Raw genomic sequence first — 55,383 nt, 5'->3', positions numbered from 1 at the left:
TAGTTTTCGAGATAATCGCGGATGGCGTAGTCGTTGCACACCGTGTAGCCCGCAACATAGTCCATCGCCTCGGCTTCGCTGACCTTACGCGCGGTTTTACCGATGACCACCACCAGCTCGGCTTCGTAATGCATGTATTCAATGTTGTTTGGGCGCACCGAGGTCTGGTTGTCGCCATTAAAGGTGTTCGGCGCTTTGATAAACACCAGCGGCTCGGTAGGCGGTTTGAAGTCCAGCTCGCTGGCGTGATCGGCGTAGTTCAGGCCGAGTGCGAACAGCGTGGCGTGCGGCGGCGTGCGCGAAGCAATGGTAACGTCGCGTTCCACTACCACCGGGTTTTCCAGCGGCGGAAATCCCTCTGCCAGAATGCGTACCCGATCGCCCGGGCGAATTTCGACACGGCTTTGTGGGGTACCGAGCAATATCGCATCGCCGGGGTTCAGGGTGGCAAATTCGCTCAGCGCGCTCAGCAGTTCGGCGGCGTTGCGGTGCAGATCGGCCGTGTTCCAGTGGTCCGCTTCGCGACCGTTGATCTCGGTGATGATGGTCAGGTTGTCCACGTTATCAACGGCGACAGGTTCGCCGAGCGGGCAAAATCCATCCCGACATTTGGCCTTGATCGCCGGACGGTAGAAGCTCTCTTCCGGCAGGCTGATTTCGTTGGCCAGCGCGTAGCCAGCGATGTACGCCGCCGCCTCTTCAACGCGGACTTTGCTGGCGGTTTTGCCCACCACCAGCGCCACCGTTGCGCCGCTTAACACGGTTTCTCCCTGTGGGAAGGGAATCGGCTCGCCTGCGCGAATAACGGTGTTATGTGGCTTGATAAACCACACCGCCGTTTTTGGCGGCGCGTTATAGGGGGCTTTTTCAAACGCCTCAGCCCAGGCTGCACGCTGGCTTTGGTGGTTTAGCGCTACGGCAAAAACAGTACCTTTCATTCCCATACTCCTCAAACCGGCTGTCCGGTTTTGATTTCATTAATATGTTAATGATCTGGTTTTATGCTTTTGCTGTTCGTTTCGCAATCAGAAGTGAATAATTTGTGATATGAATAACAATAAATTTACATAAATGAGTTAATTATCTTTTAATTCAATGGATTAAAAAAATTGCGTTGTTTCTGTTAGACTTTTTGGGTTACAACGTGTTGTCTATAAAAGCATCTATTTTAAATTGTTTACTTGTTAATGATGTAAGGGGAAGGTGATGCATGACTCATTAACCATCGCGCTGTTGCAGGCGCGTGAAGCGGCGATGGGCTACTTCCGCCCGATAGTGAAGCGGCATAATCTGACCGAGCAGCAGTGGCGTATCGTCCGCGTGCTGGCCGAGCATCCCTCCATGGATTTTCACGATCTGGCGTTCCGCACCTGCATTTTGCGCCCAAGCCTGACCGGCATTCTGACGCGGATGGAGCGCGACGGTCTGGTGCTGCGCTTAAAGCCGGTGAATGACCAGCGCAAGCTGTACGTATCGCTGACGAAAGAAGGCAACGCGCTGTACCAGCGTGCTCAGGCTCAGGTGGAAGAGGCGTACCAGCAGATTGAGGCGGAATATACCCCGGAGAAGATGACGCAGCTCACGGCGCTGCTGGAAGAATTTATTGAACTTGGAAACCGACATATTGCCGCGCGGGACGAAGAGTAAAAACCCTAAATTCCAGGATGATTTTCGTAAAGTTTTCCCTTTCCAGGCCGAAAATTCTGTATCTGTCTGAGGAAAGAGAAAACATGTTAAATCGTATCAAGATTGTCACCAGCTTACTGCTGGTTTTAGCGATATTTGGCCTTTTACAACTCACATCCGGTGGTCTTTTCTTCAATGCCCTGAAGCATGACAAAGAGAATTTCACCATCCTGCAAACCATTCGCCAGCAACAATCCACCCTGAACGGTAGCTGGGTGGCGCTGCTGCAAACCCGTAACACTCTGAACCGCGCGGGTATCCGCTATATGATGGATCAGAACAATATCGGCAGCGGCTCAACCGTCGCCGAGCTGATGCAGATTGCCTCTGCGTCTCTGAAACAGGCGGAAAAAAACTGGGCGGATTACGAAGCGCTGCCGCGCGACCCGCGTCAGAGCGACGCTGCGGCACTGGAAATCAAACGTAATTACGATATCTACCACGGCGCGCTGGCCGAGCTGATCCAGCTGCTGGGGGCGGGCAAGATCAATGAGTTCTTCGACCAGCCGACCCAGAGCTATCAGGATGGCTTTGAGAAGCAGTACGTCACCTACCTGCAACAGAACGACGCGCTGTATCAGACCGCGGTTGAAGACAGCAACAGTTCTTACCGCCAGGCTATCTGGGTGCTGATTAGCGTGCTGGCTGCGGTGCTGGTGGTGATTGTTGCCGTCTGGCTGGGTATTCGTCAGGCGCTGATTTCGCCGCTGAACCGTCTGATTGACAGCATTCGTCATATCGCCAGCGGCGACCTGGTGAAGCGCATCGACGTGGAAGGCTCCAACGAGATGGGGGAACTGGCTGACTCCCTGCGCCACATGCAGGGCGAGCTGGTGCGTACCGTGGGTGACGTGCGTAACGGCGCAAACGCCATTTACAGCGGTGCGAGCGAAATCTCGATGGGCAATAACGATCTCTCATCCCGTACCGAACAGCAGGCTGCCTCTCTGGAAGAGACGGCCGCCAGCATGGAACAGCTGACTGCCACCGTGAAGCAGAACGCCGAGAACGCCCGTCAGGCGAGCAACCTGGCCCTGAGCGCGTCTGAAACCGCGCAGAAAGGCGGCAAGGTGGTGGATAACGTGGTGCAGACCATGCGCGATATCGCCGGCAGTTCGCAGAAAATCGCCGATATCATCAGCGTGATCGACGGGATTGCCTTCCAGACCAATATTCTGGCGCTGAACGCGGCGGTAGAAGCGGCGCGTGCGGGCGAGCAGGGCCGCGGCTTTGCGGTGGTTGCAGGTGAAGTCCGAAACCTGGCGCAGCGCAGCGCCCAGGCGGCCCGTGAGATCAAGAGTCTGATTGAAGACTCCGTGGGGCGCGTGGAAATTGGTTCAACGCTGGTGGAAAGCGCGGGTGAAACCATGGGTGAGATCGTGAATGCGGTAACGCGCGTGACGGACATCATGGGCGAAATCGCGTCTGCGTCTGACGAGCAGAGCCGCGGTATCGACCAGGTTGGGCTGGCGGTGGCTGAGATGGATCGCGTGACCCAGCAGAACGCCTCGCTGGTGGAAGAGTCTGCGGCGGCGGCCGCGGCACTGGAAGAGCAGGCGAGCCGTCTGACGCAGGCTGTTGCGGTGTTCCGTATTCAGCAGGAACAGATGAAGGCGCGCGAGTTCGCCTCCGCGAAAAGCGTTGCCGCTCCGGTAGTGGCGCGTAAACCGGCGACCGCAGATGCGGGCGATAACTGGGAAACGTTCTGACGCTGTGCGTTTTGCCGGGTGGCGGCTGCGCCTTACCCGGCCTGCGGAAATGGGTTTTGTAGGCCCGGTAAGCGCAACGCCACCGGGCGATCTTACAGAGGCAGGCGCATGGCGCAGCGGGAACCATACGCTAAACCGTGCGCCGTCTCTTCCTCGCGTTTCTGGCGCAGTTCCGGCGTCAGCGTCGTCAGCATTTCAAACCCTAATCGCCTGTAGAAGGGCGCATTCCACGGGACATCACGAAACGTCGTTAACGTCAGCGAGTTCAGCCCCAGACTGCGGGCATGCGCGACGGCACGGGCGATTAACTGGCGTCCGAGACCTCGTCCCTGCCAGTCCAGGTGAACCGACAGTTCCACAATAAACAGCGACGATGGATGAGCTTCGGCGAGAATAAAGCCCACAGGCCTGTCGTCAGCCAGCGCCAGCCAGCTTAATCCGCGTCCGGCGTAACCGAGGTGATCTTCAACACAAATAACCTCATTGTCTGCCAGCCAGGCCAGCTCAGGAACGTCGCGAAACCGCTGCCCCGCCGCACGTTCGATGGCGGGCAGGGCAGCGACGTCGTCGATGCGCGTCGGGCGAAGGGTGAACGCCGTCATCAGCCAGCGCTGCTCACAATTTTAATCTCCACCATGCCGATCCCCAGCTTGCGCGGAGCGTGACCGAGAATATTCCCTTCGTTAGTGGACTGCGGATCGGGCGGCACAATGACCAGCGTATTGCTGCGCGTTGGGTTATCGAAGTGCAGCGTGCTGGTGGTGACATCATTGCTCAGCGTCAGCGTCTGTTCTTTATCGCCGACGCGCACCGGTATAGGACGGTTTGCGTTGGGACCAAATGCCCTGGCGGTGATCACCAGATCGAATTTCTCCGGCAGCGGATGGGTATATTCAATTTTCACCTCATCGCCTAACTGGGCGTTAGACCAGCGCCCCCATGATTCCGGCCGCGAAATACCGCTGAACTGCTTCACCTCTTCCGGCGCGCCGGCAACATTAAAGATGAAGCTGTCTGCTTTATAACGAATGTCGTTGTCGACGATTTTCAGCAGGTCTACGTTGCGCTGATAGCGTGCGGTATCAATAACCGTATCTTTAAACGCGGTTTTTCCCTGCCACTGCGGTTTGTCAACGTGTTGCACGGTCTGCTCGCCGCCGAGTTGCCCCTGAGAGACGCACCAGTCGGTGGACAGCGACAGCTGTTGCGACCAGAGCTGGCCCATTTTGTAGCATTTGTCGACCCAGACGAAATTATCGCGCGGGGCGAATTCCGCCAGCTGGAAGCGCAGTGGCGCGGAGTATTCGCTTTCCGGCAGCGGCTCGACGCGGTTATCCGACACGCGCAGCAGCAGTGGCAGGCGGAAATGGCTGCCGGAGAACGCGATCATTTTTTTATCTTGATCGATGGTGAAGTCTTTTATCTCTTTCGGGAAGTTCCACAGACGAATGATATCCGGCTTCCAGGCGAGGATTTTTTCCTTCATGTTGAGGAAGATTTCCGACAGGGACTGGCCCGACAGCGTACTGCGACCCAGTCCAATGAAGTTATCGCCACCCAGAATATCCAGCACGGTAGCGCCGTTATCCATCGAGTTACGTTTAGCGGCAATGATCTCCTGCTGCGGTTTATCGCCGCGCAGCACAAAGAACAGGTTGCTGCGATCCAGCTTATTCAGCTCATCCCAGGCGCTGTTTTTCATCGCCAGATGGTCAGATGAGACGACGATGACCGTATTTTTGAAATACGGCGACGCTTTGATTTTCTCGATTAACGCCGCGATATGCTCCTGGCTACAGGTCACGGCGCTGAACGACTTGTTGTTTTTACCGTCAATGTCGTAGCCCTGACGTTTACAGGTGCGTGAGACAAAACCATCCGGATGATGCGTGTCGACGGTCAACGCAAACAGCGAGAAGCGTTTACCGGCGCGGGAAAGCTCCTCGAATTTCTTCCAGGTTTCATCCAGAACGGTATCGTCGTAAAAGCCCCAGTCGTTGCGGTAGGCCGGATCGGCCACCGTGGTTTTCAGCTCTTCGGAACCATACAAGTGATCGAAACCGTGGGATTTCAGGAACACATCTTTCCCGGCAAAGCGCAGGTTAGCGCCCTGCATAAAGTAGTTTTCATAGCCCGAGTTTTTCAGGATATCGCCGAGGCAAATGTTCTGCGGGAAGAAGCTCGACATCGAGGCGGAGGCGTTGCCTTCAAACGGAGCGAACAGCGGAATGCCGCACTGGGAGGCCACCATCCCGGCGATGGTGTAATCCGTGCCAGGGAGCTGCATGGTGTGGCTGAAGTCGAGGCCCTGGTTTTTCAGCGCGCCAAGCTCTGGCGTCAGGTTCGGGAAAGCATCGTTATCAAAATAGGTGCGCTCCAGACTTTCGCCGTAGATATAGACCAGGTTGAGTCTTGGATTGTCGATCTTCTTCGAGGGTTCTTTGTAATAGGCCGCAAAGTCCGGGTCGCCATCGCGCGACTGGGATTTTACCAGCTCGGTAATTTGATGGAATGCGGGGCTGGCATCCACGGAGGCCAGCGCCAGGCACAGCGCCAGCAGGCTGTAGCCATGATGATGCGGACGGTGACGGCGACGGCGCAGAACCCAGGCCAGCGCGGCGAAGATGCCCACCAGGGCGACCACCAGCCCCAGACCCGGAAGGATATACTTACCTACACCAGCGCCGGTCAGGCTGTTGGTCAACGTGTAGAGCACCGCGTCGTTAATACCGTCGCCGGTAAAATAATCGCTGGCATATAACGTAATGTTTAAAACAATAAAAATGCCGAGCACCACCAGGGTGGCCACAAACCACCAGGTGTGACGACCAGCTTTCCAGGCATAAACGCCGATGGAAGCCAGGAAAAGGACAAGGGACATTAACTCTGACAACAGCAGATCCTCATCATGCCGGACGCTTAGCCGGCTAATTGCTTATTTTTTGGGTAATACAATGTAATTGCGATGTCGCTTAGCTGCAATTTTAGTGTCACGAAAGTGTGCTGTTGTTAGGATTTGGTTTATAAAATCGGATTTTTGAATACAGTCGCATCGTGGTATACGGAGGCTGAGGTGGTGGCAGGGGATAAAAAAACGCACTTCACGCCGCGGTGTAAGACTAACGTAATAAACCCGGCGTGTTGTGGCAGAAAATGGGAGACGATCAGGAGAGGAAATTAACGCCTTGTTTCAGCACCAGATCGCAGGCTTTCGTTTTCACCTGTTTCGCCAGAGATGAATTTCCAAGGGTGCTGAGGTTCAGCTGCTGGCCATTTTGCGCGTTCAGCAGGCCCTGAATACCGTCCATATAGTTGGTGTCCGCTTTCTGCTCCTGGGTGTCCAGACCCAGTTTACCCAGCACCTGGTTTTTGATGTTTTCGGTATCGGTGACGGAAGCCAGTTTCTGCTTCGCGCAGTATTCCAGAATGCCCGCCGCATTGTTCATCGTGCCGGCGCTCAGGCTTTGGGAGCTGTTACTCAGCAGGCCGGTGAGGGACGAGGCTGACAGCCCGCCCTGGGACGTGCCGCTCTCTTTGGTTAACTCACTTGCTGCGCTGGAGAGCGACTCCTGCCATGATGCGGCCTGCGCTGCGCCAGTCACCAGCAGGGCGCCAGTAAGGATGCTGATAAGAAACTGTTTTTTCATAATGATTTACTCAACAAGGTCCGTTTTGGGCCAGAAGTGGGTTCAGTATATACCTCTGCTCTTCCGGCGCTCCCTGGAAATATCTTAATACTCTTTGCCGGTGACGCGGCTGCGGTAGCTGTCCCAGTCGAAGATGACGTACAGGCTGTTACCCAGCTTCATGCGATCCATCACCCGCTCGCCAAGAAGTCGGGTCATCTCGTCGATATTGTGGTTCGTCAGCATACCGGTTGGGCGTTTTGACGACGAACGGCGATCGACAATCTGGTTGATGATCACTTTTTCGTAGCGGGACTCCGTCTGGACGCCGATCTCGTCGATGACCAGCAAATCCACGTTACTTAAATCATTCAGCAGCTGTTCTTCGCTGGTTTCGCGGTTGCTGAAGGTGTCCTTCATGGCGGACATAATATCGGCCACGGTGATAATCAGCACTGACTTCCCGCGCAGCAGCAGCTCGTTGCAGATAGCGGCCGCAAGGTGATTTTTCCCCGTGCCGGGTTTTCCGCTAAAGATGAAGCTGGCAATGTTGCCGTCAAATTCATCCACATACTGGCGCGCCTGGTTGAGGGCGTTCATCTGCCCCTGCGACTCGACCTTATAATTCTCGAAGGAGCAGTTCTGGTGCAGAGGGCGAATGCCAGAACGGTTAAAGGTGCGCTGCATTTTCATCGCGCGGTTTTCGCGGGCGAGGGCAGCCGCGCGAATTTTACCCTGCTCTTTTTGCCACGCCAGCAGCTCTTCACCGGTGGTGAAGGCGGGCTTCACGTTGGCGGGCATCATCTTCTGCAAACGTTTCATCAGGTCGCCGACGTTTTTCATTTCGCACCTCGGAATCCATCAGGGATTTTTTTGTCCGGTTCTGAAAAGGCATTGATATCACGTTTTGGCTGGCCATTGTTGCTGGCGCGGTTGATTTGCAGACTGCGCGCGAACTTTTGCTGCCACTGAACATGGTGGAAGACTTTTCCTTCAGCCTGCCAGTAAGCGGTAAAGGCCGCCAGCTCTTCTGGCGTCGCGGGCTGCGCGAGGGCTATTCCCCATAAGGCCGCCTGCCGCTGAAAATCGGCGTCCGGCTGCCAACCGGCGTACATGGGAAATTTCCCCATTGGAACGGCCACCGGAGCGCTGGCGGGTTCGTCAAAAAACTGATTATCCAGCATGACATCGCTCGCCGGGCGCGACAGCTTCGCTTCAATTTCCAGAAGCTGCGCCAGACGTTCCGGCGTGACCGCATAAAACGCCGGGGCGTTGTCGGCAAATACCGCGAGCGTGCCGCCTTCGGCGTGCGTCAACACACCGCGAGGATCGCGCATAAAGGCATCAATGCCAGCAATGCTGGTGGTCAGGATTCTGGAGGACATAACACTTTCTCAACTGATTACTACGGGCGTGATTGAGGGTTATGGTAGCACAGAGAGAGGAGAGGAAAGGAGAGGATTTCCCCGGCGGCGTTACGCTTACCGGGGCTAAAATCACAGGAGCTGATTACGCGATGATGTTCAGCGTCACGTCGATATTGCCGCGCGTCGCGTTAGAGTACGGACAGACGATATGCGCCGCATCCACCAGTTTTTTGGCTTCCGCTGCGTCCATCCCTTCAACGTGGATGTTCAGCTTCGCTTCGATACCAAAACCGGTTGGCAGCGGGCCAATCCCCACTTCGCCTTCAATAAAGGCATCTTTTGGCAGAGCGAATTTGTCGCGTGCCGCAACGAACTTCATTGCGCCCAGGAAGCAGGCGGAGTAGCCCGCAGCGAACAGCTGTTCAGGGTTGGTTACTTCACCCCCCATGCCACCCATCTCTTTGGGGACACCCAGTTTGACATCCAGAACGCCATCGGAAGACGTTGCGCGGCCATCACGGCCTCCGGTTGCTTTGGCTTTGGCAGTGTAAACAACTTTTTCTAAAGACATGGCAGGTTCCTCATCTTACGTTTATATGCACTATTAAATAGCGCGCGATGTATTAAGTTAAAATCAGGCGCGTAAAGTATAGCCTTACGCGCGATGAAGCTGTTGGCGCAAAAGTTCGAGCTGGTGCTTGAGCGCCAGCATGGTGTCGGTATCACACTGCGCTGCACAGCCCACGGCGTGGGGTATCGTCACGGCCTGCTGTTGCAGCGCCCGACCCGCGTCGCTCAGGGTGACGGCGACCTGACGCTCATCCTGACGGGAACGCTGGCGGAAGATTAATCCTGCACTTTCCAGGCGTTTCAGCAGGGGCGTCAGCGTGGCGGAATCCAGGAACAGCCGCTCGCCAATGTCTGATACCGTAATATCATCCTGCTCCCACAGCACCAGCATCACCAGGTATTGCGGGTAGGTCAGGTTAAGCGGCGCCAGCAGTTGCCGGTAGAGCTTGTTAAGCGCCAGATTTGCCGAATAGAGGGCAAAACAGAGCTGGTTATCCAGCAGAAGCGCGTTAGTGGTGTCGTTCATTTTTGCGTCCATGAAATGAATATAGATAGTGCACGATACAATTGCAAGCTATTTTATTATACGCGTGGACGTTTGCGGTAAAGCCATAAGCCGGGGATCGACAGGCCGATGGAGAGCGCGCCCACAATCGACGAGGCTTTAAGGAAGTTGCTCAGAAGCAGGATCATCTGCGGTTCGCTGTAGCCAAAGTGGCTGATTTTGACAGCGGAAATCATCGCCGTATAGGCTGAAATACCCGGGAACATAGGAATGACTGCCGCCACGGTGAACACCTTCGGATGCGCCAGATACCAGCGGGACCACTGAATACCGATGCTGCCGACCAGCATGGAGGCGATAAACGTCGACCATTCGATATTAAAGCCCGCGGTCATCATGATCATACGTGACCCGTGGCCAATGGCACCCAGCAGCGCACACCAGGGTAATGCACGTTGCGGGACGTTAAACACCATCGCAAAGCCAACGGCGGGAAGGGCTGCCAGGAGCATGTCCTGCGCCAGTGCGAGCAGAAAATCGATCACGCCCATCCGCGTAACCCCCAGAGTGTCATGGCCATTACCACCCCGATACAGGTCGCCAGCGTCAGCAGGCTGGCTATCGCCCAGCGCGCCAGACCGGTGTTGATGTGGCCTTTGAACATATCAGCGACGGCATTGATTAAGGGAAAACCCGGCACCAGCAGCAATACGCTGGCGGCCATCGCAACAGTAGGCGTGCTGGCGAAGTAAGGCTGGCGCAAAAGCAGGCCGGATACGGTTGTCGCCACAAATGCCGTGATGCAGAAGTTAATTTGCGGATGCAGTTGCCTGTGCGTCAACAACTGGCGGACATACATCGCGATGCTGCTGGCAAAGAAGGTCACGACAGCGCCGTCCCAGCCGCCCGCGTTGAGCTTGCAGAAGCAGGCGCAGGAGAGTCCCACCATCAGCACAACCAGCCAGCGTGGATACCGGAGAGGTTTGATCTGGTTGAAGCGTTTCTCTATTTCCCGCAGATCGAGCAGCCTGTGTTCAGCAAGGATCACAATGTGCTGCACTTCCGTCACGACGTGCATGTTAATGCCGCGGTCATGATTTTTACGAGTGGAGGTGAGGCACTGTCCGTCTTTAATGGTGGTCAGTACAATGGCATTTGACGAGATGGAGCTCTCAACGCTGTCCATCCCCAGCGCCAGACCAAGGCGTGTGGAAAGTTCTTCGACGAGGGCGCTTTCTGCCCCGTGTTGTAAAAGAAAAAGTCCGCACTGAATACATAGCCGCGTGGTAGCACGTTGCGTAGACCGATCTGCCTGCATGAAACGCCCTGAAGAGAAGAGAGATTGCTTACTTTTAACACAAAGGGCAGGGCCCTTTGCGCTGGGCCAGATCAACATTTGTGCGATCAGTTGCGTGTCCAGCATGGCGAAGAGGCCATATCTTTATTTATTTAATGAATATGTGACGAGAATTTATAAAAAAAATATATTAAGTATTTCTAATTTCATATTTTCGATCTTTTCACACAACCAGAATTAAATTCTTGTAGTCTTTATGCGATATTAAGACTGTATTGGGCGTTTCATAACCCATGTGACATTTCTTCTGGTTTACGAATATTAAGCCGTTTTGTACTAAGGAATACAAACGTGTTTAACCTCGTAGGGTTAGTTCGTTCTTAAATAATGAATTCATGACATGGAGGGTCTATGTTGCCATTGAATGGTAAACACGGAGTTGTGATTAGCAGAGTGCCGGTTATGCAAAATGGGTTAGGTGGCGTCATGTCGCGTCATTTTCCCGATTTTGAGATAACGTACTGCCGTTCGATGCAGGAGTTGACGCTACTTCAGTTGCGTCGCGCCGGGGTCGTTATTGCCGATATTTCGGGTGAGTATCGTAATCCTCGCGGCACGCTTGAGCAGTATTATGGATTAATGAATCAGTATCGGGATATTCACTGGATATTCCTTGTCTCGCGTCCTCTTTATCCGCTTGCAGTAGAGCTTCTTATGCGTCCGGAAAGCACGCTGCTTTCAGATATGGAGCCTATTGAAGGCGTCATTAACGCTATTCGCGCGGGCAGTGAACGTGCCGAGCGAATAAGCCAGACGTTATTAATACCGGAAACGCCCGATATTGAAGAGGAGAGTGAGCAAATGATTGCACTCACTCACTCTGAACGCAAGGTGTTGCGTTTACTCGGTAAAGGTTGGGGAATCAACCAAATTGCCACACTACTGAATAAAAGTAATAAAACGATCAGCGCACAGAAAAACAGTGCAATGCGTCGCTTATCACTTCGCAGTAATGCCGATATGTACGCGTGGATAAGCAGTACCCAGGGAATGCGAGAACTCAGTTTAATGTCGGCTTATGGAGAGTTTGAGGAATGGAAAAGACCACTGCAACAAGACATATCGCCGTCATCGAAAGCTGCTCAATGAGCGCTGTGGGGCTGAAGCATCTCTTTGCGATGCCCAGCCTGAGCCATTACCAGGTGCACCTGTTTAGCAGATTCGCCAGCTTTAAAGCGGCGCTCTCGGATATCTCATTCTATGCGGTTATCTATTCACTGTCTGATGAGCGTGAGGAGCGGAGAAACTGTCTTGCCTGTTTACGGGATCTCACCTTCACCCACAGCGACGTCCAGCGTATTGTGCTGGCCTCTGACGAAATGGAGGCGAGGCTGGTCAGCCATCTTTCGCCTTCTCGCTTGCATGGAATCATCAGTAAATCGGTTCCGCTAAAGCAGCTAATGGAGGGCCTGAAGACATTACTCAGCGAAACGCATCAGGTGAACGACAACATGTACAATCACTGGTGTGTTAGCAATCGTATGTTAAGCCCAACCGAGAGGGCGATTCTGCGTTATATGTCATCGGGTTTTTCGATCCCTGAAATTGCAGCACAGCTTGAACGCAATATTAAAACTATCCGGGCGCATAAGTTTAACGCCATGGTAAAGCTGGGCGTCAATTCTGACGTGGGATTACTGGATGCGGCGGATATCCTGGCGCATCTCCCTGCCCGGGAAGTTCGTCGTTCCGCTCTCACCGTTCCTTCATTCTCTTAGCGTTAAATGATGCGCCAGAGTGCTTCTGGCGCATCGTTCAAATGCACACATCCACCCATTTTGCTGCGGTCAGTTCCGCCATTCTGTCGGGCGATATACGCACCGCACTGTGGATGGCGCCCGCTGCGGGTAACACTTCCGCGTATTGTTTTAATGTGATGTCACAGTAAACAGAAAGCGGGTTTTCCAGTCCGAAAGGGCAGACGCCGCCAACAGGATGACCTGTCAGGGTGACTACCTCATCGCTGCTGAGCATGCGGGCTTTTGCGCCGAATGTCTCTTTAAGCTTTTTGTTATCCAGACGCGCATCGCCTTTTGCAACCACCAGAATCACGTCATTTTTAATTTTTAGTGACAGCGTTTTGGCAATTTGGCCGGGTTCAACGTTGTGCGCGGCAGCAGCAAGGGCAACAGTCGCTGTGCTTTGGTTAAGCTCAATGATCTCTATATCCGGAGCGTGTTCGGCAAAAAACTGTTGTACAGACTGCAAACTCATTGATTCCTCCTGACAAATATCCTGCGTAATCTGTCATAAGAATTTAGTCGCTGTAAATATCCCTTAAGTAACAAATATCCGTCAGGGGCGATTTCTGGATCGCCTTCACATTCACAGAAACCGGTTACAGTAACCGGTTGCAGAGCGTGATGCAGAGATTAATACTGAGTGTGTAACTTCCCCTGTATCTAATAATAAGAGCTAATTATGAAACCATTCCGTTTGAGCAGTACCGCAGGTACACGATCCGGCAAGGTTGTGACGCTGATGTATGGAACAACGTGTGACGTGAGAACGTCCGAAACGAACGTATGACAGGAGATCTGCTATGTCTGCCAACCATGCTGCATTTAATCTGATTTTCCGCTTCGTTGAAAATTATGTTAGCCCTATTGCCGGGCGCATCTCTTCCCAGCGTCACGTTATGGCTATTCGTGACGGGTTTATCTCAGCGATGCCGTTTATGATTGTGGGCTCGTTTCTGTTAGTGTTCGCTTACCCACCTTTTTCGCCTGATACCACCTGGGGTTTTGCTCGCGCCTGGCTGGATATGGCGAAGCAGTTTGAAGGCCAAATTCTGACGCCGTTTGATATGACAATGGGGGTGATGTCCCTTTATATCTGTGCGGCTATTGCCTACAACCTGGGCAAACATTACGTTAAAACCCATCAGCTGGATCCGTTCATGTGCGCGATGCTGTCGCTGATGGCGTTCCTGCTGGTCGCCGCCCCTAAAACCAAAGGCGCTTTGCCGGTCGATAGCCTGGGAGGGACCGGTATTTTCACCGCGATTCTGGTGGCGATCTATTGCGTTGAGATGATGCGTTTCCTGAAAGCACACAATATCGGGATCCGCCTGCCAGACCAGGTTCCGCCGATGATCAAAAACTCGTTTGATCTGCTGATCCCGGTGCTGGTGGTGGTGCTGACGCTCTATCCGCTGAGTCTGCTGATCCAGTCGCAGTTCGGTATGCTGATCCCACAGGCCATCATGTCGATATTCAAACCGCTGGTCTCTGCGGCTGACTCGCTGCCTGCGATCCTGCTGGCGGTGCTGATTGGCCACCTGCTGTGGTTTGCCGGGATCCACGGCGCGGCGATTGTCTCCGGGATGCTGCAAATGTTCTGGCTGACGAACCTGGGGGCGAACCAGACCGCGCTGGCGGCAAGCCAGCCTTTGCCACACATCTTTATGGAAGCCTTCTGGACGTTCTTTATCGTTATCGGCGGATCGGGGGCGACGATGGGTCTGGTGTTCTGCTATCTGCGTAGCCGCTCCGCGCACCTGCGCTCTATTGGACGTCTGAGCGTGGTGCCAAGCATTTTCAATATCAATGAGCCGGTGATTTTCGGTACGCCGATTGTGATGAACCCGGTGTTCTTTATTCCTTTCCTGCTGGCGCCGATGGTTAATGCCGTGCTGGCATGGGCAGCGATGAAGTTTGATCTGATTGGCCGCGTGATTTCCGTCGTGCCGTGGACGGCACCGGCTCCGGTTGGTGCCGCCTGGGCGCTGGGCTGGGATTTCCGTGCAGCCATTCTGGTGCTGGTTTTGGCCTGCGTTTCCGCGATTATCTATTTCCCGTTCTTCAAGGTGTACGAGAAACAGTTGCTTCAGCAGGAAGCGGAAGAAGCACAGCGTAATGGAGAAGAGGAAAATCAGCAGGTCGCTTAGGTAAAAGCAAAACGGCAACGTAGGTTGCCGTTTTTAGTGTTTGTTCTCTCTCACTGCGGGTATCAGGCCGGGCCAGACTACTTAAGCGTGCAATCGCCGCACTGCTGGACGTCCGGCAGACGGTAGCGCTGACAGCAGGTACGACGTACCAGAAGTCCCTCACGCGGAACCACGGTGCGGTAAAGAGGGTTATCCCGTCCATCCGATAGCTGTCTGGCAAAGAAACAGCTCTGACGCAGTGCATCCACTTTCTCGTCGCCGAGCAGCGGCTTCATTTCCGTTAAATACCAGTGGATAAGATACCCGGTATTACTCCAGATCAGTTTGCCGTTAATCTCTCCCGTCGCTTCCAGCGCATCAATGACCGGAACCAGCGCTCTTGTAATCAGCCGTTCCATACGCGCCTGCGCTGACAGGTGTCTCGCGCTCGGATCTTCATGTACATCAATCCAGAAACAGGCAGCGCGCCCGGTTTCATGAAATTCAACATGGAAATGTTCCGACGAGAGATCGAGCATCGTTTCCTGGGTCAGCAGGGCTAGCATGACAGGCGGCACCATCAGCCCGATATACCACTGTGCCCAGAGGGATAACAGCGGTTTATTTTCCCGCGTCAGGGTAGGTTGGTTACGATAAATATGGTCGGAATAGGTTGCCAGCAGCGACCGCAGCTCGGCAGGACGTTGCCACTCAGTCAGCGTCAGCGCATGATGCGGCGGTGCTTCATCCAGTTTGATGAAATCCAGCAGATGGGCGCGCGTTACGGCAATTTTTTCCCGAATGGCATCCGCAAGCGTCGTTTCCCCGGCGGAGAGTGGAGCTCGCCAGAGCAGGGGCTCAACGATGTGTGCGGTACGAGTCGCCATAGTGTGGATTACAAATCTAAATGATAATGATTGCCAATCCTAACTATAGATAAAACCAAGCGCAAGCGTTTTATCCTGGCGCTGTGAAGGCGGTTTCAGGCAGTATGAAGCTCTTCGCTCAGCAGAATGCTGTTACGTCCCATATGCTTGGCTTCATAGAGGGCTTTATCCGCTTTCGCCAGCGCGCCCTCAACGTCTTCACCTTCGAACATGGCGATGCCGATGCTGATGGTCACGTTAGTGGCGACGCTTTCGTTAAACATATGGGGGATTTTAAGATCGTAAACCTTCTGACGTATGCGTTCAGCCGTCTGGCGCGCTTGCTCCAGCGGGATGTTACTCAACAGCACCATAAATTCTTCCCCGCCAAACCGGGCGACAACATCGCGTGAGCGCACGGCGTCGCGTATCGCAGCCGAGACCCTGATCAAGGCCTGATCGCCCATCATATGGCCGTAATGGTCGTTGTAGGCTTTGAAGTGGTCGATATCCATCAGCAGCACGAAGTGCTCGCCAGCGTCAGGCCTGGGAAGGTTCTCCAGCCGGCTTTGCAGCCCGCGACGGTTATACAGGCCGGTGAGCGGGTCCATCATGCTAAGATCGGTCAGGGTTTCGCGCTCCTCCAGCAGTTCGGAAAGCAGCTCCTGGGCGAAACGGTCATTGCGCCGCTGAAGAACATGGTGGATACCAATGGCGACCACCGGCAGCGCGAAAAAATAGGCCATTCTCAGCCAGTTTTCGGACGGGCTAAGCCACAGGCAGGATATAAAGGCGGGAAATGAATGTAACGTAAAGGCTTTAATATTACTCGCGAACGCCAGAGACCCTATAAAAAGCACTGTTAATAGCGCCATCATTAAATAGGTCGCGTGATCGTGCGTGATTAACAGAAATTTAGAGACGATCTGCCAGGCCCATAAAAGACCAAAAATAGCTGAAACAACAGGGATATTTATTTTTCGCGTGCTGTTTTTCCAGTGCCAGATAAGTAAGCCTGTGCTGATAGTCAGTACGGCAAAGAGCGGGACTGATAACACACGCACGGAATAGAGAGGATTTGTTACCGAGAACAATGCTGATGCGGCGTTCAGAAATAAAAACAAACGTAAAGATAGCTGATATTTCTTGTTGACTAAAGACAGCCAGGATTGTGATGTCATATGCGTGCGTTTTTATTAAAACTCAATTAAAACAATGAGCAAGGTGTCGTCGTGTAATATTGGTCGCTACAAAATTGAATTTTTATTATCAGAAAAACTTTATCGGAAGTTAACAGGTGGGCAATTTATCACCTTACACATTCTCTGTCATTATGGGAAAGCAATTGCTGGCGCAATTTCTTACGTCGCCTGCTGACAAGTGATAATTACTATCATATGATACTGGTTATCATTATCAGTGCGAGAGGTGAAACCATGTTGAGCAAAGCGCTGGGAAGTGGGTGGGGAATATTACTGCCTGGTTCCATTATCGGTGGGCTGATGTTTGCCGATCTCCCCATTAATGTCTGGAAAGCAATGATTGTTTCAGGCTTGCTGGTGACATCCGCGATGATCTGGCACAAACAGTTACGGCATTATGTCCTGCTGCCTTCATGCGTGGCGCTAATCAGTGGACTGCTGGTGATTCTGATGAGTTTGAAATAAAAGAGAAAAATAAGAGGGACTGCTGAGAGGATGTAAGATAATTGGTGCGAGGGGGGGGACTTGAACCCCCACGTCCGTAAGGACACTAACACCTGAAGCTAGCGCGTCTACCAATTCCGCCACCTTCGCACAGTCATCTTACTGGTTTGATATCGCCTCGTTGGTGCGAGGGGGGGGACTCGAACCCCCACATCCTAAGGACACTAACACCTGAAGCTAGCGCGTCTACCAATTCCGCCACCTTCGCCCAGTGCGAGCAATATCAACGTGATTTATGGTGCGAGGGGGGGGACTTGAACCCCCACGTCCGTAAGGACACTAACACCTGAAGCTAGCGCGTCTACCAATTCCGCCACCTTCGCATACCATCGACACTGTAAAAGTATCGTAACCACGGAGGCGCATTCTAGATGTTTTCAGCTTTACGTCAACAGAAAATTGCGCACGTTGTTTTGATTGCTGCAAAATTGGGCGATGGCAGCGTCAGCCATCGCCGGACCGGGGGGGTTACTTTTTCGCCTGGCGCGTCATCACGGTGCGATAGACCTTAAAGCGACCCGTCTGGGCGATCACTTCGTGGAAGCCAAAGGTTTCATCCAGTACTTTCGGGTATGCGAGGAAGGCGTTCGCCACAATACGCAGCTCACCGCCGCTGTTGAGGTGACGGGTTGCGCCACGGATCAGCGTTTGCGCCGCTTCAAGGCTGGTCTCCATTCCGTCGTGGAACGGCGGGTTAGAGATGATCATGTCAAAGCGACCGGTCACATCGGAGAAGACGTTGCTGGCAATCACGTCACCTTCAATGCCATTCGCAGCAAGCGTGGCGCGGCTGGCTTCTACCGCCGGAGCGCTCACGTCACACAGGGTTAAACGCACTTTTGGTGAGTGACTGGCGAGAACCGATGACAGCACGCCCGCGCCACAGCCGACGTCCAGCACTTTGCCCTTGGTATGAGGCGTCAGGGTGGACAGCAGCAGCTTACTGCCCGTATCGAGCGCATCACGGCTGAACACGCCCGGCAGGGTTTTAATGGTCAGGCCTTCAAGCTGGTACTCGTCCCAGAAGGCGTCGGCATCGAAGGTGGTCTGTTTTTCCAGACGACCATGGTACAGGCCGCAGCGACGGGCGCTGTCGATTTTCGTCAGCGGCGCCCAGGCTTCGAGCATCTGTTCTGCGCTACGCACCCCGCTGCGGTTTTCACCGACAACAAAAATATCGCAGCCGACCGGTAGCAGAGAAAGCAGGTTCATCAGCTGGAACTGGGCTTCCGGCTTGTTTTTTGGCCAGTAGTAAATGAGCGTATCGCAGTCAGCAATATCGCTCTGCTCCGCCGCCAGGCTAAAGCGCGCGCGCTCGCCCATCTGACGGCTCAGCACCTGCCAGTGGTGATAGTACTGGGTGTGGGCACGGCTTTCAGCACAGTCGAAACGTGCGGGCAGGTCATCCTGCATATCTCCGGCAAACAGAATACGGCTCTCTTCGAAATCATCACTGTGACGCAGCAAGACTTCACTTGCCGGGGTAAATGCAGACATGAATTGTTCCTCAATAAACTCAGGCGGGGATTATAGTAGGTAGATGGCGCAGTTTCGACACATTTGCTATATTTGCGCGCCTGAGAGACAGGAGTTTTCGCTATGACATCCCGACGAGACTGGCAGTTGCAGCAACTGGGCATCACCCAGTGGGCTTTGCGTCGCCCGACGGCGTTGCGGGGCGAAATAGCCATCTCCATCCCTGCGCATGTCCGCCTGGTGATGGTGGCAGAAGCGCCGCCTGCCCTGAACGAGCCCCTGATTGAGGATGTCCTTCGCAGCCTGAAGGTGACCCACGATCAGGTATTACAGCTGGCGCCCGAAAGCGTCGCGATGCTTCCCTCTGACAGCCGCTGTAACAGCTGGCGAATCGGGGCGGTGGATGAGCTACCCCTTGAAGGAAGCCAGATCAGCTCGCCAGCGCTGGACGAACTGAAAGCCAACCCAAAAGCGCGTAGCGCGCTATGGCAACAAATTTGCGAATATGAACACGATTTCTTCCCTCACGACGGCTGACCTGACCACCGCGTTCGCGATTGAAACCCGCGCCCATGCCTTTCCGTGGAGCGAAAAGACGTTTGCCAGCAATCAGGGCGAACGCTATTTAAATCTCCGCCTGGACGTTGACGGTGCGATGGCTGCGTTCGCCATCACGCAGGTCGTTCTGGACGAGGCGACGCTGTTTAATATCGCGGTCGATCCCGCATACCAGCGCCGCGGGCTGGGCAGGGAACTGCTTGAGCACCTCATTCGTGAGCTGGAAACCCGTGACGTTTTCACCCTGTGGCTGGAGGTGCGCGCGTCCAATGTCGCCGCCATCGCGCTCTATGAAAGCTTAGGCTTCAACGAGGCGACTATCCGCCGTAACTACTACCCCACCGCAGAGGGACGTGAAGACGCCATTATCATGGCTCTGCCGATTGGATAACGAAAATAAGGTTGTAACGATGAAATGGGACTGGATTTTCTTTGATGCCGACGAAACGCTGTTTACGTTTGACTCGTTCGGCGGCCTACAGCGGATGTTTCTCGACTATAGCGTGACGTTCACCGCGGAAGATTTTCAGGACTATCAGGCGGTGAACAAACCGCTGTGGGTGGATTACCAGAACGGAGCCATCACCGCGTTACAGCTTCAGCATCAGCGTTTTGACGTGTGGGCTGAACGGTTAAACGTGAGTCCTGGGGTGCTGAACGAGGCCTTCCTGAATGCGATGGCGGATATCTGCGCGCCGCTGCCCGGCGCCGTTTCTTTGCTGGATTCGCTGAAAGGGAAGGTGAAGCTTGGGATCATTACCAACGGCTTTACCGCGCTTCAGCAGATTCGCCTTGAACGCACCGGCCTGCGCGATCATTTCGACGCGCTGGTGATCTCCGAAGAGGTGGGCGTACCGAAGCCGGATCCGCGTATTTTCGATTATGCGTTGGCGCAAGCGGGCAATCCTGACCGCGATCGCGTGCTGATGGTGGGGGATACGGCAGAATCTGATATTCTGGGAGGTATGAGATCGGGCCTGTCGACCGTCTGGCTGAATGCGCATGGCCGCATGCTGCCGGAAGGCATCGAGCCGACCTGGACCGTTACGTCATTGAACGAACTGGAGCAGCTCCTGTGTAAACAATGATTGCCTGCCCCCTGTTGATGGGTAAAATAGCCGCATTTTTCGTATTCCATGATGCGCGGCCTGCTGCCGCGCTTACCTAAGAAGAATTGATTATGACGTTGTCTCCTTATCTGCAAGAGGTGGCCAAACGCCGCACTTTTGCCATTATCTCGCACCCGGATGCCGGTAAAACGACCATCACCGAGAAGGTGTTGCTGTTCGGACAGGCGATCCAGACCGCGGGTACCGTTAAAGGCCGTGGCTCCAGCCAGCATGCTAAATCCGACTGGATGGAGATGGAAAAGCAGCGTGGTATTTCGATTACCACCTCCGTGATGCAGTTCCCGTATCACGACTGTCTGGTGAACCTGCTGGACACCCCGGGGCACGAAGACTTCTCCGAAGATACCTACCGTACCCTGACGGCGGTGGACTGCTGCCTGATGGTGATCGACGCCGCGAAAGGTGTTGAAGATCGTACCCGCAAGCTGATGGAAGTCACCCGTCTGCGCGATACGCCGATCCTCACCTTTATGAACAAACTCGACCGTGACATCCGTGATCCGATGGAGCTGATGGATGAAGTGGAAAACGAGCTGAAGATTGCCTGCGCGCCAATCACCTGGCCGATTGGCTGCGGCAAGCTGTTCAAAGGGGTTTACCACCTCTATAAAGACGAAACCTACCTGTACCAGACCGGTAAGGGTCACACCATTCAGGAAGTGCGCATCGTGAAAGGTCTGGACAACCCGGATCTGGACGCAGCGGTCGGTGAAGAGCTGGCCGCGCAGCTGCGCGATGAGCTGGAGCTGGTTAAAGGCGCGTCGCACGAGTTCGACCGAGAGCTGTTCCTGAGCGGTGAAATTACCCCGGTCTTCTTCGGTACCGCCCTCGGCAACTTCGGCGTTGACCATATGCTCGACGGTCTGGTGGAGTGGGCCCCGCAGCCAATGCCGCGTAAAACCGACACCCGCGAAGTAGAAGCAAAGGAAGAGAAGTTCTCCGGCTTCGTCTTTAAAATTCAGGCCAACATGGACCCGAAACACCGCGACCGCGTTGCCTTTATGCGCGTGGTCTCCGGTAAGTACGAGAAGGGCATGAAGCTGCGTCAGGTCCGTATCGGTAAAGACGTGGTGATCTCCGACGCGCTGACCTTCATGGCGGGCGACCGTTCGCATGTAGAAGAAGCCTATCCGGGTGACATCATTGGTTTACACAACCACGGTACCATTCAGATTGGCGATACCTTCACGCAGGGCGAGATGATGAAGTTCACCGGTATCCCGAACTTCGCGCCGGAACTGTTCCGCCGCATTCGCCTGCGCGATCCGCTGAAGCAGAAGCAACTGCTGAAAGGCCTGGTCCAGCTTTCCGAAGAGGGGGCTGTACAGGTGTTCCGCCCTATTGCTAACAACGATCTGATCGTGGGCGCGGTGGGTGTGCTCCAGTTTGACGTGGTGGTTGCCCGTCTTAAGAGCGAGTACAACGTGGAAGCGATTTACGAATCGGTGAACGTGGCGACCGCCCGCTGGGTTGAATGTTCAGACGTGAAGAAATTCGAAGAATTTAAACGTAAGAACGAAGTTCAGCTGGCGCTGGACGGTGGCGATAACCTGACCTATATCGCCCCGACCATGGTTAACCTGAACCTGACGCAGGAACGTTATCCTGATGTTCAGTTCCGCAAAACGCGCGAGCATTAATTCCCTCTCAGAGCACGGCAGCCGCCGTGCTCTTCTTTAATTCCTGTGTTATTAAACCCTTGCGGAATGTTCTTAATTCACCGCAATTTTTCGCTATTCGTTCGTTTTTTCCCCAATTCTGAATGCACCCCTCTGATTGTGATCTATATTTAACTCAGTGTTTAGCACCGGGCGTGGATGAATTAACTGTTCAATGCATGTCCATTGGTTCTCCATTTTGCCCCGGTGTTAATTCGCAATATATAAAACCAAGATTTAGGGAAGTATGTCGCCCAAATAACGGGCAAAACACAGGAATAAATCGATGAATATGACAAGACTGAAGATTTCTAAAACTCTGCTGGCTGTAACGTTGGGTAGTGTCCTGGTAAGCGGTTCTGCTCTGGCGGAATCCAGCACCATGGATAAAGCGCAAAGTTCCGCCAATACCGCAGGGGAAAAAATCGATAGCTCTATGAATAAAGTCGGTAATTTCATGGATGACAGCTCAATCACAGCAAAAGTGAAAGCCGCACTGGTGGATCACGACTCCATTAAGAGCACCGATATTTCTGTTAAAACCGACAACAAGGTTGTCACCCTGAGCGGTTTCGTTGAAAGCCAGACCCAGGCTGAAGCAGCCGTTAAAGTGGCGAAAGGCGTTGAGGGCGTAAGCTCCGTCAGCGACAAACTGCACGTACGTGACAGCAAAGAATCGTCCGTGAAGGGCTATGCCGGAGATGCAGCAACTACCAGCGAAATCAAAGCTAAACTGTTAGCTGACGACATCGTGCCATCCCGTATGGTGAAAGTTGAAACCACCGATGGTGTGGTCCAGCTGTCCGGTACGGTTGAGAATCAGGCACAAAGCGATCGTGCCGAGTCAATTGCGAAAGCTATTGATGGTGTGAAAAGCGTCAAAAACGATCTGAAAACGAAGTAAAGCAGTACCATTCGCCCGTAAGGCTTAAAACCGCGGGCGAAATAAAAACGATTCTGGAAAAGCCGGTGAGTGACCTGAGCGCTCACGTTTAGCGGCCGACATTAACTATGGTAAAGGAGAGGCTTATGTTTCGTTGGGGCATTATATTTCTGGTTATCGCGTTAATTGCCGCCGCATTGGGCTTTGGTGGACTGGCGGGTACCGCGGCATGGGCAGCGAAAATTGTCTTCGTCGTCGGTATTATTCTGTTCCTGGTCAGCCTGTTTACGGGTCGACGTCGCCCGTAGCAAACGCAATATTTACTAAACAAACTCAAGCCAGTCCTCGTGACTGGCTTTTTCTCGTTTGAGAACCACCGGGGAAGTGCGTTACTGTGTCTCATCACAATAATGAAAACAGGAAGGCAGAGGTGGGGCAACGAATTCCCGTTACGCTCGGCAATATTGCGCCGCTGACGTTAAAACCGTTTCATGCAGGCCAGCTTGCGCTGGTCTGTGAAGGGGGCGGGCAGCGCGGTATTTTTACCGCCGGCGTGCTCGACGAATTTATGCGCGCGCAATTCAACCCGTTCGATCTCTATTTCGGTACCTCTGCCGGGGCGCAGAACCTCTCCGCCTATGTCTGCAACCAGCCCGGCTATGCGCGCAAAGTGATTATGCGCTATACCACCTCGAAAGAATTCTTCAATCCGGTACGCTTCGTGCGCGGCGGGAACCTGATCGATCTCGACTGGTTACTGGATGCCACCTCCAGCCAGATGCCGCTGGCCATGGATACCGCGTCACGACTGTTCGATACCGGCAAAGAGTTCTGGATGTGCGCCAGCCGTGGCGATGACTATTCGCCGGGTTACTTTTCGCCGCAGAAAGAGAACTGGCTGGATATCATCCGCGCGTCCAGCGCGATCCCGGGATTCTACCGCACCGGCGCGTTGCTGGAGGGGATAAGCTATCTTGACGGTGGTATCAGCGACGCGGTGCCGGTACAGGAGGCGGCGCGGCGCGGGGCAAAAACCATTGTGGTGATCCGTACGGTGCCTTCGCAGATGTATTACACCCCACAGTGGTTTAAGCGGATGGAACGCTGGCTGGGCGACAGCAGCCTGCAACCGCTGGTGAATATTGCGAAGCAGCATGAAACCACCTACGGCGCGATGCAGCGTTTTATTGAAAAACCACCGGGCAAGCTGCGCATCTTTGAAATTTATCCGCCGAAGCCGCTGTTGAGCATGGCGCTGGGCAGTCGGTTGCCTGCGTTGCGTATGGATTACAAAACGGGGCGGCTGTGCGGGCGTTACTTCCTGGCGACCGTCGGGAAAATGCTGGCCGAGCAACCGCCTCTTCATCGGCATAAAAGCATCATTTTGCCGCCTGCCGTTGTGGCCAATGACGCGGTGGCGATGCCGCTGGTGGACGCGCCGCAGGCCAACGATGGCTTACTCGATAACGAGGATCTGGCGTGACGCACTGCTTTATCGATACCCATTGCCACTTTGATTTCCCGCCGTTTAGCGGGGAGGAAACATCCAGTCTTGCGCGTGCGGCTGAGGCCGGTGTGAGAGCCATTATTGTGCCCGCTATTGAAGCGGCGAGATTCGAGAAAGTTCTGGCGCTTGCCCGGGGGCACGATGCGCTGTATGCCGCGTTGGGTCTGCATCCGATCGTTATTGAGCACCATCTTGATGACCATCTCGACAGGCTGGATGCCACGCTGCAAAACGCGGATACGAAGCTGGTTGCCATCGGTGAGATCGGCCTCGATCTCTATCGTGAAGATCCGCAGTTTGAACGCCAGCAGACGATTCTGGACGCGCAGCTCCGGTTGGCAAAGCGCCACGATCTGCCGGTGATCCTCCACTCCAGACGTACCCATGACAAACTGGCGATGCACCTGAAGCGCATCGACGTGCCGCGCAGGGGCGTGGTCCATGGTTTCGCTGGAAGCCTTCAGCAGGCGCAGCGTTTTATCGAGCTGGGCTATAAAATTGGCGTCGGTGGCACCATTACCTATCCGCGTGCCAGCAAAACCCGTGATGTGATGGCACAGCTCCCGCTGACCTCGCTCCTGCTGGAAACGGATGCGCCTGACATGCCGCTGAATGGTTTTCAGGGCCAGCCTAACCGCCCGGAGCAGGCGGCGCGCGTTTTTGATGTGCTGTGTGAGTTGCGTCAGGAGCCTGAAGATGTGATTGCCAGCGCGCTGCTGGAAAATACCCGAGCGGTCTTCGGCATCACGCTATAGATAAAGGGCCGGGCGGATCACCGTGATCTGCTGCCGTTCCAGGGCCTGCGCCAGCGGCTCGATGTCCTCCGGCGTGGCGCTCCGCCATCTCGCCGCCTCCCCGTAAACCCCATGGGCATGAAACGCGTTGATCCGCACCGGAACGTTCCCCAACGTGTGGATAAAAGCGGTCAGCGATGGCAGATGTTGCAGATAATCACACCGATCGGGGATCACCAGCAGGCGCAGCTCCGTCAGGCGATGACGATCGGCCAGCCAGCGGATGCTCTGCTTGATCAGCGTGTTTTCGCGCCCGGTCAGAAAACGGTGATGTTCATTGCCCCAGGCTTTCAGATCCACCATCGCGCCGTCAAACACCGGAAACAGCTTTTGCCAGCCGGTTTCGCTTAACAGGCCGTTGCTGTCCACCAGGCACGTCAGATGGCGCAGGGACGGATCGGCTTTGATTGCGGTGAAAAGCGCAACCAAAAACGGCAGCTGCGTGGTGGCCTCACCCCCGCTGACGGTCACGCCCTCAATAAACGGCGCGCACGTGAGCACCCGGGAGAGGATCTCCTCGACGCTATAGCGCTGCGCCATCGGCGTCGCCTGCTTCTGACACAGGTGCAGGCAGGTGTCGCACTGCTGACAGTGACTCTCCTGCCACCAGATGCGCCCGGCCTGAATCGTCAGCGCATCATGCGGACAGTGGGGTACACAGTCGCCGCAGTCGTTGCAGCGCCCTATCGTCCACGGGTTGTGGCAGGTTTTGCAGCGCAGGTTACAGCCCTGGAGGAACAACGCCAGGCGGCTGCCCGGCCCGTCCACGCAGGAGAAGGGTATGACCTGACTAACTAAAGCGCATCTGCTGTTCATGACTTATCACGCGCGGCTGACGTTCCAGAATACGGGTATTGCGCGCGGCCTCCTCGCCGAGCCAGGTGGTGTTGGTGCGCGAGCCGGCCTCCCGGTATTTCTCCAGATCGGAGAGCCGCACCATATAGCCGGTAACGCGCACGAGATCGTTACCCGCAACGTTGGCGGTAAACTCGCGCATACCGGCGTTGAACGCCCCCAGGCACAGCTGCACCACAGCCTGAGGATTGCGTTTAACCGTTTGCTCCAGGGTGAGAATGTCGCTGATCCCGGAAGCGTAGTGCTTGTGGTGCGGCGCAACGGCCAGCAGGTGGCTGATGGGATCCGGCTCGTCGCCGTAGGGCAGGCGTGCGCCCGGCGTGGTGCCCGAGTCAGAGCTGATCCCCGACTGCGCATGTAGCATCGCGCGGTGCTGCCAGCCGTGTTTCACCGGCGTGTTTTCAACAAACGCCGCAAGCTGTTCACTGATGCGGTAGCCCAGCGCATTGGCCTGTTCGTTCTTACCGTAACGTCCCGTAATGCCTGCTTTCTCGCACAGCACGTTCACCGCTTCGGCCAGACCGTACATGCCAAACATCGGCACAAAACGATCGGCATCAATCAGCCCCTCTTTCACCAGGAAGCTATTCTCAAAGAAGCCGGATTGTTCATATAAAAAATCGCAGCGCGCATTAATGATCGCGATTTGTTGCTGGCAGTAGTGAGGAAGGGTACGGGTGAAAAAGTCTTCCGGTGAGCGGCTGTGTTCCGCAATCGCTTTCAGGTTTAGGCGCACCAGCGTGCTGCCGCCGCCCGCCAGCGGCAGGGAGTTGTAACAGCTCACCACGCCATAGCGACCTTTTGTGAAAATTTTATCATTCACCGGGCCATTAGAAATATGCGGCTTACTACATTCACAAATGTTTTTCGCCACGCTCAGCAGCAGATCGCTGGGGGTTACATCCGGGTCGTAGATAAAGGTCAGGTTCGGCGCAACCTGCTTTAGTTCTGCATCCGCGCGAAGGATGGCTCGGGTGACAGGCGTATCCGCCGGGCCGATATTGGCATGCATAAACGCATCGGGCAGGGTTCTGTCCAGGTAACGCCAGAAACGTTTTATTCGGCTATCGATTTCATCCTGTGTTAGAATTTTAACATAGGGGCTGAGTATTTCATCGAGCTGGCCCAGATAGACCGGCATCGATGTGACGGACGGAACATGGTGATAAAGGATAGTGAGCAGCGAGAGGGCATCATCCAGATCTTTCGCCCCTTCCAGCTCCAGCCATTCTGAGCCGTTAGCCAGAAATTTAGCGTAGTCCGGCAGCACGTAGCGCGGTTTGTAAGGCGCATGGCCTTCGAACATGTCGCAGATGAATCCCTCGTCCAGCGCGGCGCGGGCCGCCTCTGGCAGAGCGGGATAGGGCAGATTGTTCTCCGCTTCCAGCGCCAGAAAATGACGTTTTTGTTCCGGGGTTAACACCGGGCTGGTCACAATGTGCTGGCAACGTTGTTGCAGGGCGTCGGGCATGTTCACTTCCTTGGTTGTTCTGCGGATAGTGAACGAATTGTAGGAAGCCAGCCTGGTGGCGCTTTGATCAGAAAGGGGATATCGCCGATTTAGTCAGCAATTAACGCACTAAAATTTGAAGAAGATCTCATTACAGTAATGCAAATTTGCACACAGTTTTCATTAACTGTGATGAATGTCGAAGTGTGGATGCGGGTGAATGTTAGAATACTCACAGACCCGCAAGGTAAAATTTATACGGCACTGCCGTTGGAGAATGTTATGACCGATTTAACTGCAAGCAGCCTGCGCGCGTTGAAACTGATGGACCTGACCACCCTGAACGATGACGACACCAATGAAAAAGTCATCGCCCTGTGCCATCAGGCGAAAACGCCAGTGGGTAACACCGCCGCCGTCTGTATCTATCCGCGCTTCATCCCGATTGCCCGCAAAACGCTGAAAGAGCAGGGCACGCCGGATGTGCGCATTGCCACCGTAACTAACTTCCCGCACGGCAATGACGATATCGAGATCGCGCTGGCAGAAACCCGCGCAGCGATTGCGTACGGCGCAGACGAAGTTGACGTGGTATTCCCGTACCGCGCGCTGATCGCCGGCAACGAGCAGGTCGGTTTTGACCTGGTGAAAGCCTGTAAAGACGCATGTGCGGCAGCAAACGTGCTGCTTAAAGTGATCATTGAAACCGGCGAGCTGAAAGAAGAGGCGCTGATTCGTAAGGCGTCTGAAATCTCCATCAAAGCGGGCGCGGATTTCATTAAAACCTCTACCGGTAAAGTGCCGGTCAACGCTACCCCGGAAAGCGCACGCATCATGATGGAAGTCATCCGTGATATGGGCGTGTCCAAAACCGTTGGCTTCAAACCGGCAGGCGGCGTGCGTACCGCAGAAGACGCTCAGCAGTTCCTGGCGATTGCCGACGAGCTGTTCGGCGCCGACTGGGCGGACTCCCGCCACTACCGCTTCGGCGCGTCCAGCCTGCTGGCCAGCCTGCTGAAAGCGCTGGGTCACGGCGACGGTAAGAGCGCAAGCAGCTACTAAGTTGAATTGCCGGGTGGCGCTACGCTAACCCGGCCTACAGGATCGTGGGGCGGGTCAACATACCCGCCGCCATTCACCCGATTCCGCATGGAGGTTACCGTGTTTCTCGCACAAGAAATTATTCGTAAAAAACGTGATGGTCATGCATTAAGCGACGAAGAAATCCGCTTTTTTATCAACGGCATTCGTGATAATACCATCTCTGAAGGGCAGATTGCGGCTCTGGCGATGACCATTTTCTTCCACGATATGTCGATGCCTGAGCGCGTGTCGCTGACCATGGCGATGCGAGATTCAGGAACCGTTCTGGACTGGAAAAGCCTCAACCTCAACGGCCCGATTGTGGACAAACACTCCACCGGCGGCGTGGGCGACGTGACCTCCCTGATGCTTGGCCCGATGGTGGCAGCCTGCGGGGGTTACATCCCGATGATTTCCGGGCGCGGCCTGGGCCACACCGGCGGTACGCTCGACAAACTGGAAGCCATTCCGGGCTTCGATATCTTCCCGGATGACAACCGCTTCCGCGACATTATTAAAGACGTTGGCGTGGCGATTATCGGCCAGACCAGCTCTCTTGCTCCGGCTGACAAGCGTTTCTACGCGACGCGTGACATTACCGCGACTGTAGACTCCATCCCGCTGATCACCGCCTCTATCCTTGCCAAAAAACTGGCGGAAGGTCTGGATGCGCTGGTGATGGATGTGAAAGTGGGCAGCGGCGCGTTTATGCCAACCTATGAACTCTCTGAGGCGCTGGCCGAAGCGATCGTTGGCGTTTCCAACGGCGCGGGCGTGCGCACCACCGCACTGCTGACGGACATGAACCAGGTGCTGGCCTCCAGCGCCGGGAACGCGGTTGAAGTCCGCGAGGCTGTGCAGTTCCTCACAGGCGAATACCGTAACCCGCGCCTGTTCGATGTCACCATGGCGCTGTGCGTTGAGATGTTAATCTCCGGCAAGCTGGCCAAAGACGACGCTGACGCGCGCGCGAAGCTTCAGGCGGTGCTGGACAACGGCAAAGCGGCGGAGATCTTTGGTCGGATGGTGGCGGCGCAGAAAGGCCCGACCGACTTCGTGGAAAACTACGCGAAATACCTGCCCACCGCGATGCTCAGCAAAGCGGTCTATGCGGATAGCGAAGGCTTTGTCTCGGCTATGGATACCCGCGCGCTCGGCATGGCTGTCGTGTCTATGGGCGGCGGTCGTCGTCAGGCATCGGACACCATTGATTACAGCGTCGGCTTTACCGATATGGCCCGTCTGGGTGACTGCGTTGACGGCCAACGTCCGCTGGCGGTGATCCACGCGAAAGATGAAGCCAGCTGGCAGGACGCGGCGAAAGCGGTGAAGGCGGCAATATCTCTTGACGATAAAGCACCGGAAACCACACCGACGGTCTATCGTCGTATCACTGAATAGCGGTATACTGATCTGATCGCATTTTTATGAAGCACTAAGTACGGAGAACAATTATGAAACGTGCATTTATTATGGTGCTGGACTCATTCGGCATCGGCGCAACCGAAGATGCAGAACGATTTGGTGACGTGGGTTCCGATACCCTGGGTCACATCGCGGAAGCCTGTGCAAAAGGCGAAGCGGACAACGGTCGTAAAGGCCCTCTGAACCTGCCAAACCTGACCCGTCTGGGGCTGGTAAAAGCGCATGAAGGCTCTACCGGTAAGATCGCAGCCGGTATGGACGGTAACGCGGAAGTGGTGGGCGCCTACGCGTGGGCGCACGAGCTCTCTTCCGGTAAAGATACTCCGTCCGGCCACTGGGAAATCGCCGGCGTGCCGGTGCTGTTCGACTGGGGGTACTTCTCCGATCACGAGAACAGCTTCCCGCAAGAGCTGCTTGATAAGCTGGTGAAGCGCGCCAACCTGCCGGGCTACCTCGGTAACTGCCACTCTTCCGGTACCGTGATTCTGGACCAGCTCGGCGAAGAGCACATGAAAACCGGCAAGCCAATTTTCTATACCTCTGCTGACTCCGTGTTCCAGATCGCCTGCCATGAAGAGACGTTTGGCCTGGATAAACTGTACGAGTTGTGCGAAATCGCCCGTGAAGAGCTGACCGAAGGCGGCTACAACATTGGCCGCGTTATCGCGCGTCCGTTTATCGGCGACAAAGCGGGTAACTTCCAGCGTACCGGCAACCGTCACGATCTGGCCGTGGAGCCACCGGCGCCGACCGTGCTGCAAAAACTCGTCGACGAGAAAGACGGTCACGTGGTTTCCGTGGGTAAAATCGCGGACATTTACGCCAACTGCGGCATTACCAAAAAGGTCAAAGCGACCGGTCTGGATGCGCTGTTCGACGCCACCATCAAAGAGATGAAAGAAGCGGGCGATAAGACCATTGTCTTCACCAACTTCGTGGACTTCGACTCCTCCTGGGGCCACCGTCGCGACGTCGCCGGTTATGCTGCGGGTCTGGAGCTGTTTGACCGCCGTCTGCCAGAGCTGATGGAGCTGGTGGGAGAAGATGACATTCTGATCCTGACCGCTGACCATGGCTGTGACCCGACCTGGACCGGTACCGACCACACCCGTGAGCACATTCCGGTGCTGGTGTACGGCCCGAAAGTCAAACCGGGCTCGCTGGGTCACCGTGAAACCTTCGCGGACATCGGCCAGACGATTGCGAAATACTTTGGTACGTCTGACATGGAATATGGCAAGGCTATGTTCTAAACGGATTGGGTGAGGCCTGATGCCCTCACCCCGACCCTCTCCCTGTGGGAGAGGGAAAACAGAATGTAGGCCGGGTAAGGCGCCGCCACCACCCGGCAAAAACAACAATGTAAAAGGAACTGAAGATGGCAACTCCTCACATTAATGCAGAAATGGGTGATTTCGCTGACGTCGTATTGATGCCGGGCGACCCGCTGCGCGCGAAGCACATTGCAGAAACCTTCCTCGAAGACGTGCGTGAAGTGAACAACGTGCGCGGCATGCTGGGCTTCACCGGTACCTATAAAGGCCGCAAAATCTCCGTGATGGGTCACGGCATGGGTATCCCATCCTGCTCCATCTACACCAAAGAGCTGATCACCGATTTCGGCGTGAAGAAAATCATCCGTGTCGGCTCCTGCGGCGCGGTTCGCATGGACGTTAAGCTGCGTGACGTGGTGATCGGCATGGGCGCGTGCACCGACTCTAAAGTCAACCGCATTCGCTTTAAAGATCATGACTTTGCGGCCATTGCTGACTTTGACATGGTGCGTAACGCGGTTGACGCGGCAAAAGCGCTGGGCGTAGACGCGCGCGTGGGCAACCTGTTCTCTGCCGATCTGTTCTACTCGCCAGAAGGCGACATGTTCGACGTGATGGAAAAATACGGCATTCTGGGTGTGGAAATGGAAGCGGCCGGTATCTACGGCGTGGCGGCTGAATTCGGTGCGAAAGCGCTGACTATTTGCACCGTGTCAGACCATATCCGTACTCACGAGCAGACTACCGCTGCCGAGCGTCAGACCACCTTCAACGACATGATCAAAATCGCGCTGGAATCCGTTCTGCTGGGCGATAAAGAGTAATTTCGTTTTCTTCAGGGGGCAGGTTTGCCCCCTATGGTGCTTACTTCGTCAACACTTCCCACATCAAATTGCTTTCCAGCGTCACCGTATCACCTATGTGATTAAACTGGCGGTCATTCAGCACCGGGGTGAGGGTGAGCTGGCACTCATCGGCGGACCACGAGGCAGGCGTAAAAAGCGTAGCCATTAGCGAAAAAGTCATCAGTAAATGTTTACCCAGGTGTTTCATTTACAGACTCCTTTAGCAGTTTCATAAAACGATTCTTTGTCCTGAGTCTCACTCAGGGATTAATCGATGCGGCAGATGCGCTGCATATTATCGTCAACGGCATAAAGTGCCGGGCTATTGGACATATCAGTGACAAAAACACGCCCGCTGTCCACCGCGCTGACCAGGTAGTTGTTTTTCTCATCCACGATACTGGTCCCTTTTGACAGTCACGAGCCGTCTGCACGTTTCACTTCGAGCATTACGCGACGGGTATTCAGTACTTTGAAATCCAGCTCCCTGAAGGCTGTATGGGCGACAGAAATGTTCTTGATGCCGTTGGGCAGATCCTGACTCAGGTTAAAGCCGATCCACATATGTTTATCGGTGTTTTTCGGCGGGATAGCCTCAAGGGTCACGCGTTTAACGTCACGCCTGTATCGTCAGGAAGATCGACAATGATGGTATAGATCAGGGCCGGGAAGGTGCCGGTATTTTTTACGTTCATGGTGCCGCTGTGAGTCGACTCTTCAATAACCAGCAGCGTGGTTTCTGGCACCATTCCGGCGGCATACGCCTGAGCAAAGAGAGCAGAGAATAATAACGGTGCGGCAATGGCGCACTGAGCGATCGTGGATTCAACTGACATCAAGATTAATCCTTTAACCTGACAAAATACCTCCTCTGTTAAGAGGAGGCATAGTTCACACTTTATCGGGTTGATAATCAGAGATATTTAACGGTAATCGTGGCCTGACCATCCAGGTTGGTATCATCGGTAATCGCGAGGGCCGCGGTATTCTGAATCGCCAGGGAGGTTTTCAGCGGAAATACTGCGGTCGTGAAAGGCAGCGGCGCAGTGGTGCCGGAAGCGGCCACGGTCATCATTTCCATGTTGGCGTTTTTGATGATACCGGTAGCGGTTTTCTGCCAGGACGGGCTGTCCACGGTACCGGAGATAACGTCTGATTTCACGCCGTCGGCGGTGACGTTCGCCACATCAGCAAAGATGGAGTAAGCGCCAATTTTCACGCCGCCCGCGGTTTTGCCCACGCCGTAGGACTGGGTGGTGTCGGAAACGTTGCCGCCCGCCGCGTCTGCGGTGTTAATGGTGATCACAGAAGCACCCGGATGGGTGTCTGCGCGGTCATCGCTGATGGTCCAGCCAGCTTTAGTGGCTACCGGGCAGGTGATGGTCAGGGAGATATCTTTCTGACCCAACTGGTTAACGCTGGTCGCGGAGAGATCCGCCAGGTGGATAAGACCATAATCCACCTCGCCGCCGCCGCTTAACTGCGGGGTGCAGGCGGCAACGGAGAGTAAACCGGTCACTTTCAGTACGGCGGTAGAGGCGGCGTTAGCGGCAGTCGCGGAGAGGGCCAGCGCAACGGCAGTGGCAACTAAAATCTTTTTCATTGTTGTTCCTTAACAAATGCAGGCCATCACGCTCAGTTCACAAGCGAAATGAGCCAGTTACAGATAATGCAAAGTGATGGTGGCCTGGCCGTCGATCGGGGTATCGTCGGTAATTGCCAGGGTGTCAGTTTTCTGCACCGCCAGCGCAACGCGCAGCGGGAATACGGCATTCATAAAGGGAACCAACGTCCGATCACTGCTATTTATTGCGCTATACTGGATAGAACCGTCACTATGAGTGACGAGCTGCGAACCCGTATTCGCAAGTAACCACATTGGATCATCTGCTATCGCAGAATAACCTAATGCTTTGACGTTTCCATCTACGGTTACATTCGAATTCATACCCACGGAGTAAGCGCCGATATTGACGCCGCCAGCCGTTTTACCTACGCCGTACTGGTTAGTTGAACTCCATGCCTGATCGCCCGCGAAAGTGGCGTTATCGATGGTCATTTTCTTCATTGAATCTGCGTGATCATCGGTAATGGACCACGCTACTTTCGTTGCGGCAGAGCAGTTGATAGTCAGAGAAATATCTTTATAACCCAGCTGGTTATCTGCCGTTGCGGAGAGCGAGCTGATATATTTAGTGCCGAAATCAACGACAGCGCCATCGCTCAGCGTTGGGGTACAGGCGTTGTTGGTTAATACGCCTTTTAATTTTAATACCGCAGTAGAGTCGGCATGTGCAGTCGCAGAGAGGGTCATTGCAACAGCGGTTGCAATAATGATTTTTTTCATCGTTAATCCTTAACGTTCGAAACAGACGTGTGGAGAAGAAATAGAAAAACTATTTCTTGCTGTCTATTATTCTAGAGGAAAAGTTAACTTTACATTAAGGAGTGTTAATTTTTGAATGTAATTCCCCTTAATATATAAGCTATAAATATATATTTTGTGTATGTTCCCTGTTTATTTATATACGTGTGTTAATTTTCAGGAATAAGGGAAGCGTATTCACTTCCCTTATGTGTTTTTATTAACGCACCGCGCCAGCGATCCATTGGGAGAGATCCCGTAGCTCCCGCTCGTGGTCCGGGAAATCCACCCACAGCGCTTCGCACGCCTGTTGCAGACTGTCTGCATGGTACAGACAGCCCTGTAAACGTGCGGCCAGCGCCTCCAGCGGTGCAGGATTGAGACTATCCGTAAAGACCTGCGTGCGGGTAATATGGCCCTTCTCCACGTCAAAGTGCAGCTCCACTCCGCCCCAGGTAAACCGTTCGTCCAGCAGGTGTGAAAAGGCCGGTGCCTGGCCGAAGTTCCACTCCCAGCTGCTCTGGCGCGCAAAGGTTTCCGCGAAGTTGGGCAGGTCCGGTGTTTTGTCAGGGGAGATCACTTCAGCTTCTACCCGCTCACCGTAATGTTCGAAGAAGGCTTCACGGATCGCATCGCAAATCTGCTCATGAGTAATCCCGGGCAGCAGTTCCACCAGATTCGCCACGCGCCCGCGCACGGAGGTAATACCCTTAGCCTGGAGCTTTTTCTTATCTGGATTAAGGTAGTTAGCCAGACGGCTCAGATCGGCATTCAGCAATAATGTGCCGTGGTGGAATCCCCGATCCATCGTTTCGCGATAGGCAGAGCCGGATACCTTGCGGTCGCCATCGGGCGTTTTGACCACCAGATCGTTACGTCCCGAGGCTTCAGCCGTCACGCCGAGCGAATTGAGCGCATTAAGCACAATGGAGGTCGAGATGGTTTTGTCGTATTCCGGCTTGCCCGCCATAAAGGTAAAGCAGGTATTGCCCAGATCGTGGAATACCGCACCGCCGCCGCTGCTGCGGCGCGCCAGGCGGACGTTGTCCTCTTCCATACGGCGGGTGTTACACTCTTTCCACGGATTTTGCGCGCGGCCAATAACGACCGTATCAGCGTTGCGCCAGAGAAACAGGACGCGCTGGGTGGCAGGCATCTGGCGGAAGATGCACTCTTCTACCGCCAGGTTAAACCAGGGATCGTAAGAGTCAGAGATTAGCAGGCGTAACGTCGACATGGCAGAGTTCCTTTTCCGAATCATCCGCCTACTTTATCACTATTCTTTCTTCTCGCTCTCTTCCTCTTCGGGAACCGACTTGCTGGCGGTTAACAGGAACGGTGACTGCTGCCAGCGGGTGCGCTTGCCCTGGAGCAACGTACGTGCCAGTACCACGCCAATCGCCAGCGAGAGCAGCAGCATCAGGCGCAAAATATTGGTGGTGTTATCTACCTGTTTGGCTTCGGTTGGCAGGGTGTGGGTGTCGAGTGTCAGACGTAAATAGCCGAGCGGACCATTTTTGCCCTGAATGGGTTCGACGATTTGTTGGTTGAAATAACCACCGGCTTTTTTGCCGTCCAGCGCCAGCCTGTCGCGCACGTCGACATGCTCACCCGCGCGGGCAATCAGGTCGCCCTGTTCATCGTACACGCCCGCATCCAGAATGCGGCTGTTTTCCGTAAGCTGGCGCAATACCTGGGCTATTCGCTTATCATCCGGCGTTTCGGTGCGCATAGACGGCGCAACGTTGAGCGTCACCTGGCGCGCCAGCGTCCGGGCCAGCTCCTCAAACTGCGGGTTACGCTGTCGTTGGTGATTCTGGCTAAACCAGGATGCCCCCTGCATCAGCGCCACTAATAGTGCGAGACAGATCAGGACAATCACGGCGCGATGAAGCCGGAATTTCAGTTTTGCGCGAGCCATATTCCACCTGCTTAAAATTTACGGCTTAATGTTGCCAGAAGTGATGGTTACAGGGTAGCCTCATGCGTTATTTTCCCTCTGGAACCTTCCGGCGCGAACGAAATTACAGGAGCTTCAATGCCGAACATTACCTGGTGCGACCTGCCAACGGATGTCTCTTTATGGCCAGGATTGCCGCTCTCTTTAAGTGGCGATGAGGTGATGCCTCTCGATTACCACGCTGGCCGTAGCGGCTGGCTGCTGTACGGACGCGGCCTGGATAAGCAACGCCTCACCCAGTATCAAACCAAACTGGGCGCAGCGATGGTCATCGTTGCGGCCTGGTGTGTGGAAGATTATCAGGTCATTCGCCTGGCGGGGTCCCTGACGCAGCGCGCCACGCGTCTGGCGCACGACGCCGGGCTGGACGTTGCTCCCCTCGGCAAAATTCCGCACCTGAAAACGCCCGGCCTGCTGGTAATGGACATGGACTCCACCGCCATTCAGATCGAGTGTATTGACGAGATTGCTAAACTGGCGGGCAGCGGAGAGCTGGTGGCGGAAGTCACCGAGCGCGCGATGCGCGGCGAGCTGGATTTCACCGCCAGCCTGAGACAGCGCGTGGCGACCCTGAAGGGGGCCGATGCTAACATTTTGCGTCAGGTGCGCGATGAACTGCCCCTGATGCCTGGGCTTACGCAGCTGGTACTCAAGCTGGAGACGCTCGGCTGGAAAGTGGCGATTGCCTCCGGCGGGTTCACCTTCTTTGCCGACTACCTGCGTGACAAGCTGCGTCTGACCACCGTGGTGGCAAACGAGCTGGAGATCATGGACGGCAAACTCACCGGACAGGTCATCGGCGACATCGTGGATGCGCAGTACAAAGCCAATACGCTGACGCGTCTGGCAGAGAAATATGCCATCCCGGTCGAGCAGACCGTCGCCATCGGCGATGGCGCGAACGATCTGCCGATGATCAAAGTTGCCGGGCTGGGTATTGCCTACCATGCCAAACCGAAAGTGAATGAAAAGACGGAAGTCACTATCCGTCATGCTGATCTGATGGGGGTGTTCTGTATTCTCTCCGGCAGCATTAATCAAAAATAACGAGGTAAACCGTGGCGAAAGCTCCAAAACGCGCATTTGTCTGTAATGAATGTGGTGCGGATTATCCGCGCTGGCAGGGGCAATGCAGCGCCTGTCATGCCTGGAACACCATCACCGAAGTGCGTGGTGTGGCGGCTTCGCCGAGCGTGGCCCGCAATGAACGGCTGAGCGGCTATGCGGGCAATGCAGGCGTGTCGAAGGTACAAAAACTTTCGGATATCAGCCTTGAGGCGCTGCCGCGCTTCTCAACCGGATTCAAAGAATTTGACCGCGTGCTCGGCGGTGGCGTAGTGCCGGGCAGCGCCATTCTGATCGGCGGTAACCCGGGCGCGGGTAAATCGACCCTGCTGCTGCAAACGCTCTGCAAGCTCGCCGAACAGATGAAAACCCTGTACGTCACGGGGGAAGAATCACTCCAGCAGGTGGCGATGCGCGCGCACCGCCTCGGCCTGCCGACCGGCAATCTGAATATGCTGTCGGAAACCAGCATCGAGCAGATCTGCATGATCGCCGAAGAAGAGCAGCCGAAGCTGATGGTGATCGACTCCATTCAGGTGATGCATATGGCTGACATTCAGTCGTCACCGGGAAGCGTGGCGCAGGTGCGTGAAACCGCGGCCTACCTGACGCGCTTTGCCAAAACGCGCGGCGTGGCGATTGTGATGGTTGGTCATGTGACCAAAGACGGCTCGCTGGCGGGACCGAAAGTGCTTGAACACTGTATCGACTGCTCGGTGATGCTCGATGGCGATGCGGATTCCCGTTTTCGTACCCTGCGCAGCCATAAAAACCGCTTTGGCGCGGTGAATGAGCTGGGCGTGTTTGCCATGACCGAGCAGGGGCTTCGCGAAGTCAGCAACCCGTCGGCCATCTTCCTGAGCCGTGGCGACGAGATCACGTCCGGGAGTTCGGTGATGGTGCTGTGGGAAGGAACGCGTCCGCTGCTGGTTGAAATTCAGGCGCTGGTGGATCACTCGATGATGGGCAACCCGCGGCGCGTGGCGGTCGGTCTGGAACAGAACCGCCTGGCGATCCTGCTGGCGGTGCTGCACCGTCACGGCGGTCTGCAAATGGCGGATCAGGATGTGTTCGTCAACGTGGTTGGTGGGGTGAAGGTTACGGAAACCAGCGCGGACCTGGCGCTGCTGCTGGCAATGGTCTCCAGCCTGCGCGACAGACCGTTGCCGCAGGATCTGGTGGTATTTGGTGAGGTAGGGCTGGCCGGCGAGATCCGTCCGGTGCCGAGCGGTCAGGAGCGTATCTCCGAAGCGGCAAAACATGGCTTCCGCCGCGCGATTGTTCCGGCCGCCAACGTGCCGAAAAAAATTCCGGAAGGGATGCAGGTTTTTGGCGTTAAAAAACTCGCAGATGCGTTAAATGTCTTTGACGACTTATAATTACGTATTCGATTTTGCAGGAGGCACCGTAATTTATGTCATCATTTGACTACATCAAGACCGCTATCCGCCAGAAGGGCTGCACGTTGCAGCAGGTGGCGGACGCCAGCGGCATGACCAAGGGCTACCTGAGCCAACTGCTGAACGCCAAAATCAAAAGCCCCAGCGCGCAGAAGCTGGAAGCGCTGCACCGTTTTCTGGGGCTTGAATTTCCGCGGATGCAAAAGAACATTGGCGTGGTGTTCGGTAAGTTCTACCCGCTGCATACCGGGCATATCTATCTGATCCAGCGCGCCTGTAGCCAGGTCGACGAGCTGCATATCATCATGGGTTATGATGAAACCCGCGATCGCCAGCTGTTTGAAGACAGCGCCATGTCGCAGCAGCCCACCGTGCCGGACCGCCTGCGCTGGCTGCTTCAGACCTTTAAATATCAGAAAAATATTCGTATTCATGCCTTTAACGAAGAGGGCATGGAGCCGTATCCGCACGGCTGGGACGTGTGGAGCAACGGCATCAAAGCGTTTATGGAAGAGAAGGGCATTGCGCCTAACTGGATCTACACCTCTGAAGAGTCCGACGCGCCGCAGTTCCGCGAGCATCTGGGTATCGAGACGGTGCTGATCGATCCTAAACGCACCTTCATGAACATCAGCGGGGCGCAGATTCGCGAGAACCCGTTCCGTTACTGGGACTACATCCCGACCGAGGTGAAGCCGTTCTTCGTGCGTACGGTGGCGATCCTCGGCGGCGAGTCGAGCGGGAAATCGACGCTGGTCAATAAGCTGGCGAACATCTTCAACACCACCAGCGCGTGGGAGTATGGCCGCGATTATGTCTTTTCACACCTTGGCGGCGACGAGATGGCGTTGCAGTATTCCGACTACGATAAAATCGCGCTCGGTCATGCCCAGTACATTGATTTCGCGGTGAAATACGCCAATAAAGTCGCCTTTATTGATACCGATTTCGTCACCACGCAGGCGTTCTGCAAAAAGTACGAGGGGCGCGAGCACCCGTTTGTGCAGGCGCTGATTGACGAATACCGCTTTGACCTGGTGATCCTGCTGGAAAACAACACCCCATGGGTGGCCGACGGCATGCGCAGCCTGGGCAGCTCCGTGGACAGGCGTGAGTTCCAGACCATGCTGGTAGAGATGCTTAACGAGAACAACGTTGAGTTTGTCCATGTGGAAGAGTCGGACTACGACACCCGTTTCCTGCGCTGCGTCGAGCTGGTGAAGGAGATGATGGGGGAGCAGGGGTAAAAGATTTACCCCTCACCCTAACCCTCTCCCAAAGGGAGAGGGGACTTTAATCACCCTCTCCCTTTAGGAGAGGGCCAGGGTAAGGGAATCAGTCCAATCAATACTCAACCACCACCTTCCCACGCATATGCCCCTCCAGCACCTTGCGGTGCGCTTCGGTAATGCTTTCCACGCTTAGCCCGTGCAGCGTTTCGCTGAGCGAACTTTCCACTACGCCGTTATCCACCAGCTTCGCGACTTCGTCCAGGATCTCTCCCTGACGCGCCATATCCGCCGTCTGATACATGCTGCGGGTGTACATAAATTCCCAGTGCAGCGCGGCGGATTTGGACTTCAGCTTGTCCTGGTTCAGCGGATGTTCATTCTCAACGATGGAACAGATATGCCCCTGCGGTGCAATCAGGTCGCTGACCGCATCCCAGTGCCCGTCGGTGTCGTTGAGGATGAAAATGTAATCCACAAAGGTCAGCCCGTGCTTCGCCAGTTCGCCTTTCAGATCGCGGTAGTTCACCACCACATCTGCACCGCGATCGCGGCACCACCGGGCGGAATCTTCACGGGACGCCGTTGCGATCACCTTTACCTTGCTGTTGTGCTTCGCAAACGGGATCGCCAGCGATCCCACCCCGCCCGCGCCGCCAATAATCAGCAGCGTTTTATCTGCGTCGGCATCCTGAATCTTCAGCCGTTCAAACAGGCCTTCCCACGCGGTGAGCGCCGTCAGCGGCAGTGCAGCCGCGGCGGCCCAGTCAAGGCTTGCAGGCTTGTGCCCGACAATGCGCGCATCGATCAGCTGATGTGTGGTATTGCTGCCCGGTCGGGTGATATCCCCCGCGTACCACACTTCGTCACCCGGTTTGAATCCGGTGACGCCAGCCCCAACGGCTTTTACGATCCCGCTGGCATCCCACCCGAGAATGCGCGGCTCCTTCAGCCCGCTTTTAGCAATGCCTGCATGTACCTTGGTGTCCACCGGGTTTACGGAGACGGCTTTCACCTCCACCAGCAGATCGTGTTCGCCGGGCTGCGGCATCGGCGGGGTGATTTCAACGAAGGTGGAGGGATTTTCTGGGTTAACGGCAATGGCTTTCACTGACATGGTGTGCTCCTCAATGGCATTCGTTTTGTTGAGGCTAGTCTATTAAGTGGTCAGCCGCATGATAAGATGGACAATCCAGAACTCAGCGTTCGTACAGAGTGAACAATCATGTTTAAACAGCTTCAGGATATGGCACTGTTTGCGCTGGTGGCCGAGATGGGCAGCTTTACCGCGGCGGCGCAGAAGGCGGAACTGCCAAAATCCAGCGTCAGCCAGCGCATTAGCCAGCTGGAGCAGCTGGTGGGGATCCGTCTGTTGAATCGCACGACGCGCAGAATAAGCCTGACGTTTGCGGGCGAGCACTATCTGGTGCACTGTCGCGAGATGCTGGCGGCCAGCGAGCGCGCGGAGTATGCCATTCAGCGGCTGCGAGAAAACCCCAGCGGGCGGCTGCGGATCACCTGTCCGGCAGGAATTGGCGCGACGCTGCTGGCGCATATGAATGCCGAGTTCCAGCTTCGCTATCCGGACGTGTCACTGGATGTGTCGATCTCAGACGACGTGGTGGATCTGGTCGAGTCTGGCTTTGACGTGGCGCTGCGCACCGGCAAACCGCAGGATTCTTCCCTGATTGGCCGCATGATTGGGCACTGTCCGCGCTACATGCTGGCCTCGCCCGACTACCTGGCACGCCGGGAGCCGTTAATTCATCCCCGACAGCTGGTGGAGCATCGCTGCATTACGCACCGGGCATGGTCGGAGTGGCTTCTGCGAAGCGAGAATGAGGATTACCGCTACCTGCCGGATAACGCTCATATGACGGATAATCTGGTGTACGCCAGGGAATGCGCCATTGCCGGGGCGGGGATCACGCTGTTACCCGCATTCCTGCTGGAAGATAAGATCGAAAAGGGCGCGCTGGTGAAGGTGTTGTCGGCGTGGAGCGTTGAGGGAAACGATCTCTGGCTGGCCTACCCGAGTCGTAAGCTCAATTCGCCTGCGCTGATGAGCTATATCGACTTTGCGATGCAGTTTGATGAGGTGAAGCGGTATTACGTGGGCGGGTGATTTTGTGCGGCCTGATGCCCTCACCCTGGCCCTCTCCCACGGGGAGAGGGAACAAACATAAAAAACGGCAACCGAAGTTGCCGTTTTGCTTTTATTTCGCAATACGCTTGTACTTAATACGCTTCGGCTCAAGCGCGTCTGCGCCCAGCGTGCGTTTCTTGTACTCTTCGTATTCGGTGAAGTTACCTTCGAAGAACTCCACCTTACCTTCGTCCTGGTAGTCCAGGATGTGGGTCGCGATACGGTCCAGGAACCAGCGGTCGTGCGAGATAACCATCGCGCAGCCCGGGAACTCCAGCAGGGCGTTTTCCAGCGCGCGCAGGGTTTCGATGTCCAGGTCGTTGGTGGGTTCATCGAGCAGCAGAACGTTGCCGCCAACCTGGAGCAGTTTTGCCAGGTGCAGACGACCGCGCTCACCGCCGGACAGCTCGCCTACGCGTTTGCCCTGGTCGGTGCCCTTGAAGTTAAAGCGGCCAACATAGGCGCGGCTTGGCATCTCGGTGTTGCCGATACGCATGATATCCAGACCGCCGGAGACTTCTTCCCACACGGTTTTGCTGTTGTCCATCGCGTCGCGGAACTGGTCAACGGAGGCCAGCTTCACGGTCTCACCCAGGGTGATAGAGCCGCTGTCAGGCTGTTCCTGACCAGACATCATGCGGAACAGGGTGGATTTACCCGCGCCGTTCGGACCGATGATGCCGACGATAGCGCCTTTCGGAACGGAGAAGGTCAGATCGTCGATCAGCACGCGGTCGCCGTAGGACTTACGCAGGTTAGTCACTTCAACCACTTTATCCCCCAGACGAGCTCCAGGTGGAATAAACAGTTCGTTGGTTTCGTTACGTTTCTGGTATTCGGTGTTGTTCAGCTCTTCGAAGCGTGCCAGACGGGCTTTGCCCTTAGACTGACGGCCTTTCGCGCCCTGACGCACCCACTCCAGCTCTTTCTCAATAGACTTACGGCGGGCGGCTTCCTGAGACGCTTCCTGCGCCAGACGCTGGTCTTTCTGCTCCAGCCAGGAGGAGTAGTTGCCTTCCCACGGAATACCTTCGCCGCGGTCCAGCTCCAGGATCCAGCCCGCAACGTTGTCGAGGAAGTAACGGTCGTGGGTAATCGCTACCACGGTGCCTTCGAAGTCATGCAGGAAGCGCTCCAGCCACGCCACGGATTCGGCATCCAGGTGGTTGGTCGGTTCGTCGAGCAGCAGCATGTCTGGTTTTTCCAGCAGCAGGCGGCACAGCGCCACGCGGCGGCGTTCACCACCGGACAGGTTTGCGATTTTCGCATCCCAGTCTGGCAGACGCAGGGCATCAGCCGCGCGCTCCAGCTGCACGTTCAGGTTGTGACCATCGTGCGCCTGGATAATTTCCTCATATTTGCCCTGCTGAGCGGCCAGTTTGTCGAAGTCCGCATCCGGCTCGGCGTATTTGGCATACACTTCATCCAGACCTTTCAGGGCGTTAACCACCTCGGATACCGCTTCTTCAACGGATTCACGCACGGTGTGCTCCGGGTTCAGCTGAGGTTCCTGCGGCAGGTAGCCGATCTTAATGCCAGGCTGCGGACGGGCTTCACCTTCGATGTCTGTATCGATGCCGGCCATGATGCGCAGCAGGGTGGACTTACCGGCACCGTTGAGACCCAGAACACCGATTTTTGCGCCCGGGAAGAAGCTCAGCGAGATATTTTTAAGAATATGACGTTTCGGCGGGACAACTTTGCCGACACGATGCATGGTATAAACGAATTGAGCCACGTTGGACTTCGCCTCTTTTATCGTGATGAGAATGAATTTCAGCCTCGAAGTGTAGCCTTTTTCACGCCCTAATCCCAGCCAGGAACGTCGGGAGTGTTAAAACGCGCAAGAAAGGTAAAAAAGTGTCCATGACGTGGCGCGTTGTGGGATGCCTGGTTAGCATAAGTTGATGTAACTTTGACGTGGCAAGACGCTGCAACTGACGAAAAACAATGAGGAAGAGCTTGTGGAAAAAGCCAAACGGGTGGTCTGGCGTCTGCTGGCTGCCAGCGTATGCGTAATGGCGGTAAGCCAGGCGGTGCATGCCGATTCACTGGATGAACAACGTAACCGCTATGCCCAGATTAAACAGGCATGGGACAACAAGCAGATGGATACCGTGCAGGCGCTGATGCCGACGCTCAAGGATTATCCGCTGTATCCGTATCTGGAGTATCGCCAGATCACGGACGATCTGATGAACCAGCCGACCGTCACCGTGAATAACTTCATTCAGGCGAACCCGACCCTGCCGCCTGCGCGCACCCTGAAGTCCCGGTTCGTGAACGAGCTTGCCCGTCGCGAAGACTGGCGCGGCCTGCTGGCCTTCAGCCCGGACAAGCCGGGCGCGACGGAAGCGCAGTGTAATTACTATTATGCGAAATGGGCGACCGGTCAGCAGGAGGAAGCCTGGGTCGGTGCGAAAGAGCTGTGGTTGACGGGCAAAAGCCAGCCAAACGCCTGTGACCCGCTGTTCAGCGCCTGGCGCGCCTCGGGCAAGCAGGATCCGCTCTCTTACCTGGAACGTATTCGCCTGGCGATGAAGGCCGGAAACACCCGGCTGGTCACCGTACTGGCGGGCCAGATGCCCGCAGATTATCAGACCATTGCGTCTGCCGTTATCAGTCTTGCAAACGATCCCAATACCGTGCTGACGTTTGCGCGTACCACCGGCGCGACCGATTTTACCCGCCAGATGGCGGCGGTGGCCTTTGCCAGCGTGGCGCGTGATGATGTGGAAAACGCCAGGCTGATGATCCCGCAGCTGGTGCATGCCCAGCAGCTTAATGACGATCAAACTCAGGAGCTGCGCGATATCGTGGCATGGCGACTGATGGGAACAGATGTCACCGACGAACAGGCGCGCTGGCGTGATGATGCGGTGATGCGTTCAAACTCTGTCTCGCTGGTGGAGCGTCGCGTGCGCATGGCGCTGGGAACGGGCGATCGTCGCGGCCTCAATACCTGGCTGGCGCGTCTGCCGATGGATGCCAAAGAGAAAGATGAATGGCGTTACTGGCAGGCAGACCTGCTGCTGGAACGTGGTCGTGACGATGAAGCCAAAGAGATCCTCCACTCCCTGATGCAGCAGCGCGGATTCTACCCGATGGCGGCGGCGCAGCGTCTGGGCGAGGAGTACACCCTGAAGATCGACAAAGCGCCAGCCAACGCGAACCCGGCGCTGACGCAGGGGCCGGAAATGGCGCGCGTGCGCGAGCTGATGTACTGGAATCTGGATAATACCGCGCGCAGCGAATGGGCGAATCTGGTCACCAGCCGTACCACTGATGAGAAAGCGCAGCTTGCCCGCTATGCGTTTGATAATCGCTGGTGGGATCTGAGCGTGCAGGCGACGATCGCCGGCAAACTGTGGGATCATCTCGAAGAGCGTTTCCCGCTGGCTTATAAGGATCTGTTCGATCGCTACACCAGCGGCAAAGATATTCCGCAAAGCTACGCGATGGCCATTGCCCGTCAGGAGAGCGCCTGGAACCCGAAAGTGCGTTCACCAGTGGGTGCCAGCGGCCTGATGCAGATTATGCCGGGCACCGCGACGCACACGGTGAAGATGTTTAATATTCCAGGCTACAGCAGCCCGTCCCAGCTGCTGGATCCGGAGACCAACATCAACATCGGTACCAGCTACTTGCAGTACGTCTATCAGCAGTTCGGTAATAACCGTATCTTCGCGTCAGCGGCGTACAACGCCGGGCCAGGCCGCGTGCGGACATGGCTTGGTAACAGCGCAGGGCGTATCGACGCCGTGGCGTTTGTCGAGAGCATTCCGTTCTCGGAAACGCGCGGCTATGTGAAGAACGTGCTGGCCTATGACGCCTACTATCGCTACTTCATGGGGCAGAAAGATACCCTGATGAGCGATGCCGAGTGGCAGAGACGTTACTGATCGGCGTGGGTTGTGTTATGCTGTACTCGCTAATGAGTACAAGAGGCAGCATAACATGACCCAGCATTCCCCGTATTCCTCGGCCATGGCCGAACAGCGTCATCAGGAGTGGCTTCGTTTTGTGGAGTTGCTCCGCCAGTCTTATGAGCAGGATTTGCATTTACCCCTGATGCAGCTAATGCTCACGCCAGACGAGCGTGAGGCGCTGGGCACGCGCGTGCGGATCATTGAAGAGCTGCTGCGCGGCGAAATGAGCCAGCGCGAGCTGAAAAACGAGCTGGGCGCGGGCATCGCGACCATTACCCGTGGTTCAAACAGCCTGAAGTCGGCGCCCGTTGAGCTGCGCCAGTGGCTGGAAGCGGTGTTGTTGAAAAACGCCTAACGATAGATCGCGTTATGGAACGGGCTTAACGCCAGGATCACTGCCTGATGATAAACGCCTGAACGCGTCAGCGCGCCTGCGGTAAAGACGCCAATCGCCCCTTCTTTACGGCCAATCTCATCAATGCCGGTGTACTGCGACATCACCGGCCCAAGCGCTTCACCCGCGCGGACTTTTTCCAGAATAATCTCCGGCAGCGGCAGGGTGGCTGAACGCGCCTCGCCGCGCTGCTCGCGGCTTTCGATCACCACCCAGCTAAAGGTTGCGCCTTCGTCGATACCGGCTTCAATCGCCACCCAAAAGTCCGCATCCGGGGCCGCAGCTCTGGCATTTGCCACGCGATTTCGTGCGCCAGCGCGCGTTTCCTCGCTGCCAAACGGCTGTTCAGGAACGCCACTCTCGACGCCGATGGCGTCAATATGGCAGGATCCTGCGCCGAAGATCTCGTCAAATGCCCTTAGAATTGCCTGAATTTTGGCAGGATTGGTGGTAGCAGAGACAACATGGTGCATAATTAAGCTCGATTTAAAAAATTCATCGCAGTATAACGGAAAAAAAGCATGTTACAGGTATACCTTGTTCGCCACGGTGAAACGCAGTGGAACGCCGAGCGACGTATTCAAGGCCAGTCAGACAGTCCTCTCACCGACAAAGGTGTGCAGCAAGCGTGGCAGGTGGCGGAGCGTGCCAGAACGCTGGGCATCACTCACGTCATCTCCAGTGATTTAGGCCGCACACAGCAGACGGCACGCATCATCGCCGATGCCTGTGGCTGCGACGTGACCCTCGAACCGCGTCTGCGCGAGCTGGATATGGGCGTGCTGGAAAAACGTCCTATCGATACGCTGACGGAAACCGAAGAAGGCTGGCGCCGCACGCTGGTGAACGGCACTGAAGATGGTCGCATCCCTGAGGGTGAATCCATGCAGGAGCTGAGCGTGCGCATGCATGCCGCGCTGGCCGAGTGCCTGAAACTCCCGGCAGGTAGCCGACCGCTGCTGGTGAGCCACGGTATCGCGCTGGGTTGTCTGGTGAGCACCATTCTGGGACTGCCGGCTTACGCCGAACGCCGTTTGCGTCTGCGCAACTGTTCCATTTCCCGTATCGACTATCAGGAAAGTGCCTGGCTGGCATCGGGGTGGGTGGTTGAGATGGCAGGGGACATTTCGCATCTTGATGCCCCTGCACTGGACGAATTGCAGCGTTAACGACGTACCGGAATCAGGAATTCCATACGCAGATTGATAGGGCCTTCTTCCGGTTTAGCATCTTGCGCCGGATAGTAGCGCTCAATGTCCTGACCTTTACGGCGATTCAGATTCAGCATCGGCATGCAGGTCCCGTAAACGGTCAGGATGAACTCCTGAACGCCCGTTCCTAAACCTTCGTATGAGAACATCACATACTCGCCGCCTTCCAGCACGACAGGCTTCGAGCCATGAATGTAACCGTTCGCCATATCAGGCGTCAGCGCCGTGGTATAGAACACCTCCTGCTCGTCATCTTTTTCCTGGCTTGGATGCGTTTCGTTCAAACCATACAGAATCGGCGGGATCGCCGGAGCATGGCTTAAAAATTCGCGCCAGAACTGAACGCGCATCTGATGGCGGAACTCGGAGATCTGCTCAAGGGAACAGGAGTAGCTCTGCGTGGTGCCGACCAGGTGCGTTTCTGGCAGGGTGATGATTTCATATTTTGGCATCGCAAACTCGCCCAGACGCAGCGGCGGACGCATACCAAAGGAGCTCCAGTCCGGCGAGCGGCGATAAAGCGCTGGCGTTAACGAGAACTGCTTTTTAAAGGCGCGGGTGAAAGTTTGCTGTGAATCGAAACGATATTGCAGGGCAATATCAAGGATTGGTCGCGCGGTCAGGCGCAACGCAACAGCAGACTTTGATAAACGACGTGCGCGAATATAGGCACCGATAGCATGACCGGTGACATCCTTGAACATCCTTTGCAGATGCCACTTGGAATAGCCTGCTTTTGCCGCCACATTATCCAGTGACAATGGCTGGTCGAGATGACCTTCCAGCCAGGTGAGCAGGTCGCGAATAATTCCAGCCTGATCCATATACTATCCTCATCCTTAAAACTGCCGCAGGTGCCTGTTTACAGGTTAGCGGATAATAGCATTTTTTGACGTTTTAGCATTCAGTGTTTTTTTTGCGCATAAATGCTTTTTATGGTGATTTATGTGCGGATATATTCTAATCCTGTGATCTTGCTACATTTTTATCTAACCTGTTGAATAATCGCTCAGCGTAATTTTTTATGAATGGTAACAATATGAAATACAAGGTTTTAGTCTTTGCAGCACTGGCGCTGATGGCAGGGCGCGTGGCGCAGGCGGAGCAAATTGGCTCCGTGGATACCGTGTTTAAAATGTTTGGGCCGGACCACAAAATTGTGGTGGAGGCGTTTGACGATCCGGACGTTAAAAACGTCACCTGCTATGTCAGCCGGGCGAAGACCGGCGGGATTAAAGGCGGCCTGGGGCTGGCTGAAGACACGTCTGACGCGGCCATCTCCTGCCAGCAGGTTGGACCGGTGGAATTGAGTGACAAAATTAAAAACGGCAAAGCGCAGGGCGACGTTGTATTCCAGAAACGGACCTCGTTGGTGTTCAAAAAGCTACAGGTGGTCCGTTTTTATGACGCGAAGCGTAACACCCTGGCTTATCTGGCCTACTCGGACAAAGTCGTGGAAGGCTCACCGAAAAACGCGATTAGCGCGGTGCCGATTATGCCGTGGCATTGATAAAAAAAACGGCGCAAATGCGCCGTTCTTTACTGCGTGACGTGAGGATTACTCCTGGAGGTCACCGCAGAAACGATAGCCTTCACCATGGATCGTGGCGATGATTTCCGGCGTATCAGGCGTAGATTCGAAATGTTTACGAATACGACGGATGGTTACGTCAACGGTACGATCGTGTGGCTTCAACTCACGACCGGTCATTTTCTTCAGCAGTTCTGCACGAGACTGAATCTTGCCCGGGTTCTCGCAGAAGTGCAGCATCGCGCGGAATTCACTGCGCGGCAGTTTGTACTGCTCACCGTTCGGGCTAATCAGCGAACGGCTGTTGATATCAAGTTCCCAGCCGTTGAATTTGTAGCTGTCGACGCTACGACGCTCTTCACTGACCGTACCCAGATTCATGGTGCGGGACAGCAGGTTGCGTGCACGAATGGTTAACTCGCGAGGGTTGAACGGCTTGGTGATGTAGTCATCCGCGCCGATTTCCAGACCAAGAATTTTATCAACCTCGTTGTCACGGCCTGTCAGGAACATCAACGCGACGTTCGCCTGTTCACGCAGTTCGCGCGCCAGAAGAAGCCCGTTTTTGCCCGGCAGGTTGATATCCATAATCACCAGGTTGATATCATTTTCAGAAAGGATCTGATGCATCTCTGCGCCATCGGTCGCTTCAAAGACATCGTAGCCTTCTGCTTCGAAAATGCTCTTTAACGTGTTGCGTGTTACCAACTCGTCTTCAACGATAAGAATGTGCGGGGTCTGCATGTTTGCTACCTAAATTGCCAACTAAATCGAAACAGGAAGTACAAAAGTCCCTGACCTGCCTGATGCATGTCGCAAATTAACATGATCGGCTTAACGTGACTAAAGTACGTAATTGCGTTCTTGATGCACTTTCCATCAACGTCAACAACATCATTAGCTTGGTCGTGGGTACTTTCCCTTTGGACCCGACAGTGTCAAAAACGGCTGTCATCCTAACCATTTTAACAGCAACATAACAGGCTAAGTGACACCGGACACCCAATAAAACTACGCTTCGTTGACATATATCAAGTTCAATTGTAGCACGTTAACAGTTTGATGAAATCATCGTAGCTGAATGCTAGCCTTTGTCACAATTTTTCAATAAACCAACTAGTTGCGGACATTGATTGATAAACGGTACGAATCCAATCAGAAAAGAGTATTCATATGGTCATTATCATTACAAAACATAAGGATAATGGTCTTCTGTTAACATTCTAACTGATTGTTCAGCCACAAAATAGTTTAGCTTTTTTTAATTGTTATGAAACGCTATTTCGGTGATTTGTGTTGCAAAAATGTAAATTCGTGCTGCGTAATATGTTGAACTGAATCACATTTTTACCTGCTAACTGATTAAAAAGAGAGCGTAAATGCATCTGTCGATTGTGCTGGTGGCACCAGCAAGAGCTGAAAATATTGGCGCTGCGGCGCGTGCCATGAAGACTATGGGTTTTACCGATTTGCGTATTGTGGACAGCACGGCGCATCTGGAGCCTGCTGCGCGCTGGGTGGCGCACGGTTCGGGTGATATTCTCGATAATATAACCACTTACGCTACGCTCGCCGACGCACTCCACGATATTTCATTTACCGTCGCGACGACCGCGCGCAGCCGGGCGAAGTTTCACTATTACGCCACGCCTGCTGAACTGGTGCCGATGCTGGAAGAGAAAAGCCAGTGGCTGGAGAAAGCCGCGCTGGTGTTTGGGCGAGAAGATTCCGGGCTGACTAACGAAGAGCTGGCGCTGGCTGACGTGCTGACGGGCGCGCCGATGGTGGCGGATTACCCGTCACTCAATCTGGGGCAGGCGGTGATGGTCTATTGCTATCAATTAGCATCCTTAATACAAATTTCTCAGCCACCGGTGACAGTTTCGGATGAAAACCAGCTGGCGGCACTGCGTGTTCGTGCAGATAAGCTTCTTGCGCAGTTGGGCGTCGCTGACGATCAAAAAATGGTGGACTGGTTACAGCAGCGCCTGGGGCGTCTTGAACAGCGTGACACGGCAATGCTGCACCGATTGCTTCATGATATTGAAAAAAAATTAGCGGAGTAAAATAGTGCCATAGGTTTTTATTATGGCCGATCCTGCTGATGTCTGGGGTTGCAACTGGGGTATTCCGATGAAAATAAATCTGCGCGCAGCGGGACGTGAGAATGTCCCGAATTGTGATCGAATTAAAAATTCATTGACTTAAGGGGCTCGATCCTTTAACCCTAAAAGAATAGAGCACAGACAGATAATAATGACAGAGTACACAACATCCATGAAACGCATCAGCATCACCACCATTACTACAACCATCATCATTACCACAGGTAACGATGCGGGCTGACGCGTACAGGAAAAACAGAAAAAAGCCCGCACCTGAACAGTGCGGGCTTTTTTTTCGGCTAAAGGAAATGAGGTAGAACCATGCGAGTGTTGAAGTTCGGCGGTACGTCAGTGGCAAATGCAGAACGTTTTCTGCGTGTTGCCGATATCCTGGAAAGCAACGCCAGGCAGGGGCAGGTTGCCACCGTGCTCTCTGCCCCGGCCAAAATCACGAACCACCTGGTGGCGATGATTGAAAAAACCATCGGTGGTCAGGATGCACTGCCGAATATCAGCGACGCCGAGCGTATCTTCGCCGATCTGCTTCAGGGGCTGGCCGACGCCCAGCCTGGTTTCCCGCTGGCGCAGCTGAAAAGCACCGTTGAACTTGAATTTGCCCAGATTAAACACGTTCTTCACGGTATCAGCCTGCTTGGCCAGTGCCCGGACAGCATCAACGCGGCGCTGATTTGCCGGGGTGAAAAACTCTCTATCGCCATCATGGCAGGCGTGCTGGAAGCGCGCGGTCACCACGTGACGGTCATCGATCCGGTTGAAAAACTGCTGGCTGTGGGCCACTACCTTGAATCCACCGTCGACATTGCCGAGTCGACACGCCGTATTGCGGCGAGCAAAATCCCGTCTGACCATATGATCCTGATGGCAGGCTTTACCGCCGGTAACGAGAAGGGCGAACTGGTGGTGCTGGGGCGTAACGGCTCTGACTACTCCGCTGCGGTGCTGGCGGCCTGTTTACGCGCAGACTGTTGTGAGATCTGGACTGATGTCGACGGCGTTTATACCTGCGATCCGCGCCAGGTGCCGGATGCCAGGCTGCTGAAGTCGATGTCGTACCAGGAAGCGATGGAGCTTTCCTACTTCGGCGCTAAAGTTCTTCACCCGCGTACCATCTCCCCGATTGCCCAGTTCCAGATCCCTTGCCTGATTAAGAATACCGGTAATCCGCAGGCGCCGGGTACGCTGATTGGCGCCAGCGCGGATGAAGATGACCTGCCGGTGAAAGGCATTTCTAACCTCAATAACATGGCGATGTTCAGCGTCTCCGGCCCGGGGATGAAGGGCATGGTCGGCATGGCGGCACGCGTCTTTGCCGCTATGTCCCGCAACGGGATCTCCGTGGTGCTGATCACGCAGTCTTCTTCCGAATACAGCATCAGCTTCTGCGTTCCGCAGGGCGATTGCCTGCGCGCCCGTCGCGCGCTGGAAGAAGAGTTCTATCTGGAGCTGAAAGAAGAGCTGCTGGAGCCGCTTTCCATTCAGGAGCGTCTGGCGATTATCTCGGTGGTCGGCGACGGTATGCGCACCCTGCGCGGTATCTCCGCCAAATTCTTTGCCGCGCTGGCGCGGGCCAATATCAATATCGTGGCTATTGCCCAGGGCTCATCCGAGCGTTCCATTTCCGTTGTCGTGGATAACGATGACGCCACTACCGGCGTGCGCGTGGTGCATCAGATGCTGTTCAACACCGACCAGGTGATTGAGCTGTTCCTGGTGGGCGTCGGCGGCGTCGGCGGCGCGCTGCTGGAGCAGGTAAAGCGTCAGCAGGAGTGGCTTAAGAAGAAACATATCGATCTGCGCGTCTGCGGCATTGCGAACTCGAAAGCGTTGCTGACTAACGTCCACGGTCTGAACCTGGAAAACTGGCAGGCGGAGCTGGAAGAGGCGAAAGAGCCGTTTAACCTGGGCCGCCTGATCCGTCTGGTGAAAGAATATCACCTGCTTAACCCGGTGATCGTTGACTGTACCTCCAGCCAGGCGGTGGCCGATCAGTACGCGGATTTCCTGCGCGAAGGTTTCCACGTGGTGACGCCGAACAAAAAGGCCAACACCTCGTCGATGGATTACTATCACCAGCTGCGTCTGGCGGCGAGTAAGTCGCGCCGCAAGTTTCTGTATGACACCAACGTGGGCGCGGGCCTGCCGGTCATCGAGAACCTGCAAAACCTGCTGAACGCGGGCGACGAACTACAGCGTTTCTCCGGCATCCTCTCCGGCTCCCTGTCGTTTATCTTCGGCAAGCTGGACGAAGGGATGAGCCTGTCGGAAGCCACCCGCGCCGCGCGCGAGCTGGGTTACACCGAGCCGGATCCGCGGGACGACCTCTCCGGTATGGACGTGGCGCGTAAGCTGCTGATCCTGGTGCGCGAGACCGGCCGCGAGCTGGAGCTTTCTGATATCGTGATTGAGCCAGTGCTGCCAGCAGAATTTGATGACAGCGGTGACGTCAGCGCCTTTATGGCGAATTTACCTCAGCTTGACGATGCCTTTGCCGCACGCGTTGCGAAAGCCCGTGATGAAGGTAAGGTATTGCGCTATGTTGGCAACATTGAAGAAGACGGCGTCTGCCGGGTGAAGATTGCCGAAGTGGATGGCAACGATCCGCTGTACAAGGTGAAAAACGGCGAGAACGCTCTGGCGTTCTACAGCCATTATTATCAGCCACTGCCGCTGGTGCTTCGCGGCTATGGCGCAGGGAATGATGTGACGGCGGCAGGTGTGTTTGCCGATCTGCTGCGTACCCTGTCATGGAAGTTAGGAGTTTAAGATGGTTAAAGTATATGCCCCGGCTTCCAGCGCCAATATGAGCGTCGGATTTGACGTGCTGGGCGCGGCGGTAACGCCGGTGGACGGTTCGCTGCTGGGCGATACGGTTACGGTTGAGGCGGCAGAGCGCTTCAGCCTGAATAACATCGGCCGTTTCGCCAGTAAGCTGCCGTCTGAACCGCGCGAGAATATCGTTTATCAGTGCTGGGAACGCTTCTGTCAGGAGATTGGCAAAAACGTGCCGGTCGCCATGACGCTGGAAAAGAGCATGCCGATTGGTTCGGGGCTGGGCTCGAGCGCCTGCTCGGTGGTCGCCGCGCTGGTGGCGATGAATGAGCACTGCGGCAAGCCGCTGAACAACAGCCGTCTGCTGGCGCTGATGGGCGAGCTGGAAGGGCGCATCTCCGGCAGCATTCATTATGATAACGTGGCGCCGTGCTTCCTTGGCGGCATGCAGCTGATGATTGAAGAAAATGGCATCATCAGCCAGCAGGTGCCAGGGTTTGATGAGTGGCTGTGGGTGCTGGCCTATCCGGGCATTAAAGTGTCTACTGCCGAAGCGCGTGCGATCCTGCCGGCGCAGTATCGTCGTCAGGACTGTATTGCCCACGGGCGTCATCTGGCGGGCTTTATTCATGCCTGCTACACCCGACAGCCGCAGCTGGCGGCGAAACTGATGAAAGACGTTATTGCCGAGCCGTATCGCACGAAGCTGCTGCCGGGCTTTAACGAAGCGCGACAGGCATCCATGGATATCGGCGCACAGGCGTGCGGCATCTCCGGCTCCGGCCCGACGCTGTTCGCCTTATGCGACAAGCCAGACACCGCGCAGCGCGTGGCGGACTGGCTCTCTAAACACTACCTGCAAAATCAGGAAGGCTTTGTTCATATTTGCCGTCTGGACACGGCTGGCGCACGAGTACTGGGATAACGAATGAAACTCTACAACCTTAAAGATCATAACGAGCAGGTCAGCTTTGCGCAGGCGGTAACGCAGGGGCTGGGCAAAAATCAGGGGCTGTTCTTCCCCCACGACCTGCCGGAATTTCAGCTGACCGAAATCGAT

Annotated in this window: 58 protein-coding genes, 3 tRNA genes, 2 pseudogenes and 1 other annotated feature (2 of these 64 only partly in view); of the genes and pseudogenes, 32 read left to right on the top strand and 31 right to left on the bottom strand. The window is 55.1% G+C overall.

The window, feature by feature from the left end:
* On the bottom strand, window positions 1-938 hold the 5' portion of the coding sequence (hpaG, locus tag DD606_RS00800) for a 4-hydroxyphenylacetate degradation bifunctional isomerase/decarboxylase (protein WP_003856593.1). Its footprint begins 340 nt before the window's first position; the window shows 938 of its 1,278 coding nt (coding positions 1-938); the start codon lies at window positions 936-938; the stop codon falls past the left edge of the window.
* Window positions 939-1,206: 268 nt separating this feature from the next.
* On the opposite strand from hpaG, the gene hpaR reads away from it, so the two are divergent.
* Both hpaR and tsr read left to right on the top strand, forming a co-directional pair.
* Window positions 1,207-1,647, top strand: coding sequence for a homoprotocatechuate degradation operon regulator HpaR (gene hpaR / locus DD606_RS00795; protein WP_003856591.1), 441 nt, complete (start codon window positions 1,207-1,209; stop codon window positions 1,645-1,647).
* 83 nt (window positions 1,648-1,730) lie between these two features.
* Entirely contained in the window at window positions 1,731-3,395 is a 1,665-nt protein-coding gene (gene tsr / locus DD606_RS00790) for a methyl-accepting chemotaxis protein (protein WP_003856589.1), read from the top strand.
* 92 nt (window positions 3,396-3,487) lie between these two features.
* Here tsr and DD606_RS00785 read toward each other — a convergent pair whose 3' ends face one another.
* From DD606_RS00785 to DD606_RS00745, 9 genes are all read right to left on the bottom strand, one after another.
* On the bottom strand, window positions 3,488-3,997 hold the full coding sequence (locus DD606_RS00785) for a GNAT family N-acetyltransferase (RefSeq protein ID WP_003856587.1): 510 nt from the start codon (window positions 3,995-3,997) through the stop codon (window positions 3,488-3,490).
* Window positions 3,997-6,288, bottom strand: coding sequence for a phosphatidylglycerol--membrane-oligosaccharide glycerophosphotransferase (gene opgB / locus DD606_RS00780; protein WP_022650356.1), 2,292 nt, complete (start codon window positions 6,286-6,288; stop codon window positions 3,997-3,999). Before opgB ends, DD606_RS00785 begins: the two co-directional genes overlap by 1 nt.
* Window positions 6,289-6,559: 271 nt before the next feature.
* Complete coding sequence (locus tag DD606_RS00775) at window positions 6,560-7,042, bottom strand: DUF2501 domain-containing protein (RefSeq protein WP_015572603.1); 483 nt, start codon at window positions 7,040-7,042, stop codon at window positions 6,560-6,562.
* Between the two features lie 84 nt (window positions 7,043-7,126).
* Window positions 7,127-7,864 (bottom strand): DNA replication protein DnaC, encoded by a 738-nt coding sequence (dnaC, locus tag DD606_RS00770; RefSeq protein ID WP_003856580.1) that lies wholly within the window; start codon window positions 7,862-7,864, stop codon window positions 7,127-7,129.
* Window positions 7,861-8,406, bottom strand: coding sequence for a primosomal protein DnaT (dnaT, locus tag DD606_RS00765; RefSeq protein WP_003856579.1), 546 nt, complete (start codon window positions 8,404-8,406; stop codon window positions 7,861-7,863). Before dnaT ends, dnaC begins: the two co-directional genes overlap by 4 nt.
* Before the next feature lie 124 nt (window positions 8,407-8,530).
* Window positions 8,531-8,959 carry an organic hydroperoxide resistance protein gene (locus DD606_RS00760; protein WP_003856578.1) on the bottom strand — a complete coding sequence of 143 codons (429 nt, stop codon included), beginning with the start codon at window positions 8,957-8,959 and terminating at the stop codon, window positions 8,531-8,533.
* Window positions 8,960-9,043: 84 nt separating this feature from the next.
* On the bottom strand, window positions 9,044-9,496 hold the full coding sequence (locus tag DD606_RS00755) for a MarR family winged helix-turn-helix transcriptional regulator (RefSeq protein WP_032608457.1): 453 nt from the start codon (window positions 9,494-9,496) through the stop codon (window positions 9,044-9,046).
* A 44-nt stretch (window positions 9,497-9,540) separates the two neighbouring features.
* Window positions 9,541-10,014: a threonine/serine exporter gene (locus DD606_RS00750; protein ID WP_003856576.1), complete on the bottom strand. Its 474-nt coding sequence runs from the start codon at window positions 10,012-10,014 to the stop codon at window positions 9,541-9,543.
* Complete coding sequence (locus DD606_RS00745; RefSeq protein WP_003856575.1) at window positions 10,005-10,781, bottom strand: threonine/serine exporter ThrE family protein; 777 nt, start codon at window positions 10,779-10,781, stop codon at window positions 10,005-10,007. Before DD606_RS00745 ends, DD606_RS00750 begins: the two co-directional genes overlap by 10 nt.
* A gap of 390 nt (window positions 10,782-11,171) precedes the next feature.
* Between DD606_RS00745 and DD606_RS00740 the strand changes: the two genes are divergently transcribed.
* Both DD606_RS00740 and bglJ read left to right on the top strand, forming a co-directional pair.
* Entirely contained in the window at window positions 11,172-11,909 is a 738-nt protein-coding gene (locus tag DD606_RS00740) for a response regulator transcription factor (protein WP_003856574.1), read from the top strand.
* Window positions 11,906-12,538, top strand: a complete 633-nt coding sequence (gene bglJ / locus DD606_RS00735; protein WP_003856573.1) for a DNA-binding transcriptional activator BglJ — start codon at window positions 11,906-11,908, stop codon at window positions 12,536-12,538. The genes DD606_RS00740 and bglJ overlap by 4 nt, the downstream gene beginning before the upstream one ends.
* A gap of 37 nt (window positions 12,539-12,575) precedes the next feature.
* Here bglJ and DD606_RS00730 read toward each other — a convergent pair whose 3' ends face one another.
* Window positions 12,576-13,034, bottom strand: a complete 459-nt coding sequence (locus tag DD606_RS00730; protein WP_003856572.1) for a YbaK/EbsC family protein — start codon at window positions 13,032-13,034, stop codon at window positions 12,576-12,578.
* Window positions 13,035-13,362: 328 nt separating this feature from the next.
* Here DD606_RS00730 and DD606_RS00725 point away from each other — a divergent pair, with 328 nt between their 5' ends.
* The gene (locus tag DD606_RS00725) at window positions 13,363-14,709 is read left to right on the top strand and encodes a PTS cellobiose transporter subunit IIC (protein ID WP_003856571.1); all 1,347 of its coding nucleotides are present in this window, start codon (window positions 13,363-13,365) and stop codon (window positions 14,707-14,709) included.
* 77 nt (window positions 14,710-14,786) lie between these two features.
* Here the strand turns inward: DD606_RS00725 and fhuF are convergent, their stop codons facing one another.
* Complete coding sequence (gene fhuF / locus DD606_RS00720) at window positions 14,787-15,575, bottom strand: siderophore-iron reductase FhuF (RefSeq protein WP_003856570.1); 789 nt, start codon at window positions 15,573-15,575, stop codon at window positions 14,787-14,789.
* Window positions 15,576-15,670: 95 nt separating this feature from the next.
* On the bottom strand, window positions 15,671-16,735 hold the full coding sequence (locus tag DD606_RS00715; RefSeq protein ID WP_003856569.1) for a GGDEF domain-containing protein: 1,065 nt from the start codon (window positions 16,733-16,735) through the stop codon (window positions 15,671-15,673).
* Between the two features lie 216 nt (window positions 16,736-16,951).
* Between DD606_RS00715 and DD606_RS00710 the strand changes: the two genes are divergently transcribed.
* Window positions 16,952-17,221 (top strand): DUF1435 domain-containing protein, encoded by a 270-nt coding sequence (locus DD606_RS00710; protein ID WP_072139868.1) that lies wholly within the window; start codon window positions 16,952-16,954, stop codon window positions 17,219-17,221.
* 42 nt (window positions 17,222-17,263) lie between these two features.
* On the opposite strand, the gene DD606_RS00705 is transcribed toward DD606_RS00710, so the two are convergent.
* From DD606_RS00705 to rsmC, 4 genes are all read right to left on the bottom strand, one after another.
* Window positions 17,264-17,350, bottom strand: a tRNA-Leu gene (locus tag DD606_RS00705).
* Between the two features lie 32 nt (window positions 17,351-17,382).
* Window positions 17,383-17,468, bottom strand: a tRNA-Leu gene (locus DD606_RS00700).
* A gap of 28 nt (window positions 17,469-17,496) precedes the next feature.
* Window positions 17,497-17,583: transfer RNA gene (locus DD606_RS00695), tRNA-Leu, on the bottom strand.
* A gap of 145 nt (window positions 17,584-17,728) precedes the next feature.
* Window positions 17,729-18,757 carry a 16S rRNA (guanine(1207)-N(2))-methyltransferase RsmC gene (rsmC, locus tag DD606_RS00690; protein ID WP_003856567.1) on the bottom strand — a complete coding sequence of 343 codons (1,029 nt, stop codon included), beginning with the start codon at window positions 18,755-18,757 and terminating at the stop codon, window positions 17,729-17,731.
* Window positions 18,758-18,859: 102 nt separating this feature from the next.
* Here rsmC and DD606_RS00685 point away from each other — a divergent pair, with 102 nt between their 5' ends.
* The 8 genes from DD606_RS00685 (at window position 18,860) to DD606_RS00650 (ending at window position 25,227) form a co-directional block, all read left to right on the top strand.
* On the top strand, window positions 18,860-19,273 hold the full coding sequence (locus tag DD606_RS00685) for a DNA polymerase III subunit psi (RefSeq protein ID WP_003856566.1): 414 nt from the start codon (window positions 18,860-18,862) through the stop codon (window positions 19,271-19,273).
* Entirely contained in the window at window positions 19,242-19,685 is a 444-nt protein-coding gene (gene rimI / locus DD606_RS00680) for a ribosomal protein S18-alanine N-acetyltransferase (RefSeq protein WP_003856565.1), read from the top strand. Before DD606_RS00685 ends, rimI begins: the two co-directional genes overlap by 32 nt.
* 19 nt (window positions 19,686-19,704) lie before the next feature.
* A complete protein-coding gene (yjjG, locus tag DD606_RS00675) occupies window positions 19,705-20,382 on the top strand; it encodes a pyrimidine 5'-nucleotidase (RefSeq protein WP_003856564.1) in 678 nt (225 codons plus the stop codon).
* Window positions 20,383-20,474: 92 nt separating this feature from the next.
* Window positions 20,475-22,064 carry a peptide chain release factor 3 gene (prfC, locus tag DD606_RS00670; RefSeq protein WP_003856562.1) on the top strand — a complete coding sequence of 530 codons (1,590 nt, stop codon included), beginning with the start codon at window positions 20,475-20,477 and terminating at the stop codon, window positions 22,062-22,064.
* Between the two features lie 304 nt (window positions 22,065-22,368).
* Window positions 22,369-22,986, top strand: a complete 618-nt coding sequence (osmY, locus tag DD606_RS00665) for a molecular chaperone OsmY (protein WP_059370690.1) — start codon at window positions 22,369-22,371, stop codon at window positions 22,984-22,986.
* A gap of 125 nt (window positions 22,987-23,111) precedes the next feature.
* On the top strand, window positions 23,112-23,273 hold the full coding sequence (locus DD606_RS00660) for a DUF1328 domain-containing protein (protein ID WP_003856556.1): 162 nt from the start codon (window positions 23,112-23,114) through the stop codon (window positions 23,271-23,273).
* A gap of 122 nt (window positions 23,274-23,395) precedes the next feature.
* Window positions 23,396-24,448, top strand: coding sequence for a patatin family protein (locus tag DD606_RS00655; RefSeq protein WP_003856550.1), 1,053 nt, complete (start codon window positions 23,396-23,398; stop codon window positions 24,446-24,448).
* Window positions 24,445-25,227, top strand: a complete 783-nt coding sequence (locus DD606_RS00650) for a TatD family hydrolase (RefSeq protein ID WP_045342575.1) — start codon at window positions 24,445-24,447, stop codon at window positions 25,225-25,227. The genes DD606_RS00655 and DD606_RS00650 overlap by 4 nt, the downstream gene beginning before the upstream one ends.
* On the opposite strand, the gene DD606_RS00645 is transcribed toward DD606_RS00650, so the two are convergent.
* The gene (locus DD606_RS00645) at window positions 25,222-26,082 is read right to left on the bottom strand and encodes a YjjW family glycine radical enzyme activase (RefSeq protein WP_045342576.1); all 861 of its coding nucleotides are present in this window, start codon (window positions 26,080-26,082) and stop codon (window positions 25,222-25,224) included. The genes DD606_RS00650 and DD606_RS00645 overlap by 6 nt on opposite strands.
* On the bottom strand, window positions 26,057-27,592 hold the full coding sequence (locus DD606_RS00640) for a YjjI family glycine radical enzyme (protein ID WP_045894278.1): 1,536 nt from the start codon (window positions 27,590-27,592) through the stop codon (window positions 26,057-26,059). Before DD606_RS00640 ends, DD606_RS00645 begins: the two co-directional genes overlap by 26 nt.
* Window positions 27,593-27,853: 261 nt before the next feature.
* On the opposite strand from DD606_RS00640, the gene deoC reads away from it, so the two are divergent.
* The 4 genes from deoC (at window position 27,854) to deoD (ending at window position 32,177) form a co-directional block, all read left to right on the top strand.
* Window positions 27,854-28,633 (top strand): deoxyribose-phosphate aldolase, encoded by a 780-nt coding sequence (gene deoC, locus DD606_RS00635; RefSeq protein ID WP_003856543.1) that lies wholly within the window; start codon window positions 27,854-27,856, stop codon window positions 28,631-28,633.
* 99 nt (window positions 28,634-28,732) lie between these two features.
* A complete protein-coding gene (gene deoA, locus DD606_RS00630) occupies window positions 28,733-30,055 on the top strand; it encodes a thymidine phosphorylase (RefSeq protein WP_045335566.1) in 1,323 nt (440 codons plus the stop codon).
* A gap of 53 nt (window positions 30,056-30,108) precedes the next feature.
* On the top strand, window positions 30,109-31,332 hold the full coding sequence (gene deoB, locus DD606_RS00625) for a phosphopentomutase (RefSeq protein ID WP_003856540.1): 1,224 nt from the start codon (window positions 30,109-30,111) through the stop codon (window positions 31,330-31,332).
* Window positions 31,333-31,457: 125 nt separating this feature from the next.
* Window positions 31,458-32,177: a purine-nucleoside phosphorylase gene (deoD, locus tag DD606_RS00620; RefSeq protein ID WP_003856538.1), complete on the top strand. Its 720-nt coding sequence runs from the start codon at window positions 31,458-31,460 to the stop codon at window positions 32,175-32,177.
* A gap of 40 nt (window positions 32,178-32,217) precedes the next feature.
* On the opposite strand, the pseudogene DD606_RS26325 reads toward deoD, so the two are convergent.
* From DD606_RS26325 to DD606_RS00585, 7 genes and pseudogenes are all read right to left on the bottom strand, one after another.
* A pseudogene (locus tag DD606_RS26325) lies at window positions 32,218-32,316 on the bottom strand (hypothetical protein); the annotation flags it as partial.
* An 86-nt stretch (window positions 32,317-32,402) separates the two neighbouring features.
* A pseudogene (locus DD606_RS00610) lies at window positions 32,403-32,741 on the bottom strand (FimD/PapC C-terminal domain-containing protein); the annotation flags it as partial.
* 59 nt (window positions 32,742-32,800) lie between these two features.
* Window positions 32,801-33,034, bottom strand: a complete 234-nt coding sequence (locus DD606_RS00605) for a hypothetical protein (RefSeq protein ID WP_058675342.1) — start codon at window positions 33,032-33,034, stop codon at window positions 32,801-32,803.
* Window positions 33,035-33,111: 77 nt separating this feature from the next.
* Window positions 33,112-33,801 carry a DUF1120 domain-containing protein gene (locus tag DD606_RS00600; protein WP_003856531.1) on the bottom strand — a complete coding sequence of 230 codons (690 nt, stop codon included), beginning with the start codon at window positions 33,799-33,801 and terminating at the stop codon, window positions 33,112-33,114.
* A 57-nt stretch (window positions 33,802-33,858) separates the two neighbouring features.
* Window positions 33,859-34,545, bottom strand: coding sequence for a DUF1120 domain-containing protein (locus DD606_RS00595; protein ID WP_045895214.1), 687 nt, complete (start codon window positions 34,543-34,545; stop codon window positions 33,859-33,861).
* 238 nt (window positions 34,546-34,783) lie between these two features.
* Window positions 34,784-35,800: a lipoate--protein ligase LplA gene (lplA, locus tag DD606_RS00590; RefSeq protein WP_023324128.1), complete on the bottom strand. Its 1,017-nt coding sequence runs from the start codon at window positions 35,798-35,800 to the stop codon at window positions 34,784-34,786.
* A gap of 39 nt (window positions 35,801-35,839) precedes the next feature.
* Window positions 35,840-36,484, bottom strand: a complete 645-nt coding sequence (locus DD606_RS00585) for a YtjB family periplasmic protein (protein WP_015572615.1) — start codon at window positions 36,482-36,484, stop codon at window positions 35,840-35,842.
* A gap of 117 nt (window positions 36,485-36,601) precedes the next feature.
* On the opposite strand from DD606_RS00585, the gene serB reads away from it, so the two are divergent.
* Genes serB through nadR form a run of 3 tightly spaced genes read left to right on the top strand, consistent with a single transcriptional unit; the run spans window position 36,602 to window position 40,235 of the window.
* The gene (serB, locus tag DD606_RS00575; protein ID WP_003856524.1) at window positions 36,602-37,570 is read left to right on the top strand and encodes a phosphoserine phosphatase; all 969 of its coding nucleotides are present in this window, start codon (window positions 36,602-36,604) and stop codon (window positions 37,568-37,570) included.
* Between the two features lie 11 nt (window positions 37,571-37,581).
* The gene (gene radA, locus DD606_RS00570; RefSeq protein ID WP_003856523.1) at window positions 37,582-38,967 is read left to right on the top strand and encodes a DNA repair protein RadA; all 1,386 of its coding nucleotides are present in this window, start codon (window positions 37,582-37,584) and stop codon (window positions 38,965-38,967) included.
* Window positions 38,968-39,002: 35 nt separating this feature from the next.
* Entirely contained in the window at window positions 39,003-40,235 is a 1,233-nt protein-coding gene (gene nadR / locus DD606_RS00565; RefSeq protein WP_003856522.1) for a multifunctional transcriptional regulator/nicotinamide-nucleotide adenylyltransferase/ribosylnicotinamide kinase NadR, read from the top strand.
* 97 nt (window positions 40,236-40,332) lie between these two features.
* On the opposite strand, the gene DD606_RS00560 is transcribed toward nadR, so the two are convergent.
* The gene (locus tag DD606_RS00560; RefSeq protein WP_022650375.1) at window positions 40,333-41,334 is read right to left on the bottom strand and encodes a zinc-binding alcohol dehydrogenase family protein; all 1,002 of its coding nucleotides are present in this window, start codon (window positions 41,332-41,334) and stop codon (window positions 40,333-40,335) included.
* A gap of 108 nt (window positions 41,335-41,442) precedes the next feature.
* On the opposite strand from DD606_RS00560, the gene DD606_RS00555 reads away from it, so the two are divergent.
* The gene (locus DD606_RS00555) at window positions 41,443-42,342 is read left to right on the top strand and encodes a LysR family transcriptional regulator (RefSeq protein ID WP_129258069.1); all 900 of its coding nucleotides are present in this window, start codon (window positions 41,443-41,445) and stop codon (window positions 42,340-42,342) included.
* A gap of 91 nt (window positions 42,343-42,433) precedes the next feature.
* On the opposite strand, the gene ettA is transcribed toward DD606_RS00555, so the two are convergent.
* A complete protein-coding gene (gene ettA, locus DD606_RS00550; RefSeq protein WP_003856515.1) occupies window positions 42,434-44,101 on the bottom strand; it encodes an energy-dependent translational throttle protein EttA in 1,668 nt (555 codons plus the stop codon).
* A 226-nt stretch (window positions 44,102-44,327) separates the two neighbouring features.
* Here ettA and sltY point away from each other — a divergent pair, with 226 nt between their 5' ends.
* The gene (gene sltY / locus DD606_RS00545; protein WP_058658752.1) at window positions 44,328-46,265 is read left to right on the top strand and encodes a murein transglycosylase; all 1,938 of its coding nucleotides are present in this window, start codon (window positions 44,328-44,330) and stop codon (window positions 46,263-46,265) included.
* A 55-nt stretch (window positions 46,266-46,320) separates the two neighbouring features.
* Complete coding sequence (gene trpR / locus DD606_RS00540; RefSeq protein ID WP_021240574.1) at window positions 46,321-46,647, top strand: trp operon repressor; 327 nt, start codon at window positions 46,321-46,323, stop codon at window positions 46,645-46,647.
* On the opposite strand, the gene yjjX is transcribed toward trpR, so the two are convergent.
* Window positions 46,644-47,159, bottom strand: coding sequence for an inosine/xanthosine triphosphatase (yjjX, locus tag DD606_RS00535; RefSeq protein ID WP_129258067.1), 516 nt, complete (start codon window positions 47,157-47,159; stop codon window positions 46,644-46,646). The two genes, trpR and yjjX, sit on opposite strands and share 4 nt — an antisense overlap.
* Before the next feature lie 48 nt (window positions 47,160-47,207).
* Between yjjX and gpmB the strand changes: the two genes are divergently transcribed.
* The gene (gene gpmB / locus DD606_RS00530) at window positions 47,208-47,855 is read left to right on the top strand and encodes a 2,3-diphosphoglycerate-dependent phosphoglycerate mutase GpmB (RefSeq protein ID WP_006810187.1); all 648 of its coding nucleotides are present in this window, start codon (window positions 47,208-47,210) and stop codon (window positions 47,853-47,855) included.
* Here gpmB and robA read toward each other — a convergent pair.
* Window positions 47,852-48,721 carry an MDR efflux pump AcrAB transcriptional activator RobA gene (gene robA, locus DD606_RS00525; RefSeq protein ID WP_003856504.1) on the bottom strand — a complete coding sequence of 290 codons (870 nt, stop codon included), beginning with the start codon at window positions 48,719-48,721 and terminating at the stop codon, window positions 47,852-47,854. The genes gpmB and robA overlap by 4 nt on opposite strands.
* A 215-nt stretch (window positions 48,722-48,936) precedes the next feature.
* Between robA and creA the strand changes: the two genes are divergently transcribed.
* Window positions 48,937-49,407: a protein CreA gene (gene creA / locus DD606_RS00520; protein WP_003856503.1), complete on the top strand. Its 471-nt coding sequence runs from the start codon at window positions 48,937-48,939 to the stop codon at window positions 49,405-49,407.
* Between the two features lie 48 nt (window positions 49,408-49,455).
* On the opposite strand, the gene arcA is transcribed toward creA, so the two are convergent.
* Window positions 49,456-50,172, bottom strand: coding sequence for a two-component system response regulator ArcA (arcA, locus tag DD606_RS00515; RefSeq protein WP_003856501.1), 717 nt, complete (start codon window positions 50,170-50,172; stop codon window positions 49,456-49,458).
* 95 nt (window positions 50,173-50,267) lie between these two features.
* Between arcA and yjjY the strand changes: the two genes are divergently transcribed.
* The 6 genes from yjjY to thrC form a co-directional block, all read left to right on the top strand.
* Window positions 50,268-50,408, top strand: a complete 141-nt coding sequence (gene yjjY / locus DD606_RS00510) for a protein YjjY (RefSeq protein WP_001541509.1) — start codon at window positions 50,268-50,270, stop codon at window positions 50,406-50,408.
* Window positions 50,409-50,807: 399 nt separating this feature from the next.
* Entirely contained in the window at window positions 50,808-51,494 is a 687-nt protein-coding gene (locus DD606_RS00505) for a tRNA/rRNA methyltransferase (RefSeq protein ID WP_003856496.1), read from the top strand.
* A 211-nt stretch (window positions 51,495-51,705) separates the two neighbouring features.
* Window positions 51,706-51,774 (top strand): thr operon leader peptide, encoded by a 69-nt coding sequence (gene thrL / locus DD606_RS00500; protein ID WP_015572623.1) that lies wholly within the window; start codon window positions 51,706-51,708, stop codon window positions 51,772-51,774.
* Window positions 51,713-51,830 (top strand) — a sequence feature (Thr leader region). Its footprint overlaps the gene before it by 62 nt.
* A 24-nt stretch (window positions 51,831-51,854) precedes the next feature.
* Window positions 51,855-54,317: a bifunctional aspartate kinase/homoserine dehydrogenase I gene (thrA, locus tag DD606_RS00495; protein ID WP_003856494.1), complete on the top strand. Its 2,463-nt coding sequence runs from the start codon at window positions 51,855-51,857 to the stop codon at window positions 54,315-54,317.
* Window position 54,318: 1 nt separating this feature from the next.
* Window positions 54,319-55,248 carry a homoserine kinase gene (gene thrB / locus DD606_RS00490; protein ID WP_022650380.1) on the top strand — a complete coding sequence of 310 codons (930 nt, stop codon included), beginning with the start codon at window positions 54,319-54,321 and terminating at the stop codon, window positions 55,246-55,248.
* A gap of 3 nt (window positions 55,249-55,251) precedes the next feature.
* On the top strand, window positions 55,252-55,383 hold the start of the coding sequence (gene thrC / locus DD606_RS00485) for a threonine synthase (RefSeq protein WP_109948598.1). 1,155 nt of this gene lie beyond the right edge of the window; only the first 132 of its 1,287 coding nucleotides appear in the window; it begins with the start codon at window positions 55,252-55,254; the stop codon falls past the right edge of the window.

The organism is Enterobacter cloacae complex sp. GF14B (assembly GCF_004136805.1).
Taxonomy (GTDB): domain Bacteria; phylum Pseudomonadota; class Gammaproteobacteria; order Enterobacterales; family Enterobacteriaceae; genus Enterobacter; species Enterobacter hormaechei_C.
Note: the sequence above shows the minus strand (reverse complement) of the source record. Positions and strands in the feature narration are given on the sequence as shown.

What these genes read in the sequence shown, in the direction of transcription:
- DD606_RS00555 (WP_129258069.1), top strand. Translation starts at nt 41,443, where the DNA reads ATGTTTAAACAGCTTCAGGATATGGCACTGTTTGCGCTGGTGGCCGAG.
- DD606_RS00660 (WP_003856556.1), top strand. Translation starts at nt 23,112, where the DNA reads ATGTTTCGTTGGGGCATTATATTTCTGGTTATCGCGTTAATTGCCGCC.
- yjjX (WP_129258067.1), bottom strand. Translation starts at nt 47,159, where the DNA reads ATGCACCATGTTGTCTCTGCTACCACCAATCCTGCCAAAATTCAGGCA.
- DD606_RS00785 (WP_003856587.1), bottom strand. Translation starts at nt 3,997, where the DNA reads ATGACGGCGTTCACCCTTCGCCCGACGCGCATCGACGACGTCGCTGCC.
- rimI (WP_003856565.1), top strand. Translation starts at nt 19,242, where the DNA reads ATGAACACGATTTCTTCCCTCACGACGGCTGACCTGACCACCGCGTTC.
- DD606_RS00745 (WP_003856575.1), bottom strand. Translation starts at nt 10,781, where the DNA reads ATGCAGGCAGATCGGTCTACGCAACGTGCTACCACGCGGCTATGTATT.
- thrA (WP_003856494.1), top strand. Translation starts at nt 51,855, where the DNA reads ATGCGAGTGTTGAAGTTCGGCGGTACGTCAGTGGCAAATGCAGAACGT.
- DD606_RS00760 (WP_003856578.1), bottom strand. Translation starts at nt 8,959, where the DNA reads ATGTCTTTAGAAAAAGTTGTTTACACTGCCAAAGCCAAAGCAACCGGA.
- dnaT (WP_003856579.1), bottom strand. Translation starts at nt 8,406, where the DNA reads ATGTCCTCCAGAATCCTGACCACCAGCATTGCTGGCATTGATGCCTTT.
- creA (WP_003856503.1), top strand. Translation starts at nt 48,937, where the DNA reads ATGAAATACAAGGTTTTAGTCTTTGCAGCACTGGCGCTGATGGCAGGG.
- DD606_RS00710 (WP_072139868.1), top strand. Translation starts at nt 16,952, where the DNA reads ATGATACTGGTTATCATTATCAGTGCGAGAGGTGAAACCATGTTGAGC.
- DD606_RS00755 (WP_032608457.1), bottom strand. Translation starts at nt 9,496, where the DNA reads ATGGACGCAAAAATGAACGACACCACTAACGCGCTTCTGCTGGATAAC.
- DD606_RS00595 (WP_045895214.1), bottom strand. Translation starts at nt 34,545, where the DNA reads ATGAAAAAAATCATTATTGCAACCGCTGTTGCAATGACCCTCTCTGCG.
- rsmC (WP_003856567.1), bottom strand. Translation starts at nt 18,757, where the DNA reads ATGTCTGCATTTACCCCGGCAAGTGAAGTCTTGCTGCGTCACAGTGAT.
- DD606_RS00685 (WP_003856566.1), top strand. Translation starts at nt 18,860, where the DNA reads ATGACATCCCGACGAGACTGGCAGTTGCAGCAACTGGGCATCACCCAG.
- bglJ (WP_003856573.1), top strand. Translation starts at nt 11,906, where the DNA reads ATGAGCGCTGTGGGGCTGAAGCATCTCTTTGCGATGCCCAGCCTGAGC.
- serB (WP_003856524.1), top strand. Translation starts at nt 36,602, where the DNA reads ATGCCGAACATTACCTGGTGCGACCTGCCAACGGATGTCTCTTTATGG.
- DD606_RS00505 (WP_003856496.1), top strand. Translation starts at nt 50,808, where the DNA reads ATGCATCTGTCGATTGTGCTGGTGGCACCAGCAAGAGCTGAAAATATT.
- prfC (WP_003856562.1), top strand. Translation starts at nt 20,475, where the DNA reads ATGACGTTGTCTCCTTATCTGCAAGAGGTGGCCAAACGCCGCACTTTT.
- tsr (WP_003856589.1), top strand. Translation starts at nt 1,731, where the DNA reads ATGTTAAATCGTATCAAGATTGTCACCAGCTTACTGCTGGTTTTAGCG.
- hpaR (WP_003856591.1), top strand. Translation starts at nt 1,207, where the DNA reads ATGCATGACTCATTAACCATCGCGCTGTTGCAGGCGCGTGAAGCGGCG.
- robA (WP_003856504.1), bottom strand. Translation starts at nt 48,721, where the DNA reads ATGGATCAGGCTGGAATTATTCGCGACCTGCTCACCTGGCTGGAAGGT.
- DD606_RS00715 (WP_003856569.1), bottom strand. Translation starts at nt 16,735, where the DNA reads ATGACATCACAATCCTGGCTGTCTTTAGTCAACAAGAAATATCAGCTA.
- gpmB (WP_006810187.1), top strand. Translation starts at nt 47,208, where the DNA reads ATGTTACAGGTATACCTTGTTCGCCACGGTGAAACGCAGTGGAACGCC.
- DD606_RS00640 (WP_045894278.1), bottom strand. Translation starts at nt 27,592, where the DNA reads ATGCCCGACGCCCTGCAACAACGTTGCCAGCACATTGTGACCAGCCCG.
- DD606_RS00775 (WP_015572603.1), bottom strand. Translation starts at nt 7,042, where the DNA reads ATGAAAAAACAGTTTCTTATCAGCATCCTTACTGGCGCCCTGCTGGTG.
- DD606_RS00645 (WP_045342576.1), bottom strand. Translation starts at nt 26,082, where the DNA reads ATGAACAGCAGATGCGCTTTAGTTAGTCAGGTCATACCCTTCTCCTGC.
- DD606_RS00750 (WP_003856576.1), bottom strand. Translation starts at nt 10,014, where the DNA reads ATGGGCGTGATCGATTTTCTGCTCGCACTGGCGCAGGACATGCTCCTG.
- lplA (WP_023324128.1), bottom strand. Translation starts at nt 35,800, where the DNA reads ATGTCGACGTTACGCCTGCTAATCTCTGACTCTTACGATCCCTGGTTT.
- DD606_RS00730 (WP_003856572.1), bottom strand. Translation starts at nt 13,034, where the DNA reads ATGAGTTTGCAGTCTGTACAACAGTTTTTTGCCGAACACGCTCCGGAT.
- deoC (WP_003856543.1), top strand. Translation starts at nt 27,854, where the DNA reads ATGACCGATTTAACTGCAAGCAGCCTGCGCGCGTTGAAACTGATGGAC.
- osmY (WP_059370690.1), top strand. Translation starts at nt 22,369, where the DNA reads ATGAATATGACAAGACTGAAGATTTCTAAAACTCTGCTGGCTGTAACG.
- DD606_RS00585 (WP_015572615.1), bottom strand. Translation starts at nt 36,484, where the DNA reads ATGGCTCGCGCAAAACTGAAATTCCGGCTTCATCGCGCCGTGATTGTC.
- DD606_RS00605 (WP_058675342.1), bottom strand. Translation starts at nt 33,034, where the DNA reads ATGTCAGTTGAATCCACGATCGCTCAGTGCGCCATTGCCGCACCGTTA.
- yjjG (WP_003856564.1), top strand. Translation starts at nt 19,705, where the DNA reads ATGAAATGGGACTGGATTTTCTTTGATGCCGACGAAACGCTGTTTACG.
- thrB (WP_022650380.1), top strand. Translation starts at nt 54,319, where the DNA reads ATGGTTAAAGTATATGCCCCGGCTTCCAGCGCCAATATGAGCGTCGGA.
- nadR (WP_003856522.1), top strand. Translation starts at nt 39,003, where the DNA reads ATGTCATCATTTGACTACATCAAGACCGCTATCCGCCAGAAGGGCTGC.
- DD606_RS00600 (WP_003856531.1), bottom strand. Translation starts at nt 33,801, where the DNA reads ATGAAAAAGATTTTAGTTGCCACTGCCGTTGCGCTGGCCCTCTCCGCG.
- DD606_RS00740 (WP_003856574.1), top strand. Translation starts at nt 11,172, where the DNA reads ATGTTGCCATTGAATGGTAAACACGGAGTTGTGATTAGCAGAGTGCCG.
- arcA (WP_003856501.1), bottom strand. Translation starts at nt 50,172, where the DNA reads ATGCAGACCCCGCACATTCTTATCGTTGAAGACGAGTTGGTAACACGC.
- deoB (WP_003856540.1), top strand. Translation starts at nt 30,109, where the DNA reads ATGAAACGTGCATTTATTATGGTGCTGGACTCATTCGGCATCGGCGCA.
- trpR (WP_021240574.1), top strand. Translation starts at nt 46,321, where the DNA reads ATGACCCAGCATTCCCCGTATTCCTCGGCCATGGCCGAACAGCGTCAT.
- dnaC (WP_003856580.1), bottom strand. Translation starts at nt 7,864, where the DNA reads ATGAAAAACGTCGGCGACCTGATGAAACGTTTGCAGAAGATGATGCCC.
- DD606_RS00725 (WP_003856571.1), top strand. Translation starts at nt 13,363, where the DNA reads ATGTCTGCCAACCATGCTGCATTTAATCTGATTTTCCGCTTCGTTGAA.
- deoD (WP_003856538.1), top strand. Translation starts at nt 31,458, where the DNA reads ATGGCAACTCCTCACATTAATGCAGAAATGGGTGATTTCGCTGACGTC.
- fhuF (WP_003856570.1), bottom strand. Translation starts at nt 15,575, where the DNA reads ATGGCGACTCGTACCGCACACATCGTTGAGCCCCTGCTCTGGCGAGCT.
- DD606_RS00560 (WP_022650375.1), bottom strand. Translation starts at nt 41,334, where the DNA reads ATGTCAGTGAAAGCCATTGCCGTTAACCCAGAAAATCCCTCCACCTTC.